57 protein-coding genes (1 of these 57 only partly in view) are annotated in these 57,671 nt (G+C 50.3%); 22 read left to right on the top strand and 35 right to left on the bottom strand.

Annotated elements, in window-relative coordinates; all coding sequences use genetic code 11:
- Together EA26_RS00820 and EA26_RS00815 are read left to right on the top strand one after the other, a co-directional pair.
- A protein-coding gene (locus EA26_RS00820) for a serine/threonine protein kinase (RefSeq protein WP_039428664.1) crosses the window boundary here: on the top strand, positions 1–379 show its end. 608 nt of this gene lie to the left of the window's left edge; 379 of the gene's 987 nt are visible here — the last part of the coding sequence; its start codon lies beyond the left edge, outside the window; the stop codon is at positions 377–379.
- A gap of 31 nt (positions 380–410) precedes the next feature.
- The gene (locus EA26_RS00815) at positions 411–1,010 is read left to right on the top strand and encodes a thiol:disulfide interchange protein DsbA/DsbL (protein WP_039422421.1); all 600 of its coding nucleotides are present in this window, start codon (positions 411–413) and stop codon (positions 1,008–1,010) included.
- Between the two features lie 49 nt (positions 1,011–1,059).
- On the opposite strand, the gene yihG is transcribed toward EA26_RS00815, so the two are convergent.
- On the bottom strand, positions 1,060–1,941 hold the full coding sequence (yihG, locus tag EA26_RS00810; RefSeq protein WP_039422418.1) for a 1-acylglycerol-3-phosphate O-acyltransferase, YihG family: 882 nt from the start codon (positions 1,939–1,941) through the stop codon (positions 1,060–1,062).
- 159 nt (positions 1,942–2,100) lie between these two features.
- Here yihG and EA26_RS00805 point away from each other — a divergent pair, with 159 nt between their 5' ends.
- Complete coding sequence (locus EA26_RS00805) at positions 2,101–3,057, top strand: DUF2860 domain-containing protein (RefSeq protein ID WP_039422415.1); 957 nt, start codon at positions 2,101–2,103, stop codon at positions 3,055–3,057.
- Here EA26_RS00805 and EA26_RS00800 read toward each other — a convergent pair.
- Complete coding sequence (locus tag EA26_RS00800; protein WP_039422412.1) at positions 3,054–4,577, bottom strand: YifB family Mg chelatase-like AAA ATPase; 1,524 nt, start codon at positions 4,575–4,577, stop codon at positions 3,054–3,056. The two genes, EA26_RS00805 and EA26_RS00800, sit on opposite strands and share 4 nt — an antisense overlap.
- A gap of 468 nt (positions 4,578–5,045) precedes the next feature.
- Here EA26_RS00800 and ilvG point away from each other — a divergent pair, with 468 nt between their 5' ends.
- The 5 genes from ilvG to ilvA are packed head-to-tail and all read left to right on the top strand — an operon-like array spanning position 5,046 to position 11,325.
- Entirely contained in the window at positions 5,046–6,692 is a 1,647-nt protein-coding gene (gene ilvG / locus EA26_RS00795; protein ID WP_039422409.1) for an acetolactate synthase 2 catalytic subunit, read from the top strand.
- Positions 6,693–6,703: 11 nt separating this feature from the next.
- Positions 6,704–6,988 (top strand): acetolactate synthase 2 small subunit, encoded by a 285-nt coding sequence (gene ilvM, locus EA26_RS00790; protein WP_039422406.1) that lies wholly within the window; start codon positions 6,704–6,706, stop codon positions 6,986–6,988.
- An 11-nt stretch (positions 6,989–6,999) separates the two neighbouring features.
- A complete protein-coding gene (gene ilvE / locus EA26_RS00785; protein WP_011079064.1) occupies positions 7,000–7,938 on the top strand; it encodes a branched-chain-amino-acid transaminase in 939 nt (312 codons plus the stop codon).
- A 12-nt stretch (positions 7,939–7,950) separates the two neighbouring features.
- On the top strand, positions 7,951–9,792 hold the full coding sequence (gene ilvD, locus EA26_RS00780; protein WP_039422402.1) for a dihydroxy-acid dehydratase: 1,842 nt from the start codon (positions 7,951–7,953) through the stop codon (positions 9,790–9,792).
- Positions 9,793–9,795: 3 nt separating this feature from the next.
- Positions 9,796–11,325, top strand: coding sequence for a threonine ammonia-lyase, biosynthetic (ilvA, locus tag EA26_RS00775; protein ID WP_039422398.1), 1,530 nt, complete (start codon positions 9,796–9,798; stop codon positions 11,323–11,325).
- Positions 11,326–11,355: 30 nt separating this feature from the next.
- Here ilvA and punR read toward each other — a convergent pair whose 3' ends face one another.
- Positions 11,356–12,264 (bottom strand): DNA-binding transcriptional activator PunR, encoded by a 909-nt coding sequence (gene punR / locus EA26_RS00770; protein ID WP_039422395.1) that lies wholly within the window; start codon positions 12,262–12,264, stop codon positions 11,356–11,358.
- Positions 12,265–12,416: 152 nt separating this feature from the next.
- Here punR and punC point away from each other — a divergent pair, with 152 nt between their 5' ends.
- Positions 12,417–13,616, top strand: coding sequence for a purine nucleoside transporter PunC (gene punC, locus EA26_RS00765; protein ID WP_039422393.1), 1,200 nt, complete (start codon positions 12,417–12,419; stop codon positions 13,614–13,616).
- Between the two features lie 63 nt (positions 13,617–13,679).
- Here the strand turns inward: punC and glmU are convergent, their stop codons facing one another.
- The 23 genes from glmU to EA26_RS00655 all read right to left on the bottom strand — a co-directional run bounded on the left by glmU (position 13,680) and on the right by EA26_RS00655 (position 33,949).
- Positions 13,680–15,041: a bifunctional UDP-N-acetylglucosamine diphosphorylase/glucosamine-1-phosphate N-acetyltransferase GlmU gene (glmU, locus tag EA26_RS00760; protein ID WP_039422389.1), complete on the bottom strand. Its 1,362-nt coding sequence runs from the start codon at positions 15,039–15,041 to the stop codon at positions 13,680–13,682.
- 151 nt (positions 15,042–15,192) lie between these two features.
- A complete protein-coding gene (locus tag EA26_RS00755; RefSeq protein WP_039422386.1) occupies positions 15,193–15,615 on the bottom strand; it encodes a F0F1 ATP synthase subunit epsilon in 423 nt (140 codons plus the stop codon).
- Between the two features lie 18 nt (positions 15,616–15,633).
- Positions 15,634–17,037, bottom strand: a complete 1,404-nt coding sequence (gene atpD / locus EA26_RS00750) for a F0F1 ATP synthase subunit beta (protein WP_039422384.1) — start codon at positions 17,035–17,037, stop codon at positions 15,634–15,636.
- A 35-nt stretch (positions 17,038–17,072) separates the two neighbouring features.
- Positions 17,073–17,939: a F0F1 ATP synthase subunit gamma gene (gene atpG, locus EA26_RS00745; RefSeq protein ID WP_039422383.1), complete on the bottom strand. Its 867-nt coding sequence runs from the start codon at positions 17,937–17,939 to the stop codon at positions 17,073–17,075.
- Between the two features lie 43 nt (positions 17,940–17,982).
- Positions 17,983–19,524 (bottom strand): F0F1 ATP synthase subunit alpha, encoded by a 1,542-nt coding sequence (gene atpA / locus EA26_RS00740; RefSeq protein WP_039422379.1) that lies wholly within the window; start codon positions 19,522–19,524, stop codon positions 17,983–17,985.
- 13 nt (positions 19,525–19,537) lie between these two features.
- Positions 19,538–20,071, bottom strand: coding sequence for a F0F1 ATP synthase subunit delta (atpH, locus tag EA26_RS00735; RefSeq protein WP_039422375.1), 534 nt, complete (start codon positions 20,069–20,071; stop codon positions 19,538–19,540).
- A gap of 14 nt (positions 20,072–20,085) precedes the next feature.
- Positions 20,086–20,556, bottom strand: a complete 471-nt coding sequence (atpF, locus tag EA26_RS00730) for a F0F1 ATP synthase subunit B (RefSeq protein WP_039422373.1) — start codon at positions 20,554–20,556, stop codon at positions 20,086–20,088.
- 70 nt (positions 20,557–20,626) lie between these two features.
- Entirely contained in the window at positions 20,627–20,884 is a 258-nt protein-coding gene (gene atpE, locus EA26_RS00725) for a F0F1 ATP synthase subunit C (RefSeq protein WP_011079050.1), read from the bottom strand.
- Between the two features lie 52 nt (positions 20,885–20,936).
- Positions 20,937–21,749 carry a F0F1 ATP synthase subunit A gene (gene atpB, locus EA26_RS00720; protein WP_039422370.1) on the bottom strand — a complete coding sequence of 271 codons (813 nt, stop codon included), beginning with the start codon at positions 21,747–21,749 and terminating at the stop codon, positions 20,937–20,939.
- Positions 21,750–21,757: 8 nt separating this feature from the next.
- Positions 21,758–22,147 (bottom strand): F0F1 ATP synthase subunit I, encoded by a 390-nt coding sequence (locus EA26_RS00715; RefSeq protein WP_039422368.1) that lies wholly within the window; start codon positions 22,145–22,147, stop codon positions 21,758–21,760.
- Between the two features lie 190 nt (positions 22,148–22,337).
- A complete protein-coding gene (locus EA26_RS00710) occupies positions 22,338–23,219 on the bottom strand; it encodes a ParB/RepB/Spo0J family partition protein (RefSeq protein WP_039422366.1) in 882 nt (293 codons plus the stop codon).
- Positions 23,220–23,243: 24 nt separating this feature from the next.
- The gene (locus EA26_RS00705; RefSeq protein WP_039422363.1) at positions 23,244–24,017 is read right to left on the bottom strand and encodes a ParA family protein; all 774 of its coding nucleotides are present in this window, start codon (positions 24,015–24,017) and stop codon (positions 23,244–23,246) included.
- 13 nt (positions 24,018–24,030) lie between these two features.
- Positions 24,031–24,663 carry a 16S rRNA (guanine(527)-N(7))-methyltransferase RsmG gene (rsmG, locus tag EA26_RS00700; RefSeq protein ID WP_039422360.1) on the bottom strand — a complete coding sequence of 211 codons (633 nt, stop codon included), beginning with the start codon at positions 24,661–24,663 and terminating at the stop codon, positions 24,031–24,033.
- A complete protein-coding gene (gene mnmG, locus EA26_RS00695) occupies positions 24,660–26,558 on the bottom strand; it encodes a tRNA uridine-5-carboxymethylaminomethyl(34) synthesis enzyme MnmG (RefSeq protein WP_039422358.1) in 1,899 nt (632 codons plus the stop codon). Before mnmG ends, rsmG begins: the two co-directional genes overlap by 4 nt.
- A 469-nt stretch (positions 26,559–27,027) precedes the next feature.
- Positions 27,028–27,465 carry an FMN-binding protein MioC gene (gene mioC / locus EA26_RS00690; RefSeq protein WP_039422355.1) on the bottom strand — a complete coding sequence of 146 codons (438 nt, stop codon included), beginning with the start codon at positions 27,463–27,465 and terminating at the stop codon, positions 27,028–27,030.
- Positions 27,466–27,632: 167 nt separating this feature from the next.
- Positions 27,633–28,994, bottom strand: a complete 1,362-nt coding sequence (mnmE, locus tag EA26_RS00685) for a tRNA uridine-5-carboxymethylaminomethyl(34) synthesis GTPase MnmE (protein ID WP_039422353.1) — start codon at positions 28,992–28,994, stop codon at positions 27,633–27,635.
- Between the two features lie 114 nt (positions 28,995–29,108).
- On the bottom strand, positions 29,109–30,728 hold the full coding sequence (yidC, locus tag EA26_RS00680) for a membrane protein insertase YidC (protein WP_039422351.1): 1,620 nt from the start codon (positions 30,726–30,728) through the stop codon (positions 29,109–29,111).
- Between the two features lie 2 nt (positions 30,729–30,730).
- Positions 30,731–30,988, bottom strand: coding sequence for a membrane protein insertion efficiency factor YidD (gene yidD / locus EA26_RS20165; RefSeq protein ID WP_081947004.1), 258 nt, complete (start codon positions 30,986–30,988; stop codon positions 30,731–30,733).
- Positions 30,955–31,278, bottom strand: coding sequence for a ribonuclease P protein component (rnpA, locus tag EA26_RS00675; protein WP_039422349.1), 324 nt, complete (start codon positions 31,276–31,278; stop codon positions 30,955–30,957). The genes yidD and rnpA overlap by 34 nt, the downstream gene beginning before the upstream one ends.
- A gap of 46 nt (positions 31,279–31,324) precedes the next feature.
- A complete protein-coding gene (gene rpmH, locus EA26_RS00670) occupies positions 31,325–31,465 on the bottom strand; it encodes a 50S ribosomal protein L34 (RefSeq protein WP_011079039.1) in 141 nt (46 codons plus the stop codon).
- A 242-nt stretch (positions 31,466–31,707) separates the two neighbouring features.
- Positions 31,708–32,445 carry an amino acid ABC transporter ATP-binding protein gene (locus EA26_RS00665; RefSeq protein WP_039422336.1) on the bottom strand — a complete coding sequence of 246 codons (738 nt, stop codon included), beginning with the start codon at positions 32,443–32,445 and terminating at the stop codon, positions 31,708–31,710.
- Positions 32,442–33,113: an amino acid ABC transporter permease gene (locus EA26_RS00660; RefSeq protein WP_039422334.1), complete on the bottom strand. Its 672-nt coding sequence runs from the start codon at positions 33,111–33,113 to the stop codon at positions 32,442–32,444. The genes EA26_RS00665 and EA26_RS00660 overlap by 4 nt, the downstream gene beginning before the upstream one ends.
- Before the next feature lie 83 nt (positions 33,114–33,196).
- A complete protein-coding gene (locus EA26_RS00655; protein WP_039422332.1) occupies positions 33,197–33,949 on the bottom strand; it encodes an amino acid ABC transporter substrate-binding protein in 753 nt (250 codons plus the stop codon).
- A gap of 119 nt (positions 33,950–34,068) precedes the next feature.
- Here EA26_RS00655 and EA26_RS21945 point away from each other — a divergent pair, with 119 nt between their 5' ends.
- From EA26_RS21945 to EA26_RS00630, 6 genes are all read left to right on the top strand, one after another.
- On the top strand, positions 34,069–34,224 hold the full coding sequence (locus EA26_RS21945) for a hypothetical protein (RefSeq protein WP_167520855.1): 156 nt from the start codon (positions 34,069–34,071) through the stop codon (positions 34,222–34,224).
- 45 nt (positions 34,225–34,269) lie between these two features.
- A complete protein-coding gene (gene dnaA / locus EA26_RS00650) occupies positions 34,270–35,676 on the top strand; it encodes a chromosomal replication initiator protein DnaA (protein WP_039422330.1) in 1,407 nt (468 codons plus the stop codon).
- 63 nt (positions 35,677–35,739) lie between these two features.
- Positions 35,740–36,840, top strand: coding sequence for a DNA polymerase III subunit beta (gene dnaN, locus EA26_RS00645; RefSeq protein WP_039422327.1), 1,101 nt, complete (start codon positions 35,740–35,742; stop codon positions 36,838–36,840).
- A 9-nt stretch (positions 36,841–36,849) separates the two neighbouring features.
- Positions 36,850–37,929 (top strand): DNA replication/repair protein RecF, encoded by a 1,080-nt coding sequence (recF, locus tag EA26_RS00640; RefSeq protein WP_039422325.1) that lies wholly within the window; start codon positions 36,850–36,852, stop codon positions 37,927–37,929.
- An 18-nt stretch (positions 37,930–37,947) separates the two neighbouring features.
- Positions 37,948–40,365 (top strand): DNA topoisomerase (ATP-hydrolyzing) subunit B, encoded by a 2,418-nt coding sequence (gene gyrB, locus EA26_RS00635; RefSeq protein ID WP_039422323.1) that lies wholly within the window; start codon positions 37,948–37,950, stop codon positions 40,363–40,365.
- 303 nt (positions 40,366–40,668) lie between these two features.
- The gene (locus tag EA26_RS00630) at positions 40,669–41,106 is read left to right on the top strand and encodes an Hsp20 family protein (protein WP_039422320.1); all 438 of its coding nucleotides are present in this window, start codon (positions 40,669–40,671) and stop codon (positions 41,104–41,106) included.
- 76 nt (positions 41,107–41,182) lie between these two features.
- On the opposite strand, the gene EA26_RS00625 is transcribed toward EA26_RS00630, so the two are convergent.
- From EA26_RS00625 to glyQ, 3 genes are all read right to left on the bottom strand, one after another.
- Positions 41,183–42,433 carry a valine--pyruvate transaminase gene (locus tag EA26_RS00625; protein WP_039422317.1) on the bottom strand — a complete coding sequence of 417 codons (1,251 nt, stop codon included), beginning with the start codon at positions 42,431–42,433 and terminating at the stop codon, positions 41,183–41,185.
- A 205-nt stretch (positions 42,434–42,638) separates the two neighbouring features.
- The gene (gene glyS / locus EA26_RS00620; protein WP_039422314.1) at positions 42,639–44,705 is read right to left on the bottom strand and encodes a glycine--tRNA ligase subunit beta; all 2,067 of its coding nucleotides are present in this window, start codon (positions 44,703–44,705) and stop codon (positions 42,639–42,641) included.
- A 1-nt stretch (position 44,706) separates the two neighbouring features.
- Entirely contained in the window at positions 44,707–45,624 is a 918-nt protein-coding gene (glyQ, locus tag EA26_RS00615; protein ID WP_039428662.1) for a glycine--tRNA ligase subunit alpha, read from the bottom strand.
- 419 nt (positions 45,625–46,043) lie between these two features.
- On the opposite strand from glyQ, the gene EA26_RS00610 reads away from it, so the two are divergent.
- Positions 46,044–46,598: a TMEM165/GDT1 family protein gene (locus EA26_RS00610; RefSeq protein ID WP_039422311.1), complete on the top strand. Its 555-nt coding sequence runs from the start codon at positions 46,044–46,046 to the stop codon at positions 46,596–46,598.
- Positions 46,599–46,746: 148 nt separating this feature from the next.
- Positions 46,747–47,007: a hypothetical protein gene (locus EA26_RS00605; RefSeq protein ID WP_039422308.1), complete on the top strand. Its 261-nt coding sequence runs from the start codon at positions 46,747–46,749 to the stop codon at positions 47,005–47,007.
- A 40-nt stretch (positions 47,008–47,047) separates the two neighbouring features.
- On the opposite strand, the gene EA26_RS00600 is transcribed toward EA26_RS00605, so the two are convergent.
- Positions 47,048–47,938: a DMT family transporter gene (locus EA26_RS00600; RefSeq protein ID WP_039422307.1), complete on the bottom strand. Its 891-nt coding sequence runs from the start codon at positions 47,936–47,938 to the stop codon at positions 47,048–47,050.
- 57 nt (positions 47,939–47,995) lie between these two features.
- On the bottom strand, positions 47,996–48,928 hold the full coding sequence (locus tag EA26_RS00595) for an NADP-dependent oxidoreductase (protein WP_052079231.1): 933 nt from the start codon (positions 48,926–48,928) through the stop codon (positions 47,996–47,998).
- A gap of 166 nt (positions 48,929–49,094) precedes the next feature.
- Here EA26_RS00595 and EA26_RS00590 point away from each other — a divergent pair, with 166 nt between their 5' ends.
- From EA26_RS00590 to EA26_RS00580, 3 genes are all read left to right on the top strand, one after another.
- Positions 49,095–49,724 carry a DsbA family oxidoreductase gene (locus EA26_RS00590; RefSeq protein WP_039422305.1) on the top strand — a complete coding sequence of 210 codons (630 nt, stop codon included), beginning with the start codon at positions 49,095–49,097 and terminating at the stop codon, positions 49,722–49,724.
- 26 nt (positions 49,725–49,750) lie between these two features.
- Complete coding sequence (gene wrbA, locus EA26_RS00585; protein WP_039422302.1) at positions 49,751–50,350, top strand: NAD(P)H:quinone oxidoreductase; 600 nt, start codon at positions 49,751–49,753, stop codon at positions 50,348–50,350.
- Between the two features lie 177 nt (positions 50,351–50,527).
- Entirely contained in the window at positions 50,528–51,436 is a 909-nt protein-coding gene (locus EA26_RS00580; RefSeq protein WP_235425313.1) for a LysR family transcriptional regulator, read from the top strand.
- A gap of 30 nt (positions 51,437–51,466) precedes the next feature.
- Here the strand turns inward: EA26_RS00580 and tusA are convergent, their stop codons facing one another.
- Positions 51,467–51,715 (bottom strand): sulfurtransferase TusA, encoded by a 249-nt coding sequence (gene tusA / locus EA26_RS00575; RefSeq protein WP_039422296.1) that lies wholly within the window; start codon positions 51,713–51,715, stop codon positions 51,467–51,469.
- 125 nt (positions 51,716–51,840) lie between these two features.
- Here tusA and EA26_RS00570 point away from each other — a divergent pair, with 125 nt between their 5' ends.
- Both EA26_RS00570 and EA26_RS00565 read left to right on the top strand, forming a co-directional pair.
- Positions 51,841–52,026: a hypothetical protein gene (locus EA26_RS00570; protein WP_039422292.1), complete on the top strand. Its 186-nt coding sequence runs from the start codon at positions 51,841–51,843 to the stop codon at positions 52,024–52,026.
- Between the two features lie 152 nt (positions 52,027–52,178).
- Positions 52,179–53,120, top strand: a complete 942-nt coding sequence (locus EA26_RS00565; RefSeq protein WP_039422289.1) for a LysR family transcriptional regulator — start codon at positions 52,179–52,181, stop codon at positions 53,118–53,120.
- Positions 53,121–53,166: 46 nt separating this feature from the next.
- On the opposite strand, the gene acuI is transcribed toward EA26_RS00565, so the two are convergent.
- The 3 genes from acuI to fadB form a co-directional block, all read right to left on the bottom strand.
- Entirely contained in the window at positions 53,167–54,147 is a 981-nt protein-coding gene (gene acuI / locus EA26_RS00560; RefSeq protein ID WP_039422286.1) for an acrylyl-CoA reductase (NADPH), read from the bottom strand.
- A 152-nt stretch (positions 54,148–54,299) separates the two neighbouring features.
- Positions 54,300–55,463: an acetyl-CoA C-acyltransferase FadA gene (gene fadA, locus EA26_RS00555; protein WP_039422283.1), complete on the bottom strand. Its 1,164-nt coding sequence runs from the start codon at positions 55,461–55,463 to the stop codon at positions 54,300–54,302.
- 13 nt (positions 55,464–55,476) lie between these two features.
- A complete protein-coding gene (fadB, locus tag EA26_RS00550; RefSeq protein WP_039422280.1) occupies positions 55,477–57,648 on the bottom strand; it encodes a fatty acid oxidation complex subunit alpha FadB in 2,172 nt (723 codons plus the stop codon).
- Positions 57,649–57,671 lie beyond the last annotated feature (23 nt).

Below are 57,671 nucleotides of genomic sequence, written 5' to 3'. Positions count from 1 at the left end.
TCCGGGGAATATTCTCTGGCGCGACGGACCAATGTTCGTCGATTTAGACGATGCGCGAAATGGCCCAGCGGTACAAGATTTATGGATGTTACTCAGTGGTGAGCGTCACGAAAAAACCATGCAACTGGATATTTTTCTGGAAGGCTACCAAGACTTTTGCGATTTTAATCACGCTCAGTTGAAACTTATCGAGCCTTTACGTGGTCTACGAATGGTGCATTATATGGCCTGGTTGGCAAAACGATGGCAGGATCCGGCGTTTCCCCTCGCCTTTCCTTGGTTCAATGAGCCAAAATACTGGGAAGGTCAGGTTCTGGCGTTTAAAGAACAAATCGCCGCTTTAGAAGAGCCCCCTCTTTCATTGATGCCGCAATGGTAACCAGCCTTACAACTAACGGAGAAATTATTAGATGAAGAAGTTGTTCGCATTTTTTTCACTGCTCATGCTCAGCCTAACAGCCAACGCTGCCAATTTTAAACAAGGTGAGCACTACAAAGTGCTGGATCTCGAAGCATCGAAAAAACCCAGTGTCACCGAATTCTTTTCTTTCTACTGCCCCCACTGTAATAGCTTTGAGCCGATCATCCAGCAACTGAAAAATCAGCTGCCTGACGGGGTCAAACTGCAAAAAAATCACGTCTCTTTTATGGGCGGTTCGATGGGACTATCGATGAGTAAAGCCTACGCCACCATGATTGCGCTAAAAGTCGAAGATAAAATGGTTCCAGTGATGTTTAACCGCATTCACAACCTGCGCAAAGCGCCAAAAGATGACGCCGAGCTGCGCCAAATCTTCCTTGATGAAGGTATTGATGCGAAGAAATTTGATGCGGCTTTCAATGGCTTTGCCGTGGATTCTATGGTGCGTCGCTTTGACAAACAGTTCCAGGATAGCGGTTTATCTGGCGTGCCTGCGGTACTGGTGAACAACAAATACCTCGTTCAGGCGCAAGGCATCAAGAGCGTTGATGAGTACATTGAACTGGTCAACTTCCTGCTGAAGAAATAATATCACTAGGTTGATAAAAATCGGGGAGCCCAATGGGCTCCCCGATTTTTTAACCTCGGTGAATCTCTTTGAGCACAGCATCTTTTTCCTGCCAAAGATCGCCAAGCCACTGCTGAAACTGACGCTTGTAGGGTTTATCGTTGAAATAGTCGCCCATCACCTGCTCATTCACTGGTAAGACACGGATACGCACCACGATTTTACGCATTCGCCCAAGCAGCAGATCGCGAAAAGGTTTGTCGGTGTTGTGCGGATAAGCCAGCGTCACATCAATGATATGGTCAAACTGCTCGCCCATCGCCGCTAAAGTGTACGCAATACCACCCGATTTTGGTTGCAGCAAATAGTCGTAACCCGCTTTACTGCTGCGCTTTTTCTGCTCAGTAAAACGCGTTCCTTCGACATAGTTAACCACGGTGGTTGGCGAATGTTGAAACTTGGCGCAAGAGCGGCGTGTGGTTTGTAAATCTTGCCCGCGCTTATGTGGATGGCGGATCAAATACTCACGTGAATAACGACGCATAAATGGCATATCCAAAGCCCAACAAGCCATACCGATAAAAGGCACGTACAGCAGCTGCTGTTTGAGAAAAAACTTCGGCATGGGAATACGATCTTTGAACACGCTGCACAGCACCACAATGTCGGTCCAACTGAGATGATTACTGATCAGTAGGTACCAGCCATCCTTCTTTAACCCTTCTCCACCCTGAATATCCCACTCGACCCGGTTGGACAGAGACAAAAGCTGGGTATTGACCGTTGCCCATAACCACATCATACGATTGGCGGCCGCCGTGGCATGAGATTTTAAACGTATGGTCGGCAACACCATTTTGATGAGGGCAATCAGGCAGATTGCAATCGAACACACTGCCGAGTTGAGAATAACCAGAAAAACGTTAATCAAAAGTAACAAATATGCCAACATAATGATGTTCAATAACCCATCTATCAGGTGAAGAAAAAAACAGCATGTGATTATACTGTTCCAAGGTCAGTTTGGAACACGTGAAAAAATGGTCCGAGTAGTTTTCACCAATTAATGTGCGCCTTCATCCGCGAACACAGCAAACCATAAGGATAAACCATGCGAAAACTCATTTTGGCAACCCTCATCGGCGTTGCCACTCAGTCAGCACAGGCAGGGCTAGCGGATAGCCAAGGCTACAGCGGGGAGTTGTCACTCATCACCGGTTACAGCGCCAGTGAATCCAACTTCAATACCGAAGCAGAGGCCAGCATCAGCGATTATCGCGCCCCCTCTTCAAGCGAAAGCCAAGCGCTGATTGGTATTCTGGGCAACCTCGCCTACACCTTCGGTCAAGGGTTGGAACATCAAGTCTATCTGGGTACCACTCGCGAAGATGTTGCGGTCGGCACGCTGGCGCTACAACTGGGTTATAGGCACCAACTGCCGTCGGGTATCGTGCTTGATGTTTCGCTCCTACCAACCATAATGTCAGGCGAAACGTGGCAAGATCCTTATGCGCTCAATACTCGGCGCCAAACCACCGATGAAGATGGCATGGCGTATCGCTTTAAATTGGAAAATCTCGCCGACGGTAACCTCAGCGCCGATTTTGCTTATGCAAGCAAAGAGATAGAGAAAGATAGTGTAAGCGATGCCAGTTTACGTCGAGATAGCAAGAGTTATTACGTCAAGGTGGATTATCGGTATATGCTGCGCCCAACCAGTTTCTTACTGCCTGCCTTTACCTACATCCAGCACGATGCGGATGGCAAAGCGGCCTCTTATGACTCCTATGCCGCCGATCTAAGCTGGTTTAACATCATGGATCGTCACCGCTTAGCTCTAACCGCCGGTTACCGCTTGCAAGATTACCAAGCCAGCAGCCAGCTCTTTGCTAAAACGCGCGAAGATCAGCAATTGAGCCTGTTTTTGGCTTATGAATATCAGAACCTGTTCATGCAACCTCAATGGTCGTTCATCACGCTCGTTGGCTACAACCAAACCAACTCGAACATTGCCTTTTACGATGCGCAAGATGTGCTACTTTCTGTCGGGGTCAACTACCGTTTTTAGACCGCTTGTGCAGTCAATTGCCTGAGCAGCCGATCCATCGCCCGATAGCCCAGCGCTTCGGCCAAATGAGGACGGGTTATCTGCTCAGCGCCTTGCAGATCAGCAATGGTGCGCGCCACTTTGATAATGCGATGATAGGCGCGAATAGAGAGCCCGAGTCGATGCAGCGCGGTTTCTAAAAATTGCGCATCTTCCTTGGTGAGCGGGCAATAGGTCTCAATTTCTCGACTGCCTAACAGCGCGTTCACTTTGCCACTGCGCTGCTGCATGCGCTCTCTGGCCAAGTTGACCCGCTGTTTTACCAATGCAGTAGGCTCCCCGCGATCCCCGCCCTCCGCCAACATCCCTTTGGGAAGGGAGGGGATTTCTAGCGACATATCGAAGCGATCAAGCAGCGGCCCTGACAAACGGCTCAGGTAACGCAGAATGGCCTGTGGATTAGCACGGGCTTGGTTCCCTTCGTAATAGCCGGTTGGACTAGGGTTAAGCGCGCCGACCAACTGAAAGCGCGCCGGAAAGCGGGTTTTGCCTTGCGCCCGAGAGATGATAATTTCACCCGATTCCAACGGCTCTCGCAGCGAGTCAAGCACCTTGCGTTCAAACTCAGGCATTTCATCGAGAAAGAGTAAACCATTGTGCGCAAGGGAAATTTCGCCCGGCCGAGGAATAGATCCACCACCGACCAACGCCGCCATTGAACTGGAGTGGTGCGGCGCACGAAACGGCCGCTGCTTCCAGTTATGCTCGGTGATGTCACTTTGCATCAGAGAGGCCACCGAGGCGGTTTCCATCGCCTCCTCCGTACTCATTTCCGGCAGTAAATCACGCAAACGTGACGCGAGCATGGTTTTCCCTGTGCCTGGCGGGCCAAGGAACAGTAAGTTGTGGTTGCCCGCCGCCGCAATCTCTAAAGCACGTTTACCCTGCTGCTGGCCGATAATATCTTGCAAATCCCGTTCATGGCTTTGGCGAGTGGGCTGCTTGGGTGTTTGATACAAAATCAAGCTTTGCTGACCACACAGGTGTGCGCACACTTCCAACAGCGATTGCGCCGAGCGGTGTCGCTCCTTATTGACCAGCGCCACTTGATCGCCATTAGCATGCGGAACCACCAACTGGCGTTCGGCCAGATTGGCCGCCAATGCCGCAGGCAGTACCCCTTTTACGCAGCGCAGTTCTCCACTTAACGCCAGCTCACCAATAAATTCATGTAATGCGATATGCTGCATAGGGATTTGATCTGATGCCGCCAAGATCCCCAGCGCAATCGGTAAGTCGAAACGCCCGCCTTCTTTGGGCAAATCGGCTGGCGCTAAGTTGACCGTGATCCGTTTCGCGGGAAACTGAAAATTGCTGTTGACGATCGCGCTGCGCACGCGATCTTTCGACTCTTTAACGGTGGTTTCCGGTAAACCCACCAACGTAAATCCGGGCAGACCGTTACTGATATGGACTTCCACACTCACCAATGGCGCTTCGACCCCAACACTTGCACGACTATGAATGATGGCCAGTCCCATTTTGTCCTCGTTAATTTATAGGTGCGATTAAGCAAAGTTTTTTAGCCAGACCAGTTATATAGCTTGAAGCGCTAAGAGGAGAATGTGAAAAAAGAATGAGTTTTTGCTTGTCACACGGCAGTTTTGTGTGTTACCACTAGTGACGCAAACAATTTCGTACATGATTACATAACAGATTTAACGACAGACAGATGAACTTTGCCGCTCAAATTAACTCTCTGATTATCCTCATTATCGTGGTCCTGATTAGCACCGCGCGGGGGAGAATGGGCGCAAAATAACCACAAGATTTTAAAGACCCCCGCACTGAAAAGTCCGGGGGTTTTTTTACAGCCATGGGTTGGCGAAGTTCTAAACTGAATACAATAAATTTTACAGTTCAGAAATGACGGGAAGTATGGGAGCGCACGCTATGTGCAATAAGTATGGAAATCGCTACCAGCCACAAGGTAGCCAAGGGGGCACACGATGACTGGAGCAGAGTTAGTCGTTGCCGCATTAAAACAACAGGGCATCAAAACCGTTTTTGGCTACCCCGGTGGTGCCATCATGCCAATCTACGATGCTCTATACGATGGCGGAGTAGAACACATTTTATGCCGCCATGAACAAGGTGCGGCGATGGCAGCGATTGGCATGGCGCGAGCCACGCAAGATGTTGCGGTGTGCATGGCCACATCGGGCCCCGGAGCCACCAACCTTGTCACTGGTTTAGCCGATGCCTTTCTTGATTCAGTGCCATTAGTGGCCATCACCGGTCAGGTTGCCAGTTCCCACATCGGCACCGATGCGTTCCAAGAGATGGATGTTATCGGCATGTCTTTGGCCTGTACTAAGCACAGCTATCTGGTCACCGATATCCATGAGTTAGCGCCTACTTTGGCTGAAGCGTTTGAAGTGGCGAAAACTGGCCGACCCGGCCCTGTGATTGTCGATATCGCCAAAGACGTGCAATTGGCCAACGCACCGGTTGATTTATTACCTCCATTTACCCCTCCTGCCCCACCTAGTGTTTCTCCTGTGGCTATCGCAAAAGCGCAAGAACTGCTGGATAAAGCCACTCGCCCAGTGCTGTATGTGGGCGGCGGCGTGCAAATTGGCAAAGCGACCCACACGGTACGTGAGTTTTTGCGCCTTAATCCTATGCCTGCCGTTAGCACCTTAAAGGGCCTTGGCACCATTGAGCGTCACGACCCTCACTACTTGGGCATGCTCGGCATGCACGGCACCAAAGCGGCCAACCTCGTAGTGCAAGAAGCGGATCTTTTGTTGGTCGTCGGTGCACGTTTTGATGACCGTGTGACGGGCAAACTGGAGACCTTCGCTCCTCACGCCAAAGTGATCCACATCGATATCGACGCGGCAGAAATCAGTAAATTGCGTCATGCCAATGCACCGTTGCGCGGCGATATCAATGTCATCTTGCCTCAACTGGAACTAACGCGTGATATTTCCCCTTGGGTTCATCACTGTGAAAGCCTGCGCAGCGGCTTTAAGTGGCGCTATGACCATCCGGGCGAGCTTATTTACGCACCGGGGCTACTCAAACAGCTCTCGGATTTGATGCCCGATAACACCATCGTCTCCACCGACGTAGGCCAACACCAGATGTGGGCAGCGCAGCACATTCAGCCACGCGAGCCACAAAACTTCATCACCTCAGCGGGCCTTGGCACTATGGGTTTTGGCTTGCCCGCAGCGATGGGCGCTGCGGTGGCAAGGCCAGACGCGCAATCGGTGCTGATCTCAGGTGATGGCTCAATCATGATGAACATCCAAGAGTTGGGCACGCTGAAGCGTCGTCAGATCCCAGTCAAAATCGTGTTGTTAAACAACCAACGCCTTGGCATGGTGCGCCAGTGGCAATCACTGTTCTTCGACGGCCGCCACAGTGAAACCATCCTCGACGACAACCCAGATTTCGTCATGCTGGCAAAAGCCTTTGATATTCCTGGTAAAACCATTACCAAGAAAGAAGAAGTGGAACCGGCACTGAAAGAGATGCTGGCAAGCAAAACGTCTTACTTGCTGCATGTATTGATTGATGAAGAAGAAAATGTGTGGCCGCTGGTACCGCCAGGTGCGTCAAACAGTGATATGTTGGAAAACACCTAGGAGAACCCCTGATGGAACGTTATTTATTAGACATCAAAGCCGATGACAAACCGGTCCTGTTAGAGCGTGTTCTCCGTGTGATCCGCCACCGCGGCTTTGTGATTAAGCAAGTCGCTGCAACGCAAAACCATGAGAGCAAGGTCGCCAGTGTCGAAATCATCGTCGATAGCGATCGCCCTATCTCATTTCTCATCAATCAAATTGAAAAATTGTGGGATATTCGTAGTGTTGAGGTGATGAAGATTCGTAACGACGAACTCCCTAACAACAATCTACAACAACACGTAAGTGCATAAGGAAGGCAATAATGGCAACGAAAACAGCAGATTATATCTGGTTTAATGGCAAGATGGTTCCCTGGGCAGAAGCGAATGTCCACGTTCTGACTCACGCCATGCACTACGGCACCTCGGTATTTGAAGGGGTTCGCTGTTACAACACGCCAAAAGGGCCGATTGTCTTCCGTCACCAAGAACATGCGCAGCGTCTGAAAGATTCTGCCAAAATTTACCGCTTCCCAATCCCCTTTTCGGTGGAAGAGATCATGGAAGCGACTCGCGAAACTCTGCGTCAAAACAAGCTGGATAACGCCTACATTCGCCCACTGGCGTTTGTTGGCAACGTTGGCTTGGGCGTTTGTCCTCCAACCGATACCGAAATGGATCTGATCATTGCCGCCTTCCCTTGGGGCTCTTACTTAGGGGAAGAAGCGTTGGAAAATGGCGTTGATGCCATGGTCTCAAGCTGGAACCGCGCCGCGCCAAACACCATTCCGACCGCCGCGAAAGCGGGCGGTAACTACCTCTCTTCTCTACTGGTTGGTGGTGAAGCACGTCGTCATGGCTATGCGGAAGGGATTGCGTTAAGCGTGGATGGTTACCTTTCAGAAGGTGCCGGTGAAAACATTTTCGTGATCAAAAATGGCGTCATCACCACCCCACCAGCGACGGCCGCGATTTTACCCGGCATCACCCGTGACTCCATCATGACGCTCGCGCGTGAGATGGGTTATGAAGTGCGTGAAGCCAACATCGCCCGTGAAGCGCTCTATCTCGCTGACGAAGTGTTTATGACGGGCACCGCCGCCGAAGTGGTTCCGGTGCGTAGCGTCGATCAAATCCAAGTGGGCGCAGGCAAACGCGGCCCAATCACCAAAGCCGTGCAAGAAGCGTACTTTGGTTTATTCAATGGCACCACCGAAGATAAGTGGGGCTGGTTAGATTACGTGTACCCAGAGAAGAAGTAGGGAGACAAGACAATGCCTAAATACAGATCAGCCACCACCACTCATGGTCGCAACATGGCCGGTGCACGCGCACTATGGCGTGCCACAGGCGTCAAAGATGAAGACTTCGGCAAACCGATTATTGCCGTGGTCAACTCCTTCACTCAGTTTGTTCCGGGTCACGTGCATCTGAAAGATCTCGGCCAGCTGGTTGCCAAAGAGATTGAAGCCGCAGGCGGTATCGCCAAAGAATTCAACACCATCGCGGTGGACGACGGTATCGCCATGGGTCACGGCGGCATGCTCTACTCGTTGCCTTCTCGTGAACTGATTGCCGACTCGGTGGAGTACATGGTCAACGCGCACTGCGCCGATGCCATGGTGTGTATCTCCAACTGTGACAAAATCACCCCGGGAATGCTGATGGCGTCAATGCGCCTTAATATCCCGGTGATCTTTGTCTCGGGCGGGCCAATGGAAGCGGGCAAAACCAAGCTTTCGGATCAGATCATCAAGCTGGATCTGGTCGATGCTATGATCCAAGGCGCGGATCCTAAAGTCTCGGATGAGCAGAGCGAACAGATCGAACGTAGCGCGTGCCCGACCTGTGGATCCTGCTCGGGCATGTTCACCGCCAACTCGATGAACTGCCTCACCGAAGCGCTTGGCCTTTCTCAGCCTGGCAACGGCTCCTTGCTCGCAACGCATGCTGACCGTAAAGAGCTATTTTTAAGCGCCGGTCGTCGCATCGTTGAACTGACCAAGCGTTACTACGAACAGGATGACGAAAGCGCACTGCCACGCAACATTGCAACCAAAGATGCGTTTGAAAATGCCATGGCACTAGACATCGCCATGGGCGGTTCCACCAACACCGTTTTACACCTATTGGCCGCAGCGCAAGAAGGTGAGGTGGATTTTGACATGACCGATATCGATCGCATGTCTCGCATGGTGCCTCACTTATGTAAAGTGGCGCCATCAACCCAGAAATACCACATGGAAGATGTGCACCGCGCTGGTGGCGTGGTCGGTATTTTGGGCGAACTTAACCGCGCTGGCTTGCTGCACAATCAATCGAAAACCGTGCTTGGCCTCACTTGGGAAGAGCAGCTTGCCCAGTACGACATCATGCTGACCGACTCGGAAGAAGTGAAACGCTTCTACCGCGCAGGCCCTGCGGGTATTCGCACCACTCAAGCGTTCTCGCAAGATTGCCGCTGGGATACCTTGGATGACGATCGCGCGCAAGGCTGTATTCGCACCAAAGAAAACGCCTTTAGCCAAGATGGCGGCCTCGCTGTTCTCAAAGGCAACATTGCGCTGGATGGCTGTATCGTTAAGACCGCAGGTGTGGATGAAAGCATTCTTAAATTCACCGGCCCTGCGGTGGTCTTCGAAAGCCAAGAAGACGCGGTGGAAGGTATCTTGGGTGGCAAAGTTAAAGCAGGCGATGTGGTGGTGATTCGCTACGAAGGACCGAAAGGCGGCCCAGGCATGCAAGAGATGCTCTACCCTACCACTTATTTGAAATCGATGGGCCTTGGCAAAGCGTGTGCACTACTGACCGACGGCCGTTTCTCTGGCGGTACATCGGGCCTTTCTATCGGCCACGCCTCACCAGAAGCGGCCAACGGCGGCGCGATCGGCTTGGTCAAACAGGGCGACTTGATTGCCATCGACATTCCAAATCGTACTATTTCTCTTGAAGTCTCCGATGAAGAGATGGCGGCGCGCCGCGCTGAGCAAGATGCGCTTGGCTGGAAACCAGTTTCTCGTCAGCGCGAAGTGTCGTTTGCTCTCAAAGCCTACGCCAGCATGGCAACCAGCGCAGACAAAGGCGCGGTAAGAGATAAGTCTAAGCTTGAGGGCTAAGCGATGACCTTAACCAAATACACTGGCGCAGACTATCTGCGCCAGATATTGCGCGCTCCCGTGTATGAAGTCGCGACCGTCACCCCACTGCAAGAGATGCCGCGTTTATCGGCGCGCATTGGCAACAATGTGCAGATCAAACGGGAAGACCGCCAGCCAGTGCATTCGTTTAAATTGCGTGGTGCTTACAATATGGTAGCCAATCTGTCGCAAGCGCAGAAGGATGCGGGGGTGATTGCTGCCTCAGCGGGCAACCATGCACAAGGTATGGCACTCTCTGGTACCCGTCTTGGCATTGAAACTACCATTGTTATGCCTCGCACGACGCCGGATATCAAAGTCGACGCGGTGCGCGGTTTTGGCGGCAAAGTGGTGTTGCACGGCAGCAACTTCGATGAAGCCAAAGCAGAAGCTGAGCGTCTTTCGCAAGAGAAAGGCTACACCTTTGTGCCCCCCTTCGATCATCCTTTAGTGATTGCCGGGCAAGGCACCATCGGTATGGAGATGCTGCAGCAAAACGGCCACCTCGACCACATTTTCGTCCCTGTTGGGGGCGGCGGTTTAGCCGCTGGCGTGGCGGTGTTGGTCAAGCAACTGATGCCAGAGATCAAAGTCATTGCGGTTGAGCCAGAAGATTCCGCCTGCCTCAAAGCTGCGTTGGATGCAGGCAAACCTGTGGTGCTGGATCAAGTCAGCATGTTTGCTGATGGCGTGGCGGTCAAACGCATTGGCGATGAAACTTTTCGTCTATGCCAACACTACATCGACGATCACATCACCGTCTCCAGCGATGAGATCTGCGCGGCGGTCAAAGATATTTTTGAAGACACCCGCGCGATTGCCGAGCCTTCCGGGGCGTTAGCGCTGGCGGGGCTGAAAAAGTATGCCGAGAAACACAAGCTCAAAGGGTGCAATCTCGGTACGGTGCTTTCAGGGGCCAACACTAACTTCCACGGTTTGCGTTATGTCTCTGAGCGTTGTGAGCTGGGTGAGAAACGTGAAGGCTTGCTTGCGGTGACCATTCCCGAACGTAAAGGCGCCTTTTTTGAATTCTGCAACCTAATCGGTGGCCGAGCGGTGACTGAGTTTAACTACCGTTACAATGATGACTCGCTGGCCAATATTTTTGTCGGTGTTCGCCTGCAAAACGGCCAAGAGGAACTCGATGGCATCATTCGCGACTTGCGCGAGGGTGGCTATCCGGTGGTGGATCTTTCTGATGACGAAATGGCCAAGCTGCACGTGCGCTACATGATTGGCGGTAAACCCTCCAAACCCCTTAAAGAGCGCTTGTACAGCTTTGAGTTTCCCGAGTACCCGGGTGCGCTGCTGAAATTCCTCAGCACACTGGGCACGCATTGGAATATCAGCTTGTTTAACTATCGCAACCACGGCGCCGATTATGGCCGAGTGTTGTGTGGTTTTGAGCTGGATGAAAACGACTTATCGCGTTTTTCCGCCCATTTGCGCGAACTGGGTTATCAGTGTAAGGATGTGACAGACAATCCGTCTTACCGCTTCTTCCTTTCTTAAGCTTCACGCCCTGCTCGCCAGGGCGTGATTTTATCTGGTACTCAGCAGCCAATCTTGATGCAGTTGATGTGAGTTCCCCAAGTAATCCACCATCCACTGAATCAACTTGTGGTTGTCATCTTTGCGCCACACTAAGCAACACTGACTGAGTGGCTTATCATCTGGCAATATTTTTTCCACCAGCACACCATCGTTGATGAGCGGCATGGCAATATGACGCGGCATATACCCCACCCCGACGCCATTTTTTAAACACTCGATGGCACTGTACCAGTTGGGCAACAATAAACGCCGCTGCTGCGGATAATGGCCAGTATGGCGCTTAGGCAACATGCTTGAGGTATCGTCCAAACAGATCGCCGGAAACTGGCTGACAAACGCTTCAGTGAGCACTTGCTGACGCACGCAAGGATGGGCAGGCGACATGACAAACGCCCAATCGAGACGGCCCATATCACGCACTTCAAAATCACCGCCGACTGGGATGGCCGAGGTAGCGCCGATGACGATATCCGCGCGCCCTTGGGCGATCGCTTCCCAAGAGCCGTTGAACACTTCCATGTTGATTTGCAGTTCTGCAAAATCGAATTCGCGATAGAAATCCTCAACCAAAGGCTTGAGCTTATCGAGCTTGACCACGTTATCCAGCGTTAACTTGAGCGTGGATTGCCAGCCTTGCGCCGCGCGCCGCGTCTGCGACTTCACCTCTTCCATCTGCCTTAGCAACATTCGCGCTTCCGCAATGAACAGCTCACCAGCGGGGGTCAGTTCTACTTTTCTCGGTAAACGGCGAAACAGCAGTACCCCCAGATCTTGCTCCACTTGGCGAACACCATAACTGATGGCCGAAGGCACTTTATGCAGTACTTCAGCGGCGGCAGTAAAACTGCCTAGGCGAGCTACGACGTCTAACATCTCGAGCGATGATTTAGAAAACACCCCGAATACCCTTCAAAAAATTTGATTAATAACCAAGAATTTTAGCGTTTTATTTTTTCAAAAGCGAAAAATAGAATAATAGAGCATATAAATCAGGGTTGGCGCCAACTGATCACAAAACTTTTTAGTGAAAAAAATTGAATGGAATAACTATGAACATTTCAAAAATGCAGCTTGTGTATCTTGCAGCCCTTTCAATGCTCGGCTTTGTCGCCACCGACATGTACCTCCCCGCGTTTAAAGCGATGGAAATCGACTTTATGACCGGACCAGAACAGATCGCGCTCTCTTTGACGGTCTTTTTGGTCGGCATGGCAGTCGGCCAACTGCTTTGGGGCCTTGCCTCTGATAAATTTGGTCACCGTAATACCTTAGCAGCTGGCCTTGCTCTGTTTACGCTGGCCTCATTGGGTTTGGCGTTCAGCGATCAAGTTTGGCAACTGCTAAGCTTGCGATTTGTGCAAGCGATTGGCGTGTGCGCCCCTGCCGTTATCTGGCAAGCGATGGTGATCAAACGTTACTCCAGCAGCAGCCAACAAATTTTTGCCACCATTATGCCGCTGGTGGCGCTTTCTCCTGCGCTAGCTCCTCAGCTCGGTGTGGTGTTAGCCGATAACTTTGGCTGGCACAGTATTTTTGTCGCGTTAACCTTGCTGGGCTTAGTTTTAGTGGCCACCACCATGGCACAGCCGAGTGTCGCCAATGAGCCAAAGCAAAGCAGTGTGAAATCGGATATCAAACATCTGCTCAGCTCAAAAACCTACTTAGGTAACGTAATGATGTTCGCCACCGCGTCTGCCGCTTTCTTTGCTTACCTCACTGGCATGCCAGAGATCATGGCTCAGCTCGGTTACGATGCCAAAGACATCGGCATGAGCTTTGTACCGCAAACCATCGCGTTTATGCTTGGGGGATACTTAGGTAAAGTCGGCGTGCGCAAATTCGGCGATGAAAAAGTACTGCGTCAACTGCTTGGTCTGTTTAGCGTCGCCGCACTGCTGATTTTCATCGCATCGCAATGGCAGTTAACGTCTATTTGGCCCATCTTAGCGCCGTTTTGCTTAATCGCCGTGGCGAATGGTGCCCTTTACCCTATCGTGGTAAACCGTGCACTTGCCAGCGCCAAGCAGAGCCCAGCGACCGCGGCGGGTTTGCAAAACAGCTTGCAAATTACTGTCAGCAGCTTGTCAAGTGCTTTAGTTGCAGCGCTTGCCAGCCAAGCGCAAGCGGTTACCGGTATCGCGATCATTCTCTGTATGGGTGGGTTATGGATAGGTTATGTGATATCCAATCGTGAACTGTCAAAGCATTTCACCACTCCTGACAACGCACGCGTAGTCAGCGACGAATAATCCCTTTCGCAAATGCAAAAAAAATCTGCAAAAAAATCGCCGCTCAATTGAGCGGCGATTTTTCTATTTCTGCTTTACAGGACGCTGCCAGCCAGCAATCTTACGTTCTTTAACGCGAGTAATCACTAACTCACCTTCAGCAACATCTTTGGTCAACGTGGTACCAGCGCCAATGGTTGCGCCATCGGCAATCGTCACTGGAGCCACCAGTTGGCTATCTGAGCCAACAAACACGTCATTACCAATGATGGTTTTAAACTTGTTCGCGCCATCGTAGTTACAGGTGATGGTTCCCGCGCCAATGTTAGTACGCTGGCCAATTTCCGCATCGCCAAGATAGGTCAGATGGTTCGCTTTCGAGCCTTCACCAATGCACGCATTTTTCACTTCAACGAAGTTACCCACGTGCGAATCATTGCGCATTTCCGCACCAGGGCGAAGACGGGTAAACGGCCCCACGGTACACTGCTCACCGACAGTCGCACCTTCAATCACACTGTACGGACGAATGATGGTGTTGTCGTCGATTTCACAGTCTTTCAGTACGCAACCCGCGCCGATCACTACGTTATCGCCTAAAGAGACGTTACCTTCGATGATCACGTTCACATCGATCTCGCAGTCCATACCGCATTGCAGCTCACCACGTAGATCAAAACGCGTAGGATCACGTAACATCACGCCTTGCTCAAGCAGTTTTTTCGCCTGCATGGATTGGAAAGCACGCTCTAGACGAGCCAGTTGAATACGGTCATTCACGCCTTCCACTTCAATCGGATTGACCGGATGCACCGCTTCCACCGCATTGCCTTCGTCGTGCGCCGCCGCAATTACATCGGTCAGATAGTATTCACCTTGAGCGTTGTTGCAGTTGAGTCCTGACAACCAACGTTTCAAATCGCTTCCTGTCGCAACCATCACCCCTGTGTTGATCTCTTTGATCAGTTTCTGCTCTTCATTGGCATCTTTCTGCTCAACGATCGCCACAACAGGGCCATTTTTACGCACAATACGGCCATAGCCGGTTGGGTTATCCAGCACTACAGTTAAAAGAGCAATACCGCCTTTGGGCTGTGCATCCAACAAGCTTTCAATCGTTTCGGAAGAGATGAGCGGTACATCGCCGTACAACACCAGAATTTTTTCGTCATCTTGGAACTGCTCTGATGCTTGATCGACCGCGTGCCCCGTCCCTAGCTGCTCAGCCTGTAATACCCAGTTTACCGGCTCATCCGCCAACGCCGCTTGCATTTGATCACCGCCATGGCCGTACACCAGATGAATATTTTGTGCGCCAAGGCCTGTGCAAGTGTCTATCACATGCTTGACCATCGGCTTACCTGCCAATGTGTGCAATACCTTGGGCATATTGGAATACATACGGGTACCTTTACCCGCCGCGAGAATCACCGCGCTAAATTTCATTGTTCTAACCTATGACGTTTTACAAAAATATTGGCGCTTATTTTACCCAGCTAATTGATATTAGTTAACTTGATGATAAAAATTTCTGATAAAAAATAAGCAAAAAGGCGGTCAAATGACCGCCTTTATCACTACTAAAACACCGCTACAATTAACGACGTTTCTTTGTCAGCTCGATTACACGAAGCTGAGCAATGGCTTTAGCCAGTTCACTGGCCGCTTGTGCGAAGTCCATATCGCCATGCTGATTGAGAATGTTCTCTTTAGCACGACGTTTCGCTTCTTCTGCCTTCGCTGCGTCTAGCTCTTCACCACGAATCGCAGTATCAGCCAGCACGGTTGCCGTGCCAGGCTGAACTTCAACGATACCACCAGAGACATAAATGAACTCTTCGTGGCCGTGTTGCTTCACAATACGCACCATACCAGGCTTGATAGCGGTCAGCAGCGGTGTGTGGCCGTGGAAAATACCCAGCTCACCTTCGCTACCGGTCACCTGAAAGGTTTCAACACGACCAGAGAAGATTTTCTTCTCCGCGCTCACCACATCCAGATGAAAGGTTATTGCTGCCATATCGCCTCCTAGTTAGCCTTATAGCTTTTTCGCATTCTCGATAGCATCGTCAATCGTACCGCAGTACATAAACGCTTGCTCTGGAATGTCATCGTATTCACCAGCTAGCAGACCTTTGAAGCCACGTAGAGTCTCTTTAAGAGGTACGTAAACACCTGGGTCACCTGTAAATACTTCCGCTACGTGGTAAGGCTGAGTTAGGAAACGCTCAATCTTACGAGCACGTGCAACCACTTGCTTGTCCGATTCAGACAGTTCATCCATACCTAGGATCGCGATGATGTCTTTCAGCTCTTTATAGCGCTGAAGTGTCTGCTGAACACCACGCGCTGTGTCGTAGTGATCTTGACCAACAACCAGTGGATCTAGCTGACGAGAAGTCGAATCTAGTGGGTCGATCGCTGGGTACAGACCCATCGCTGCGATGTTACGGTTAAGTACAACCGTTGCATCCAAGTGCGCGAACGTGGTTGCTGGAGACGGGTCAGTCAAGTCATCCGCAGGTACGTATACCGCTTGTACAGAGGTGATAGAACCTTGTTTGGTTGACGTGATACGCTCCTGCAGTACGCCCATCTCTTCTGCTAGCGTTGGCTGGTAACCTACCGCAGATGGCATACGACCTAGCAGTGCAGATACTTCTGTACCAGCCAGCGTGTAACGGTAGATGTTGTCAACGAACAGTAGAACGTCACGACCTTCGTCACGGAAACGCTCTGCCATTGTCAAACCAGTCAGCGCAACGCGCAGACGGTTGCCCGGTGGCTCGTTCATCTGACCGTAAACCATCGCTACTTTCGATTCTTCTGGTTTCTCGATGTTTACAACGCCCGCTTCCTGCATTTCGTGGTAGAAGTCGTTACCCTCACGAGTACGCTCACCAACACCAGCAAATACAGACAGACCTGAGTGTTGCAGTGCGATGTTGTTGATAAGTTCCATCATATTAACGGTCTTACCTACACCTGCACCACCAAATAGACCGATCTTACCACCCTTAGCGAATGGACAGATTAGGTCGATTACTTTTACGCCCGTTTCTAGAAGTTCAGTCGCGTTTGACTGCTCTTCATAGCTAGGCGCTGGGCGGTGAATTGAGTACAGCTCTTCTGCACCGATTTCACCACGCTCGTCGATCGCATCACCAAGCACGTTCATGATACGACCTAGGGTCTTAGTACCTACTGGCACTGAAATTGGAGCGCCAGTATTTACCACTTCTACTCCACGACGTAAACCATCAGAGCTACCCATCACGATACAACGAACTACGCCACCGCCTAGCTGTTGCTGAACTTCAAGAACGAGACGCTCTTTTGAGTCCTTAACGTTAAGAGCATCATATACGCTTGGTACTGCGCTCTGTGGGAACTCTACGTCGACTACCGCACCGATGATCTGTACGATCTTACCTGTAGCCATCGTTAATCCTCTAAACTGTTTCGTTTAACCTAAGCTTAAACCGCCGCTGCACCACCAACGATTTCCGACAGTTCTTGTGTGATCGCCGCCTGACGGGCTTTGTTGTACACAAGTTCCAAATCTTCAATCAGGTTAGTCGCGTTATCGGTTGCAGCCTTCATCGCAATCATTCGAGCCGCTTGCTCACAAGCAAGGTTCTCAACCACACCTTGGTAAACCTGAGACTCTACGTAACGCACCAACAGGGCATCAAGCAGAGGTTTTGGTTCAGGCTCATAGATGTAGTCCCATGAGTGCTGACGCTGCATCTCTTCGCTGTCCGATTTAGGCAAAGGTAGCAATTGATCGATCGTTGGTTGCTGAACCATGGTGTTAACGAATTTGTTCGATACCACAAACAAACGGTCCAGTTCACCTTCATCATATTTCTTCAACATGACGCTGACTGAGCCGATCAGGTCTTCAAGGCTCGGACTATCGCCCAAACCAGATACCTGAGCCGCTACTTTAGCGCCGCTGTTCTTAAAGAAAGCCGTTGCTTTCGAACCAACCAGAGCCAGTTCGACCTCAGCACCTTTCTCTTTCCACGCTTGCATGTCAGTGAGGGCTTTTTTAAACACGTTAATGTTCAAGCCGCCACACAGACCGCGGTCGGTGGAAACGATGATGTAACCAACACGCTTGGCTTCACGCTCTTCTAGATACGGATGACGATATTCTAGACTGGCGTTTGCCACATGACCGATCACTTTACGCATTGTTTCCGCGTATGGACGAGAAGCTTCCATGGCGTCTTGAGAACGACGCATTTTTGAAGCTGCTACCATTTCCATCGCTTTCGTAATCTTCTGAGTGCTTTTAACACTACCGATTTTACTACGTATCTCTTTTGCGCCGGCCATCGTTACTCTCCATTAGTTGGTGGCAGCCACTGCCACCGACCTATTACCAAGTTTGGGTTGCTTTAAAATCGTCAACCAGTTTCTTGAACTGAGCTTCGATTTCATCGTTGTAAGCACCCGTCTTGTCGATCTGCGCTGCTAGTTCAGCGTATTGACCGCGAGCATACGATAGTAGAGCCGCTTCGAAATCCAGCACTTTGTTCAGTGCCACATCACTTAGATAGCCGCGCTCTGCCGCAAAGATAGTTAACGCTTGGTCAAAAACTGACATCGGAGCATATTGCTTCTGCTTCATCAGTTCAGTTACTTTTTGACCGTGGTTCAACTGTCTCTTAGTCGCTTCATCAAGATCCGAAGAGAACTGAGCGAACGCCGCCAATTCACGGTAAGCCGCTAGCGCGGTACGAATACCACCTGATAGCTTCTTGATGATTTTCGTCTGAGCAGAACCACCTACACGAGATACTGAAATACCTGGGTCAACCGCTGGGCGAACACCCGCGTTGAACAGTTCAGTTTGCAGGAAGATCTGACCGTCAGTAATCGAGATTACGTTAGTCGGTACGAATGCAGAAACGTCACCAGCTTGAGTTTCGATGATCGGAAGAGCAGTCAGAGAACCGGTCTTACCTTTCACTTCACCGTTAGTAAAACGCTCTACGTAGTCTGCGTTTACACGAGCAGCACGCTCTAGTAGACGAGAGTGGAGATAGAATACGTCACCTGGGAATGCTTCACGGCCTGGTGGGCGCTTGAGAAGTAGAGAGATCTGACGGTAAGCAACAGCTTGCTTAGAAAGATCATCATAAACAATCAGCGCATCTTCACCACGATCACGGAAGTATTCACCCATTGCACAACCTGCGTATGGCGCTAGGTATTGCAGTGCAGCAGATTCAGACGCTGAAGCAACCACAACAATGGTGTTTTTCAGAGCACCGTGCTCTTCCAGTTTACGTACTACGTTAGCGATGGTAGAAGCTTTCTGACCAATCGCGACGTAGATAGAGAAGATACCAGAATTTTTCTGGTTGATGATTGCATCGATCGCCATGGCTGTTTTACCAGTTTGACGGTCACCGATGATAAGTTCACGCTGACCACGACCGATTGGGATCATGGAGTCAACGGACTTATAACCAGTTTGTACAGGCTGATCAACCGATTGACGGTCGATTACACCCGGTGCAATCACTTCAACAGGAGAAGTCAATTTGGCTTCAATTGGACCTTTACCGTCAATTGGCTCACCCAGTGTGTTCACTACGCGACCAAGCAGTTCTGGACCTACTGGCACTTCAAGAATGCGGCCAGTACCTGTTACTTTCATGCCTTCCTTAAGGTCAGCATATGGGCCCATAACTACCGCACCAACCGAGTCACGCTCAAGGTTAAGTGCTAGTGCATAACGGCCACCCGGTAATTCAATCATTTCACCTTGCATCACGTCCGCTAGGCCGTGAATGCGAATGATACCATCGCTTACCGATACGATAGTACCTTCATTACGAGCTTCACTAACAACGTTGAACGATTCAATACGCTGTTTGATTAGATCGCTGATTTCCGTGGAATTAAGTTGCATGCTCCAATCCCCATTAAGACTGCAATGCATCGCTCAGGCGGTTCAAACGACCACGTGCTGAGTTATCGATGACTAAGTCTCCGGCTCGAATAATCACCCCACCAAGTAGGGCCTCATCTATACTGCAATTCAGCTTCACTTTGCGTTCAAGACGCTGCTCAAGTTTGCTGCTGATATTTGCCACTTGTTCATCAGAAAGTTCTGTTGCAGAAATGACTTCTACATCAATCTCTTTCTCATGCTCTTTTTTCAGAACAAAGAACTGTTTGCAAACATCAGGAAGGGCCTTCAATCGGCCATTCTCAGCCATCACCTTCAAAAGGTTTTGGCCATGTTCATCCACTTGTTCGCCGCAAATCGCTACAAATAGCTCAGTCAACTTATCCGCTGACATTGAACCGGACAACAGTTCACTAATTTGTTCGTTCTTGGCAACTTCCGCAGCGAAAGACAACATTTGACCCCATTGGTCTAGTTGTTTTTTTTCTACGGCAAAGTCGAATGCTGCTTTAGCATAGGGGCGTGCGATTGTAGTCAAATCAGACATAAGCGCCCCCAAACTTAAAGTTTTGCAGTAATGTTATCGAGAATATCTTTGTGCGCATCTTTATCGATTGAACGCTCAAGGATTTTCTCTGCGCCAGCGACAGCCAGAGTTGCAACTTGTTTGCGCAGTTCATCGCGGGCACGATTACGCTCAGCTTCAATTTCCGCTTCCGCTTGCGCAAGGATCTTACGGCGTTCTGCCTGTGCATCCTCGCGAGCTTCATCAATAATCTGTGCTTTACGTTTGTTGGCCTGATCGATGATCTCAGTTGCTGTGCGCTTTGCTTCTTTCATTTGAGAAGAAGCATTAGCTTGCGCTAGATCTAAGTCTTTCGCAGCACGTTCCGCTGCTTGCAGACCGTCAGCAATTTTCTTCTGACGCTCTTCAATCGCTTGCATGATTGGTGGCCATACGTATTTCATACAGAACCAAACAAACAGTGCAAACGAAATCGCTTGACCTAGCAGAGTTGCGTTAATATTCACAACAGCTACCCCTCTATTCGAGTTAGTGTTAATCAAAGACAAGCTGACGCTTGTCGTTCAAAACCGATGATTAACCAGCTAGTTGACCTACGAATGGGTTTGCGAACGTGAATAGAAGTGCGATTACGATACCGATCATTGGAACCGCATCAAGTAGACCTGCGATGATGAACATCTTAACTTGAAGCATAGGCGCCATTTCTGGTTGACGAGCAGCACCTTCTAGGAATTTACCACCTAGAACAGCGAAGCCTACCGCAGTGCCTAGAGCACACAGGCCAACGATGATTGCTACTGCGATTGCAGAAAAGCTTAGTACAGTTTCCATTACTATCTCCAATTATAGCGATTAACTAAAAGTCTAATAAGAATAAACAAAATTAATGATCACTGTCTTCGTGGGCCATTGACATATAAACAATCGTTAACATCATGAACACGAATGACTGAATCAGGATTACCAGAATATGGAAGATCGCCCATGGTAGTGAGCCCATCCATTGTAGATACCATGGTAGCATTGCCGCACAAAGAATGAATACAACCTCACCCGCGAACATGTTACCAAACAGACGCATACCAAGAGAGAGAGGTTTCGCCAGTAGCGATACCACTTCGATTAGTAGGTTGAATGGGATCATTGTCCAGTGGTTGAATGGGTGTAAAGCCAGTTCTTTGGCAAACCCGCCCAGACCTTTCACTTTGATGCTGTAGTAAATCATCAGAGCAAAAACGCCTAGTGCCATAGCCATGGTGATATTCACATCAGCCGACGGAACCACTTTCAAATAAGGGATACCGAGCCAATGCTCTGCCGGGTATGGTAGGAAGTCGATAGGCACAAGGTCCATCAAGTTCATAAAGAATACCCAACAAAAGATAGTCAGTGCTAGAGGTGCAATCAGCGGGTTGCGTCCATGGAATGTGTCTTTGACGTTTGTGGCGACAAATTCTACAACCATTTCTACAGCACACTGAAGCTTACCTGGTACACCGGCTGTTGTTTTACGCGCCACAGAGTAAAAAATTCCGAGGAAAATTAGACCTGTAAACCACGAAAAAAACAGACTATCGATATGTACGTTCCAGAAACTCGTCTCTTCCGCCACCAGCCCCAACTTGTAAGTTGAAAGGTTGGTAAGGTGGTGAGTGATGTAACCGGAAGCTGTTAGCGCTTCACCTGGCGCAGCCATAACTCATCCTATTTTTTGTTGTTAATGAATAGCGCTGGCGCAAAGATATTAATACCGAGAACCAGCAAATAGGTTAGTTTCAGGGGAACAAGTTCCACCTGCATATACATGTAGGCCACAGAAAATAGCGCTACTGTAATGAGGATCTTCAGCGCTTCACCTGTGTAAAAGGAAATGGCAACGTATTTCGCCGCCCTAGCCCCCACAAACAGGAACGCACAAACAGAAAACACCGCATTAGCCGCAACAAAAATGCTACCGCCTATTAGCGATGAAAACCCCCATTCAGCATTAACAGCCACCGCCATTCCTGCTGCCAGCAAAATAACCGCGCCAGCCTCGATCAATAACAATTGCTTTGCAAGCTCTCGTCCTGGCCTGGCTAACGCAGCTACCATGTATTCGTACCTCTAGTAACTCCCATATCACCTTGTCTTTTTAGGGGTGAGGGAAATTGGCGAAAATTATACGGTGAGTCCAACCGATTGCAATTAAAACGCAGCAAAAACTTACAGTTTTGTTTACAAACCGACAACTTTCGTACAAAAAATGATTTTTTGCATAATTGATCTAAATCAATTATCTCATTTAGCTTTCTAGCTTGGCAATTAGTTGCTCTAATTTGTGAGGCTCATCAAGACTAATTGTCAATTTTGCTTTGCCGTTCATGGATCTCACAATAGAAACCTTAGCACCCAACAGTTGACTCAATTTTTGTGACATTTGTTGTGTTTCTTCATCCTTTGATGGCAATTCTTGCTCAACCTTAGGTGTTAAACACTTTTTCACTAATTGTTCGGTCTGGCGTACGGTCAACAACTTACTGGCGACCTGCTGAGCCACTTCAACTTGCTGCTCACCTTCCAAGGCCAACAAGGCTCTGGCATGGCCCATTTCCAGTAGCTTCTGCGAGACAAATTGTTTCACTTCAGGCTCAAGACTATTCAATCTGAGCAGATTGCTCACTGTGGTTCGCGATTTACCAATCACATCCGCCACTTGCTGATGCGTAAGTGCAAACTCATCTTGCAGCCGTTCTAATGCCTGAGCTTCTTCGATCGCATTGAGATCTTCACGCTGAATATTTTCGATCAATGCCATGGCGATCGCTGCGCGATCTTCAACATTTTTCACCAGACAAGGCACGCGTTTTAACCCTGCCTGCTTAGCCGCACGCCAACGGCGCTCGCCAGCAATAATTTCGAAATGGCCATCATTGAGCGCACGCACCACAATCGGCTGAATAATGCCTTGTGATTGAATGGAGGCTGCCAGTTCTTCCAACGCTTGTGGAGACATGTCTTTACGTGGCTGGTAAATCCCGGGTTGCAGGTGACCCACAGCAATATCGGTCAATTCACCTTCGGCCGACAAACTTTGGCTGTAGGTGGCGATTTGTTGTTTTTCACGAGCTAATGAACTGGTGGACAGCAGAGCATCCAGTCCTTTTCCTAGACCACGCTTAGTCATGGGGACGAATTCCTTCGGTTAAGGTTAAACTGGGATTTCTTCTCGACGCAGCATTTCGCCAGCGAGCGCAAGATACGCTTTTGAGCCTGCTGAGTGTTTGTCGTAGTACATTGCTGGTTTCCCGTGGCTTGGCGCTTCAGCCAGCCGCACATTACGTGGGATCACCGTGCGATATACCTTGCTACCGAAATGCTTTTTCAGTTGATCGGAGACTTCATTGGAAAGGCGGTTGCGCGGGTCGTACATAGTACGCAGTAACCCCTCAATTTTGAGGTTCTCATTCACCACCGCAGCCAACTTACTAATGGTATCCATAAGCGCAGTTAAACCTTCTAATGCAAAATATTCACATTGCATTGGCACTAAAACGGAATCCGCCGCGGCCATGGCATTGATTGTAAGAAGGTTTAAAGAAGGAGGACAATCAATAAAGATGAAATCATAGTTATCACGAACTGCGGCTAAGGCGTTCTTTAAACGCACTTCGCGAGCAAACACTTCCATCAGTTTTATTTCAGCGGCGGTAACATCACCGTTGGCTGCAATCAGGTCATATTTGCCAGTGGTGGTGGTGCAAACCACCTGATCAAACGGCGTATCTTCCACCAACAATTCGTAGGCAGTGGCATCCACCATGTACTTGTCGACGCCACTGGCCATCGTAGCGTTTCCTTGCGGATCGAGGTCGATAACCAGAACTTTGCGTTTGGTGGCAGCCATAGAGGCCGCTAAATTCACACAGGTAGTCGTTTTTCCGACTCCGCCTTTCTGATTGGCAATGGCTACGATTTTACCCACGATGACCTCGCTATTATTCCTTACGCGATAAGATTACAAGATGGCGATCACCTTCTAACTCGGGAACTGTCAAAGATATGATCTCTGTCACACTGCACCAGTCAGGAAGCTGATCAATTTCATCTTTCGGGTGTTGTCCCTTCAGTGCGAGGAAAACACCGTGATCGGTTTTCGGCAGATGATGACACCACTCCACCATGTCTGTCATTGAAGCAAATGCACGACTTAGAACACCATCAAAATTTTCGTCTGGTTGAAACGCTTCGACGCGACTTTGCACCGGGGTCACATTATGAATACCAAGCTCATGCACCACTTGCTTCAAAAAGCGGATGCGTTTGCCAAGGCTATCAAGCAAAAAGAAGCTTTTGTCGGGATTCATGATGGCCAGCGGTATCCCGGGCAGCCCTGGCCCGGTTCCAACATCAATAAAACGTTCGCCACGCAGATGAGGCGACACCACGATGCTATCAAGAATATGTTTCACTAGCATCTCAAGCGGATCGCGCACTGAGGTTAAGTTGTAAGCTTTGTTCCATTTATGCAGCAACTCAACGTAACCGACAAGTTGCTGACGCTGTTTATCTGACACCTCTAACGACGTTTGAGCGATCAAGGCATCAAGCTTGGCGCGCAGTGCACTCATAGCTGCTCTTCTCCCACTTTCAACATGCCGATCTTCTTCAAATGCACCAGCAAGATCGAAATCGCAGCAGGGGTGATGCCCGAAATACGCGAGGCGATGCCAATGGTTTCAGGTTTGGCATTATTGAGCTTGAGCACCACTTCGTTTGACAACCCTTTGACTTCTTTGTAATCCAGATCGCTCGGCAACTTGGTGTGCTCGTAACGCAATGATTTTTCTACTTCATCCTGCTGACGCTGAATGTAGCCTTCGTATTTCACTTGGATTTCAACCTGTTCTGCCGCTTCACGGTCATCCATGGCAGGGGCAAACGCAGGTAAGGAAGTCAGTAGGTCGTAACTCATTTCTGGGCGACGTAGCAGATCTTCACCGCTCGCTTCGCGCGACATGGGCGTTTTGAGCAGTGCATTGAGCTGCTCCACACCTGACGAGTTCGGGTTCATCCACGTCTCTTTGAGGCGCTGACGCTCCAACTGCATGTTTTCCATTTTCTGGTTAAAACGAGCCCAACGCACATCGCTAATCAGGCCAAGTTCACGCGCTTTCTCGGTCAAACGCAGATCTGCATTGTCTTCACGCAGCAGCAGACGATATTCCGCTCGGGAGGTAAACATGCGGTACGGCTCTTTGGTGCCCATGGTTGAGAGATCGTCGATTAGCACGCCCATATAGGCTTGATCGCGACGTGGGCTCCAGCCCTCTTTCTCTTGGCTAAACAGGCTAGCATTGAGACCTGCCATCAAACCTTGCGCCGCCGCTTCTTCGTAGCCAGTGGTGCCGTTGATCTGGCCTGCAAAGAACAAGCCTTGAATAAATTTGGTTTCGTACGTCTGTTTGAGGTCTCGCGGATCAAAGAAATCGTATTCGATAGCGTAGCCCGGACGAACGATTTGGGCGTTCTCAAACCCTTTCATTGAGCGGACAATTTGTACTTGAACATCAAACGGCAGACTGGTCGAGATGCCATTTGGATACAGTTCCGTGGTGGTTAAACCTTCAGGCTCGATAAAAATCTGATGACTGTTCTTGTCAGCAAAACGCATCACCTTATCTTCGATCGACGGGCAGTAACGAGGGCCGATCCCTTCAATCACGCCAGCGTACATGGGGCTGCGATCAAGGTTATTGCGGATCACATCATGCGTCTGTTCGTTAGTGTGGGTAATAAAACACGGGATCTGACGTGGGTGCTGCGTACGATTGCCCATGAAAGAGAACACGGGCGTCGGGTTGTCGCCGTGTTGCACCTCGAGCTGTGAAAAATCGACACTGCGCGCATCGATGCGTGGCGGAGTACCGGTTTTTAAACGATCGACACGGAAAGGCAGCTCGCGTAAACGATCCGCCAAGGCGATCGACGGAGGATCGCCAGCTCGGCCACCCGAGAAATTCTCCAGACCAATGTGGATCTTGCCCCCGAGGAAGGTGCCAACGGTCAATACCACCGCTTTAGCGCGGAATTTGAGCCCCATCTGGGTAACCACACCGCAGACACGATCGTTTTCCACCATCAGATCATCGGCAGCTTGCTGGAACAAGGTCAGATTAGGTGTATTTTCCAATGCATGACGCACATAGGCTTTGTATAAAGCACGGTCTGCTTGTGCACGCGTTGCTCGTACCGCCGGCCCTTTTGAGGCATTTAGGGTGCGAAATTGAATACCTGCGTGATCGATAGCCTCAGCCATCAAACCACCCATCGCATCCACTTCTTTCACCAGATGACCTTTACCGATACCCCCAATAGCAGGGTTACAAGACATCTGCCCCAAAGTATCAATATTGTGAGTCAGCAACAGGGTTTTTTGCCCTGTGCGAGCTGATGCGAGTGCGGCTTCCGTTCCTGCGTGTCCGCCACCGACAACAATGACGTCAAAGTTTTCGTGATAAAGCATGAACCGACCTCAGGTATTCAAAGGATTCAATCGAGAAAATAAAAGAGCGGTATTCTACCTTCTTTATCAGTGAGTGAAAATTGTTTTCTCTCTTAGCGCGGATCGAAGTGAAGACTAAATATATATAAAGATCTTTATATAGGATCTTTTACTGGATCTATTATTAGGATCCTACTCACCTGTGGATAAGCGAAAAATGATCAATAAGATCATGGATCTTTTTTAGATCATATCGTGTGATCATGATTGGATCACCATGAGGATTAGCTGGGATCAAAATTAATGGTTATACACAGGCCATCGCGAGTGAATAAGTTATTATTGGGATAACTATAGGAAGATCACTGGATTTGTCTATGTTTATCCACAGATGATTTGTATGAGAAATAAGCAGTTAAAATGGCGGGGGATGGCTCGTGGATAAAACGCCTGCCGTTACAGCAGGCGAGAGAGAACTGGGTGAGATGGTTTAACGTAACAGAGGCAAATGGCTTTTCAGCCAGCTTTCCGCAGCGTCTTCTGGCACGGTATGTTCTAGCACATCAATAGTGAGGCATTCCGTAATGGGAGTTGCACCAATGTCTTGCAGCAGATGATGGGCGTGCTGGCCAGCAGCGCAGAAGGTGTCGTAACTCGAATCACCAATCGCGATCACCGCGTAGCGCACGTCACTCATTTTGGGGGGCGTATTCTGCAGAGCGGCAATAAAGGGTTGGATATTGTCTGGGTATTCACCCGCACCATGGGTGGAGGTGATGATCAACCAAATGCCTTGATTGGCGATCTCGTTTAACTCGGGTTGGTTGTGGATGGTGGTTTCCAACCCTTCGGCATTGAGGAGATCACTTAAGTGATCGCCAACATATTCGGCCCCACCTAAGGTACTGCCTGTAATAATGTGGATCATAGCTCTTCCTTTAAACGGTTTGCAGTCGTTATCGAGTCTATGATGCGTGATTTCCTCCAAGAGAGGAAGTGTCGGCTTTAAAAAGGCAGCCGCATCAATGAGATGGTTTGTGCCTGTGTTTACGGGTAATAAAAAAGCAGCCCGGAGGCTGCTTTGCAACAAGTCTATTACTTGCCGATACAAAACGAGGAGAAGATTCGGCCGAGCAAATCATCAGAGCTGAACTCACCGGTAATCTCGTTTAAATGCTGCTGAGCGATGCGCAGCTCTTCAGCGAGGATTTCCCCGGCCATGTAGCCTTCAAGCTGTTCTTGACCGATTTGCAGGTGCTCTGCGGCGCGTTGCAACGCATCGAGGTGGCGGCGGCGGGCCATAAACCCCCCTTCGCTTTGGCCAGAAAAGCCCATGCACTCTTTCAAGTGTTTTCTCAGCGCATCGACCCCTTGGCCTGTTTTGGCAGAAAGGCGGATCAAGGTCGGGTTACTCACATGGCAGATCCCAAGTTCTTCTTGGGTTTGATCGGCTTTATTACGGATCACCGTGATGCCGATGCTGTTTGGCAGGCGGTCAACAAAATCGGGCCAGATCTCTTGAGGATCGGTTGCTTCGGTGGTGGTGCCATCGACCATAAACAGCACGCGATCGGCTTGACGAATTTCATCCCAAGCACGTTCAATGCCTATCTTCTCCACTTCATCAGAAGCATCACGCAGGCCCGCGGTATCGATGATATGCAGTGGCATGCCATCGATGTGGATGTGCTCTCGCAGTACGTCACGGGTGGTGCCAGCAATGTCGGTGACAATCGCAGACTCTTTACCAGAAAGCGCGTTGAGCAGGCTCGATTTGCCCGCATTCGGGCGGCCGGCTATTACTACCTTCATCCCTTCACGCATAATCGCACCTTGATTGGCTTCTTGGCGCACCGCATCAAGGTTATCGATGATCCCTTGCAGGTCGGCAGCGACTTTGCCGTCCGCCAAAAAGTCGATCTCTTCTTCAGGAAAATCAATCGCGGCCTCAACGTAGATACGCAGATGAATCAAGGATTCAACCAAGGTGTTGATGCGTTTGGAAAACTGACCTTGCAGTGAATGGAGCGCCGATTTGGCCGCTTCTTCCGAGCTGGCGTCAATCAGGTCGGCAATCGCTTCGGCTTGAGTGAGGTCCATTTTGTCGTTGAGAAAGGCGCGCTCAGAAAACTCTCCAGGGCGCGCTGGACGTAGCTCTTTGATGGTGAGAATGCGCTTAATCAGCATGTCCATCACGACTGGGCCGCCGTGGCCTTGAAACTCCACCACATCTTCGCCGGTAAACGAATGTGGGTTGGGGAAGTAGAGGGCGATGCCCTGATCGAGCACGCTGCCATCTTGCGCGGTAAAAGGGAGGTACTCGGCGTAGCGCGGTTTGAGGGCCTTACCAGTCACTTCCAGCGCCACCTGAGCGGCTTTTGGCCCAGAGACGCGAATGATCCCGACACCGCCGCGACCCGGCGCAGTGGCTTGGGCAACAATCGTATCTGTTGTCATAAAGAAACCTATTTGTTTGTGGTCGCAGTGACCTGAAAAAGCAGTTAGCTGAATTGTAATCAGCGAAAAACAAAAAGGCGACCTTTTGGCCGCCTTTCCTTACTCTGAGTTCACTTACTTGGTGTGTAAGCCTTTTTTCTCCAGCGCTTTGTAAATCAAAGACTGTTGGATCAGAGTGACGATGTTCGATACCAGCCAGTACAGAACCAGACCAGACGGGAAGAACAGGAAGAAGAAGGTGAACATCACTGGCATGAAGGTCATGATCTTCTGCTGCATTGGGTCTGTGACTGTGGTTGGGCTCATTTTTTGGATCATGAACATTGAAGCACCCATCAGCAGCGGTAGGATGTAGTACGGGTCCTGCGCAGACAAGTCTGTGATCCAACCAAAGAAAGGTGAGTGACGTAATTCAACCGATTCCATCAGCGACCAGTACAGAGCAATAAAGATTGGCATCTGTAGTACTAGTGGCAGACAGCCACCCAGAGGGTTCACTTTCTCTTTCTTGTACAGCTCCATCATCTCTTGGCTCATGCGTTGACGGTCATCGCCGATACGCTCACGCATTGCTTGCAGTTTAGGTTGCAGCATGCGCATTTTCGCCATTGAGGTGTACTGGGCTTTGGTCAGTGGGTACATGGCGCCACGGACGATGAAGGTCAAACAGATGATGGCCACACCCCAGTTGCTGACAAAGCTCTGGATAAACGACAGCAGCATGTGCAGTGGCTTAGCGATAAACCATAGCCAGCCGTAGTCTACAACTAGATCAAGGTTTGGTGCGGTGGCAGCCATTTGATCTTGCAGTTTAGGGCCTGTCCATAAGGTGGCGCTGAAATGCGCTTTTTCGCCGTTGGCAATGGTTTTGTTTGGCATACGTACGCCAATGTCGCCCATGTTGCCAATCACGCGAGTGTAAAGGTTAGTGCCTGGTTCGTTACGAGGGATCCACGCGGCAGCAAAGTAGTGCTGGATCATCGCCGCCCAGCCTTGGCCATTTGGCAGGTTAACCGACAGGTTGCGATCTTGCATGTCGTCGAAGCTGTACTTCTTGTAGCGAGTCTCTTCGCTTGAGTACGCACCGCCACGGTAGGTTGGCATGGTGATGCTGCCGCCCGCGTCCATCAGATTTTGACGTAAATGCGCGTACATACCGAAAGTAGCGTTGTTGCCGGAGTTATTCACTACGTCAAACTCAACGTCCACCGCGTAGCTGCCGCGTTTTAGTACGAACGTTTTTGTGTATTGCAGGCCGTTGGCTTCATAGCTCATTGGAATGCGTAGTTCGTCTTGACCGTCAGCCAGCGTAAAGCTCTCCGCACTCACTTGATATTGAGGACGGTTGCTGCTGCTCAAATCGATCCCTTGTGGGCCGACTAAGCCGCTTTGAGCGATAAATTGATGACCTTGAATGTCCTTCAACAGCACAAAGGCGTCAGAAGAATTCTGCTCAGCCGCATACTGGTTCAGTTCTGCGGTTACCACATCACCACCCACTGTGTCGATTGACAGAGTCAGGACATCTGTCGTCACTGTGATGAGTTTGGCCGATGCCTGTTGAGCCGGAGACGGGTCCAGTTCATCAGCAAAAGATGGTGCAGGTAGCGCACTGCTTGATTGAGCCTGAGTAGCCGCTTGTGGTGCTGGATTCTTTGCTACTTGCCACTGTTGGAACAGCAGGAAAGAAACCAATGCCAGAGCGATTAACAGGATATTGCGTTGAGAATCCATCGTTATTTATCTCTGTCTTGTTTTTGGACTGGTGGAACGGGGTCATACCCCCCTTCGTTCAAAGGGTGGCATTTTAATAGACGTTTGCCTGATAACCAACATCCTTTTACCAAACCGTGAGCTTTCAACGCTTCTATCGCATAGGTTGAACAGGTTGGAGTAAAACGACAGCGTGGTCCGAGAAGAGGACTGATGAGACCTTGATAAAGACGGACGAGTCCGATCGCTAACCACGTGAAGGGCGAGACAGGCGATGCCATAGCTTATCAAACAACTTAAACAGTTCTTCATTGCTCAAATCTTGCGCGCTTTTCTTGGCAATCACAACAAAATCTTTATTGGGAAGCTGATGTTGTGTGTTACGAAAACTTTCACGAGCGATGCGTTTGAAGCGGTTGCGACCAACGGCAGTTTTAATTTGCTTTTTGGGAACAGCCAAGCCTAAACGAGGATGAGAAAGGTTATTATCGCGAGCAATGATAGTGAAATGAGGAGAGCCAGCCCGGTGAGCTTGCTGAAAGACGTTTTGATAATGCTCGGGAGTTAACAAACGTAACTCCCGATTGAACGCGTACGTATTCAAAATAAGCTAGTGATTATTTTGACAGGCGCGCACGGCCTTTCGCACGACGTGCATTGATTACTTTACGACCGTTCTTAGTCGCCATGCGAGCACGGAAACCGTGAGTACGCTTGCGCTTCAGAACTGAAGGTTGAAAAGTGCGTTTAGTAGCCATTGTAATTACCTTACTGATCAGTAGTTTTAGGTTCTTGTTAAACCCGGCGTGGGCATTGTGCTTTCTTTATATAAAGAAGCTCTTTATTAAAGAAGAATAACCGACGCCTCTCAACAAAGAGGCGGAATTGTAATCACAGTCACACAAAGTGTCAATCTTTGCAGGGCTGTAAAAAAATCCGCCGGGGGATTATACGGAGTGTGAGTAAAATCTCAAGGATCTCGCGATCTTTGTCGGGATCTTTACCGCTCTCCAACTTGACGAAGGAATTTTTGCAGTCGAGGATCTTGTGGATTATCGAAGATATCCTGTGGAGATCCTTGTTCAACAATGTTTCCTTCTGCCATAAAGATCACTCGGTCGGCGACCTCTTTGGCAAATTGCATCTCATGCGTCACCACCAGCATGGTTTGATGTTGTGTGGCGAGTTTTTTCATCAGCGCTAGTACTTCGCCGACCCATTCTGGGTCGAGCGCTGAAGTCGGCTCATCGAAGAGCAGCAGTTCAGGTTGCAGCGCCATGGCGCGACCAATGCCGACGCGTTGCTGCTGACCGCCAGAGAGCGCGGCGGGATAGCTGTCACCTTTGTCGCCCAGGCCAATGTCGTCCAGAATTTGCTGTGCGCGCTTGAGGGCATCGGCTTTCTTCCAGCCACGCACTGTCACTAGGCCTTCGGCAATGTTTTGTCGTGCGGTCAGGTGGGCAAACAGCGCGTAGTTTTGAAACACAAAACCCGTGCGGCGGCGCAGCGCTAATACTTCTGCTTTGCTGTGATTTTGCGCGTCGACACGGATGTCATCAATGGTGATGGTGCCTTGATCGGCTTGCTCAAGAAAGTTAACGCAGCGCAATAAGGTCGATTTCCCGGTGCCGCTTGAACCGATGATGACGATGATCTCGCCTTGCTTAATCTCAATGTCGATCCCTTTCAAGACTTCGCTGTCGCCGTAGCGTTTATGAATGTTGCTCAGTTTAATCATCGTACATATGCCTTGTTCAGTTTGGCTTCGGCCCAAGTTTGCACGCGGGTGAGAATCAACACCACGCCCCAATAAATCAGTGCCACCGCGAGGAAGGCTTCAAAAAAGCGGAAGCTGGACGACGCTTCCATTTGCGCTTTGGCCATGATTTCAGCCACGCCTAAGGTGAACGCCAGCGAAGTGGATTTGATCATGTCGATGAAGTAATTCATCAAGGAAGGCAGAGCCACTCGGGTCGCTTGTGGCAGGATGACGCGGCGCATCGCTTGGCTGGTGGTCATGCCGACCGACAAGCTCGCTTCCATTTGGCTTCGGTCGATGCCGATGATGGCGGCACGGATGCTTTCCGCCATGTATGCGGCGAAGTGCAGCGTTAAACCAATCACGGCGGCGGAAAAGGCATCGATGCCCACCAGCAGAGGAAAGACTTGCGGCAAACCGTAATAGAGCAGGAACAGTTGCACCAACAGTGGAGTGCCACGGAAAAAGCTGATGTACAGTTGGCTAAGTTGATCCAGCACCGGAACACGGAAGACGCGCAGATTGGCCAGTACAACGGCAAGGATCAGAGAGAAGACTAATCCCCACGCGGCCATCTCCATCGTCGTACCTAGGTACTTGAGCAGGATCGGCAATAGCTCGAGCATATAGTTAAAATCAAATCCCATATCACTTACCTTTAAAGACGAGAAAAGGTGGAATACGCGCTTCCACCTTGAGTAAAAAACAGAGTTATCGAGTGTGCGTGCACTTACTTAGTGATATCGGCACCAAACCACTTGAGCGAAATTTTCTCTACTGTACCGTCGGCACGCATTGCCGCGAGAGCTTGGTTTACTTCGCCTTGCAGCTTAGCACCGCGCTCATTGTTCACAAACGGCCACGCATTGGCTATGGTTTCAAACGGCTGACCTGCCAATTGTAGCGGAAGGCCAGTTTTTTTGATCAGTTCCAGCGCCGACAAACGATCCATGACAAAGGCATCGACACGGCCGAGCGCTACATCATGCTCAATGCCCGTTTCGTAGGTTTTCACCTTAATTTTGCCGTCTTTGTCATAGCTGCGCAGCAACTGCTCGAAATTTGAGCCAAGGTTGACCGCGACTGTTTTGCCTGCAAGATCGTCAATGCCTTGAATGCTGTCGTTACCTTTACGCACGGTGATTTGCGCGCCATCGATCACATACGGGTCAGCAAATAGGTATTTCGCCTTACGAGCTTCCGTGATGGTGATCTGGTTGGAGATGGTATCAATGCGTCCGGTTTCCAGCAAACCAAACAGACCTGAGAAGTTTGCCGTCACGTACTCGATTTGGTAGCCATTGCGTTTACCGATCTCATCCCACATGTCGACTTCAAAGCCTTGTAGCTTATCTTTCTGTACAAAAGTAAATGGGAAATAACGGCCAGACATCCCCACTTTTACCACCTCTTGCGCCAGAGCTTGGGTGGTTGCGGCAGACAGAGCAATGGCAGCAATACTTGCTTTAATCCAGTTTTTCATTTTGTGACTCCTCAGAATTATAGGGCGTGATGTTAATGTGAATTGTCTCATTAGAATAAATAACAAGTTGTTATGATTCATAACCAGATGGTAGCGCGCTTAGTGGATTTTGGGGATAAATGGCGAAGATCCTGGGAAAAGTGGATCCTTATGTGGGTAAAGCGCGGGCAAGGTGTGATGATCTCGCAAAATATGTCGAAAATATTGTGAATAACTTGGATCTTATTCACTGGATCCTCGATCAATCGCTGGCGATCTCGGTTATCAACAGGTAAAATTGCCAATCTTTTCCGATCATTTCTTACATCCGTGGGGGCACCGTGTCATCTTCGCTTTGGTTGCAATGTATGCAGCGGCTTCAAGAAGAGCTACCAGCTACAGAATTCAGCATGTGGGTCCGTCCGTTACAAGCGGAGCTCAATGGCAACACGCTCACCTTGTTTGCTCCTAACCGCTTCGTACTAGACTGGGTGCGTGATAAATACCTCAACAGCATCAATCGCCTGCTGCAGGAATATTGCGGTCATGACATTCCCAATCTGCGCTTTGAGATCGGTAGTCGGCCCGTGGCAGCGCCAAAGCCTGCGCCAACCCGTACACCAGCCGACGTGGCGGCGGAGTCGTCAGCTCCTGCACAACTGCACGCCCGTAAACCGGTGCATAAAACGTGGGATGATGATGCCCAAGCGATTGCGGACATCAACCACCGCTCCAACGTTAACCCGAAACATAAGTTCAATAACTTTGTTGAAGGTAAATCAAACCAATTGGGTTTGGCGGCGGCGCGTCAGGTAGCGGATAACCCAGGCGGTGCCTACAACCCCCTCTTTTTATACGGTGGAACGGGTTTAGGTAAAACCCACTTGTTGCACGCGGTCGGCAATGCCATTGTGGATAACAAACCCAACGCGAAAGTGGTGTACATGCACTCAGAGCGTTTTGTGCAAGACATGGTGAAAGCGCTGCAAAACAACGCGATTGAAGAGTTCAAACGTTACTACCGCAGCGTCGATGCACTGCTTATCGATGACATCCAATTCTTCGCCAACAAAGAGCGTTCACAAGAAGAGTTCTTCCACACTTTTAACGCACTTTTAGAAGGCAACCAACAGATCATCCTCACTTCAGACCGCTATCCGAAAGAGATCAGTGGCGTTGAGGATCGTCTGAAATCACGCTTTGGTTGGGGCTTGACGGTGGCGATAGAGCCGCCCGAGCTGGAAACCCGTGTAGCGATCTTGATGAAAAAAGCCGAAGATCACCAAATTCATTTGGCGGACGAAGTGGCTTTCTTTATTGCCAAACGTCTGCGCTCCAACGTGCGTGAACTTGAAGGCGCACTAAACCGCGTGATTGCTAACGCGAACTTCACCGGTCGCCCGATCACCATCGATTTCGTGCGTGAAGCGCTGCGCGATTTGTTGGCGCTGCAAGAGAAGCTGGTCACCATCGACAACATTCAAAAGACGGTCGCGGAATACTACAAAATCAAAGTGGCGGATCTGCTTTCAAAACGCCGTTCCCGCTCCGTTGCGCGCCCGCGTCAACTGGCGATGGCGCTGGCGAAAGAGCTCACCAACCACAGCCTGCCGGAAATCGGCGATGCGTTTGGCGGCCGTGACCACACCACGGTTTTGCATGCCTGCCGTAAAATTGAGCAGCTACGTGAAGAGAGCCACGACATTAAAGAAGATTACTCGAACTTGATTCGCACCTTGTCGTCCTAATCGGTTAAAATGGCAGAATTCTAAGCAAATCCCAATTTGAGCTGACAGCGTAAAGAGCCAAGCATGAAATTTACCATTGAACGTAGTCATTTTATTAAACCGCTGCAACAGGTCTCCGGTGCTTTGGGCGGCCGTCCTACTTTGCCTATTTTGGGTAACTTGTTAATCAAGGTCGACAATGGTCAGTTGTCGATGACCGCGACCGATTTGGAAGTCGAGCTGATTAGCCGCGTCACCTTGGAAGGGGAATTTGAAGCGGGCAGCATTACGGTGCCCTCGCGTAAATTTCTCGATATTTGCCGCGGTTTGCCTGATGACGCGCGGATTACCTTTGTCCTTGAAGGCGATCGCGTGCAATTGCGCTCAGGCCGCAGCCGCTTCTCGCTGGCAACGTTGCCGGCCAACGATTTCCCGAATATTGAAGATTGGCAAAGTGACGTTGAAGTGTCGCTGACGCAAGGCGAACTGCGCGCGCTGATTGAGAAGACGCAGTTCTCTATGGCGAACCAAGATGTGCGCTACTACCTCAACGGCATGCTGTTTGAAATTGATGGCACCACCCTGCGCAGCGTGGCGACCGACGGGCACCGTATGGCGGTCTCGCAAGTTGCACTCGGCGCAGATTTCGCACAAAAACAGATCATTGTGCCACGCAAAGGGGTGCAAGAGCTGGTTAAATTGCTTGATGCGCCAGAACAGCCTGTGATGCTACAAATCGGCAGCTCCAACCTGCGCGCTGAAGTCAATAACTTTGTCTTCACCTCTAAGCTGGTGGATGGCCGTTTCCCGGATTATCGTCGCGTTATGCCGCAGCACACCACAAAAACGCTTGAAACCAGTTGTGACGAGCTGCGTCAATCGTTCGCGCGTGCGGCGATCTTGTCGAATGAAAAATTCCGTGGCGTACGGGTGAATCTAGCGGGCAGTGACATGCGCATTACCGCCAACAACCCGGAGCAGGAAGAAGCAGAAGAGATGCTGGATGTCTCTTTTGAAGGCGAAGCGATTGAAATTGGCTTTAACGTCAGTTACGTGCTGGATGTGCTCAATACACTGCGCTGTGACAAAGTGCGTATTTCGATGTCGGATGCCAACGCCAGTGCGCTGATTGAAAATGTCGACGACGACAGCGCCATGTACGTTGTGATGCCGATCCGCCTGTAAGCTGATTGAATGCCGCTTTCTCGTCTGATTATTCAGCAGTTTCGTAATATCAAAGCCTGTGACATCGCCTTGTCACCAGGCTTTAACTTTCTTATCGGCCCCAATGGCAGCGGTAAAACCAGTGTGCTAGAAGCGGTCTACTTATTGGGACATGGCCGCTCGTTTCGCAGCGCGCTGACTGGTCGAGTGATTCAAAATGAGTGTGACCAACTGTTTGTTCATGGTCGTTTTTTGAACTCGGATCAATTTGAGCTACCCGTTGGCATTAATAAGCAGCGCGACGGCACAACAGAGGTTAAAATAGGCGGTCAGTCTGGGCAAAAGCTCGCTCAGTTGGCGCAGGTTTTGCCACTGCAACTGATTCATCCTGAAGGGTTTGATCTGTTGACCGATGGGCCGAAACATCGCCGTGCTTTTATCGATTGGGGCGTGTTTCATAGCGAAGCGGCCTTTTTTGATGCTTGGGGGCGCTTTAAGCGTCTCAACAAGCAGCGCAATGCCTTGCTCAAAACCGCCAGAAGCTACCGCGAACTCAGTTATTGGGATCAAGAAATGGCGCGCTTGGCGGAGCAGATAAGCCAATGGCGTGAGCATTATGTTGAGCAGATGCAAAGCAAAGCCGAGCAACTGTGTCGCGATTTTTTGCCAGAGTTTGATATTCAGCTGAAGTACTATCGCGGCTGGGACAAAGAGACGCCTTATCAGCAGATCCTTGAGAAAAACTTCGAACGGGATCAGGCGCTTGGCTATACCTTCAGTGGGCCAAATAAAGCGGATTTACGCATCAAAGTGAATGGCACGCCGGTGGAAGATGTGCTGTCACGTGGCCAACTGAAACTCATGGTGTGCGCACTGCGTTTGGCGCAGGGGCAGCACCTAACGGAAATGACCGGTAAGCAATGCATCTATCTGATAGATGATTTTGCGTCAGAATTAGACAGTCAACGTCGCAAGCGTTTGGCAGATTGCCTCAAAGCGACGGGGGCTCAGGTTTTTGTAAGCTCAATTACCGAAAACCAGATCGCGGACATGCGAGATGAGGCAGGGAAACTGTTCCATGTGGATCAGGGTGTGATTGAGCAAGGATAAATAATGAGAGAGTAACTCATGTCGAATAATTACGATTCATCAAGTATTAAGGTACTGAAGGGTCTGGATGCGGTTCGTAAGCGTCCGGGTATGTACATCGGTGACACCGATGATGGCACCGGTCTGCACCACATGGTTTTCGAGGTGGTGGACAACTCAATTGATGAAGCACTGGCAGGTCACTGTAAAGACATCGTAGTCACGATTCATGAGGATAACTCGGTTTCTGTCAGCGATGATGGTCGTGGTATTCCGACCGAACTGCACCCAGAAGAGAAAGTCTCTGCCGCCGAAGTGATTATGACAGTGCTGCACGCCGGCGGTAAGTTTGACGATAACTCGTACAAAGTCTCGGGCGGTCTACACGGTGTGGGTGTGTCGGTAGTTAACGCGCTGTCTGAAAAAGTGCAGTTGACCATTTACCGTGGCGGCCATATTCATACTCAAACCTATCATCATGGCGTGCCGCAAGTACCACTGACGGTGGTTGGTGATACCGAAAAAACCGGTACCACGGTGCGTTTCTGGCCAAGTGCAGAAACCTTCACCAACATCGAATTTCATTACGACATCCTCGCTAAGCGCCTGCGTGAACTCTCTTTCCTGAACTCTGGTGTGTCGATCAAACTGCAGGACGAGCGTGAAGAAGACAAGAAAGATCACTTCATGTACGAAGGGGGTATTCAAGCGTTCGTTACTCACCTAAACCGCAACAAAACCCCAATCCATGAAAAAGTGTTCCACTTCAACACAGAACGTGAAGACGGTATTTCGGTGGAAGTGGCGATGCAGTGGAACGATGGTTTCCAAGAAAACATCTACTGTTTTACCAACAACATTCCGCAGCGCGATGGCGGTACTCACTTGGCGGGTTTCCGCGGTGCCTTGACTCGCACCTTGAATACCTACATGGACAAAGAAGGCTTCTCGAAAAAAGCGCAAGCGGCAACGTCGGGTGATGATGCGCGTGAAGGCTTAACCGCCGTGGTGTCGGTGAAAGTGCCTGATCCAAAATTCTCCAGCCAAACCAAAGACAAACTGGTTTCTTCTGAAGTGAAATCAGCGGTTGAATCAGCCATGAATGAGAAACTGGCTGACTTCTTGGCGGAAAACCCAAGCGAAGCAAAACAAGTCTGTTCGAAAATCATCGATGCCGCGCGTGCCCGTGAAGCGGCGCGTAAAGCGCGCGAGATGACTCGTCGTAAAGGCGCATTGGATCTCGCTGGCCTGCCGGGCAAACTGGCGGATTGTCAGGAAAAAGATCCAGCGCTGTCTGAACTCTACATAGTGGAGGGTGACTCTGCGGGCGGTTCCGCCAAGCAGGGCCGTAACCGTAAGAACCAAGCCATCCTGCCGCTAAAAGGTAAGATCCTCAACGTAGAGAAAGCACGTTTCGACAAGATGCTCTCTTCGCAGGAAGTGGCGACCCTCATCACTGCGCTGGGCTGTGGTATCGGCCGCGACGAGTACAACCCAGACAAACTGCGTTACCACAACATCATCATCATGACCGATGCGGACGTCGATGGTTCGCACATCCGTACGCTGCTGTTGACCTTCTTCTATCGTCAAATGCCGGAGTTGATTGAGCGCGGTTACGTCTACATTGCTCAGCCACCGCTGTACAAAGTGAAGAAAGGCAAGCAAGAGCAGTACATCAAAGATGAAGAGGCGATGAACCAGTATCAAATCGCTTTGGCGCTGGATAACGCCGAACTGCATGTTAATACCGACGCGCCTGCGCTGGCGGGTGAACCGCTGGAGAAACTGGTGCAGCAATACAATGCGGCCATCAAGCTGGTGGATCGCATGAGTCGCCGTTACCCACGTGCACTGATTCATGAATTGATTTATGTGCCACGCCTGAGCGAAGCGCAATTTAGCGATCAAGCGGCTATCTCGGCTTGGACGGCGCAGTTGGTTGAACAGCTTAACGCCAAAGAAGTGGGCGCAAGCCAATACAGCTTTGAAGTGGAGCACGATGCAGAGCAAGATCGTTACCAGCCGAAGATTGTGGTGCGCACTCACGGTGTGATGCACAACTACCCACTGAGCGTGGATCTAATCAACTCGAAAGAGTACCAGAAGCTGGCGGAATTGGCTGAAGCTCTCGATGGTCTGATTGAAGAGGGCGCTTACGTGAAACGTGGTGAGCGTACGCAACCAGTCAGCAGCTTTGCTGCGGCATTGGATTGGTTAATCAAAGAGTCGCGTCGCGGTCTGAGCCTGCAACGCTATAAAGGTCTGGGTGAGATGAACCCTGGCCAGCTTTGGGAAACGACCATGGACCCAGAAACGCGCCGTATGATGCAAGTGACCATCGAAGATGCGGTGGGCGCTGACGAGTTGTTTACCACACTGATGGGTGACCAAGTTGAGCCGCGTCGTGCGTTTATCGAAAACAACGCACTGAAAGTGGCCAACCTTGACGTCTAGTCAGCCTCTTTTCTAGCTCAAACACAGCGCGGGTTCTATGCCCGCGCTTTTTTATGCCTGTGATTTTCTTCGTTAAAAAAATTTTTCTTTTTACTCTTGAAAGCGATTTTTCTCGTCCTTATATCTGTCAGTGAAGGCGCCGTAAGGGCCTTTACCGCGACCCGCATCGCTCTGTTGAGGATGAACCGGGTCAAGACTGACAACCTGTTCCACCCATGTCCTGATTGAGAGGAATGGTGTTTTGGAACTCTTCGCCCGACCATTACTGGGCAAGACTATTGCTTACATGAAGAGGATAGAATTATGCGTAATGTAGATTTCACACCACTGTACCGCAACGCGATTGGTTTTGATCGTTTGTTGAACCTGATGGAAGCCAATGCGGCGAAAAACAGCTCAGGCGGCTACCCTCCATACAATATTGAGCAGAAAGATGAGCACAACTACCGCATCACCATGGCAGTGGCGGGGTTTGCCGAAGAGCAGCTTGATCTGACGCAAAATGAAAATCTGCTGATTGTGAAAGGCGAGCGCAAAGAGGAAGAAGGCAAAAACTACGTTTATCAAGGCATCGCTGAGCGCGACTTTGAACGTAAGTTCCAGTTGGCCGATTACGTGAAAGTGGTGGGCGCATCAATGGAAAATGGCCTATTGCACATCGATTTAGTGCGTGAAATTCCTGAAGCGATGCAGCCGCGTAAGATTGCTATCGGTAACGGTCAGTTGCTGGAAAACAAATAAATCTTACCCAATTGAGATGAGAAAAGAGCGCCCAAGTTGGCGCTCTTCGTTTATCGGTGAGTTCACAACTTCGCGCTTACCCTTGTTGGTAGGCTTTAGCCACCTCTTCGGCGATGATCGCGATGCCCTGCTGCATCTTCTCATCGTCCTGCACATAGTTCATGCGCAAACACCGATGGGCGTGCTCCCAACTCTCTTCTTGGCCGATAAAGAAATATTCTCCCGGCACAATCAATACGCCGCGCGCTTTAAGACGTTGGTAAAGCGCCATGGTGGTGATTGGCAATTCATCAAACCACAGCCATAAGAAGATCGCCCCCTCCGGTTTGTGGATACGAAAACGCGGATCCTGAATCGCCTCTTGCAGCAGCGTGACCGCGCGCTGCGACTTGTGCTGGTAAAAAGGCTTAATCACTTGCGAGCTCAGAGCCAGCAGATCGTCTTGACGGATCATATGATGGCCGAGCGCGGGGCCCATGCTGCCAGGTGCCAAGCTAATAATGCCGTTCATATTGGTCAGCGCTTGCGTTACCTCTTCGCTGGCGATGACGATGCCACAACGTACACCCGGTAGGCCAAGTTTGGAGAGGCTCATGCACAAGATGGTGTTCTCATTCCAAAGTGGCTGCACATCTTCGAAGATGATGTTCGGGAAGGGTAGGCCATAGGCATTGTCGATGATCAGCGGGATATCATTTTCTCGCGCGAGCTTATCCAGTTTGGCGATCTCTTCATCGGTCAACACATTGCCAGTTGGGTTAGTTGGACGCGAGGCACAAATAGCGGCAACCGAGTCATCGACTTTAAGCTGTTCGAAATCGACGTGATATTTAAATAAGCCATTGTCGAGCAGTTCAATTTCAGGGCGGTAAGAGACAAAGATATCTTCATCGATCCCCGCGTCGGCATAGCCAATGTATTCTGGGGCGAGTGGCAATAGGATTTTCTTGTGCGATCCATCGCTCTGCTTGCCGGCAAACAGATTAAACAGGTAGAAGAAACCGCTTTGGCTACCGTTGGTCAGGCTGATGTTTTTCTCGCTGATGTTCCAGCCGTAAGTATCTTTGAGCAGTTTCGCTAAGGCTTTTACAAACACATCTTTGCCTTGCGGGCCGTCGTAGTTGGCGAGGGCCGCGACCAGTTCGCCACTGGCCAGCATGTCCGCGCTGGCTTGATGAAAGTAATCGAGCATGGCTGGAATGGCCGCAGGGTTGCCGCCACCGAGCATGATGGCGCCGGGAGTGCGTAGGCCATCATTCAAATCGTCCATTAACTGGGTAATACCGGAATACTGATTAAACTTTTCACCAAACTTTGAAAACTGCATGTGTTTTTATACCTAATTCATTGTGATTGCTTTGTGTACCTAAAAGGCCAGTACGTTGCTGGCTGGTCGAGTAAACATTGAACATACCTGAATGTGATTGCGAGGCAAAGCACAATATCTGGCACAGCAGAAAAACAAAGCCCAACTCCGAGGAGTTGGGCTTGGGTTGGCCGATTTTATTCGACAAATCTGGCGATACGTCGAGTTATTTCTGCAGTAGAGAAATATCGGCGATCTGCAAGAACAGGTTACGTAGGTTGTTAAGCAGAGTTAAGCGGTTTTTCTTCAACGCTTCGTCATCTGCCATCACCATTACGTTATCAAAGAAGGCATCGACTGGCTCACGCAGCGCGGCAAGTTGGCTCAATGCTTGTTGGTAGTTACCCGTTGCAAATGCAGGCTCTAACGCTTCTGTGAGTACTTCAACGTTTTCAGCCAGCGCTTTTTCTGCATCTTCCTGAAGAAGAGACAGCTCAATCTCAGTTGGCAGTTCGCCTTCGAATTTTGCCAGAATGTTACCCACACGTTTGTTCGCTGCTGCCAGTGATTCTGCTGCATCCAACTCACGGAAGTGAGACACCGCTTTAACACGTTGGTCAAAGTCTGCTGGTTTGGTTGGGCGACGAGCCAGTACCGCTTGGATGATGTCTACGCTGAAACCTTCATCTTGGTACCATGCACGGAAACGACCAAGCATAAACTCAATCACATCTTGCTCAACGTTTTCATTAGTCAGACGATCGCCAAACAGTGATTTCGCTTTCGCAACGAGATCGACTAAGTCTAGGTTGTAACCGTATTCAACGATGATACGCAGAACACCCAGTGATGCGCGGCGCAGTGCAAATGGGTCAGAGCCTTTTGGCGCTTGGCCTATACCGAAGATACCGACGATAGTGTCCAGCTTATCCGCCATCGCAACCGCGGCAGAAACCCCGTTGGTTGGCAAGCTATCACCAGCGAAACGAGGCATGTATTGCTCGTTAAGTGCTACCGCCACTTCTTCTGCTTCACCGTCGTGGCGTGCGTAGTGCATGCCCATCACACCTTGAGTATCGGTAAACTCGAATACCATTGATGTCATTAGGTCACATTTAGCTAGCAGACCAGCACGTTTTGATTTTTCAACATCCGCACCGATTTGCTCAGCAATGTAGCCAGCAAGCTCAGTGATACGGTCTGTTTTGTCTTTGATGGTGCCCAGTTTTTGCTGGAAGATGGCCGTTTCTAGCTGAGGTAGGCGATCAATCAGTTTGCTCTTGCGGTCAGTGTTGAAGAAGAATTCGGCATCAGCAAGACGTGGACGAACCACTTTCTCGTTACCTTCAATAACGTGGCGAGGCTCTTTAGACTCGATGTTAGAGACGAAGATAAAGTTAGGCAGCAGTTTTTTCTCTGCGTCATACACTGGGAAGTACTTCTGATCGCCTTTCATGGTGTAAACCAACGCTTCTGAAGGTACTTTGAGGAACTTTTCTTCAAACTTAGCTGTTAGCACAACAGGCCATTCAACCAGTGAAGTTACTTCTTCTACTAGGTCATCTTCTAGGTCTGCAACGCCGCCAACTTGTTGTGCTGCTTTTTGTGCATCAGCAATGATAGTCGCTTTACGAGCATCGTAATCAGCGATGACTTTACCGCGCTCTTCCAGAATCGCTGGGTATTGAGAGGCAGAATCGATAGTGAATTCTGCTTCACCCATGAAACGGTGACCACGGATAGTACGAGCAGAACTGACACCAAGGATTTCGCCCTCGATAAGCTCCTCACCGAACAGGATAGTCAGTGTTTTTACCGGACGGATAAATTGAGTTTCTTTATCACCCCAACGCATTGGTTTGGCGATAGGCAGGTTAGCCAGTGCTTTTGCGGCAAGTTCAACAACCACCGCTTTTGCTTGTTGGCCTTTCACTTCTTGTTTGTAAAGCAGCCATTCACCTTGGTCTGTCTTTAGGCGATCGGCTTGTTCAACAGTGATGCCGTTACCACGAGCCCAGCCTTCAGCAGCTTTGGTGGGTTGACCATCTGCATCAAAAGCAACCGCAATCGCAGGACCACGTTTTTCAACCACTTTGTCAGCCTGACCTTCAGCAAGGTTAGTGACTTTAAGTGCTAAACGACGTGGCGTTGCAAACCATTTGATACCTTCATGAGCAAGGTCAGCGGCTTTCAATTCCGCTGCAAAGTTTGCCGCAAATGCTTCCGCTAATGTGCGAAGTTGCTTTGGTGGTAACTCTTCAGTACCGAGTTCAATTAGAAATTCTTTTGCCATCTTATTTGTCCTCACCCTTTTTACACATAGGGAAGCCCAAAGCTTCACGAGATGCGTAGTACGCTTCTGCAACCGATTTAGTGAGGTTACGAATGCGTAGGATGTAACGCTGACGCTCTGTGACTGAGATGGCTTTACGCGCATCCAGTAGGTTGAACGCGTGGCCAGCTTTCAAAATACGTTCGTAAGCTGGCAGTGGAAGCGGCTTTTCAAGCTCAAGCAGGTGTTTACACTCTTTTTCGCACTGGTCGAAGAAGGTGAATAGGAAATCCACATCGGCGTGTTCGAAGTTGTAAGTGGATTGCTCAACTTCATTTTGGTGGAAGATGTCGCCATAAGTCACTTTACCCAGCGGACCGTCAGTCCAAACCAGATCGTAAACAGAATCCACGCCCTGAATGTACATCGCCAGACGCTCGATACCGTAAGTGATCTCGCCAGTAACAGGTTTACACTCCAGGCCGCCTACTTGTTGGAAGTAGGTAAACTGAGTGACTTCCATGCCGTTGAGCCACACTTCCCAGCCAAGACCCCAAGCACCCAGTGTCGGGTTTTCCCAGTTATCTTCGACGAAACGGATGTCGTGAACTTGCGGATCAACCCCCAGTACTTCCAGAGAACCTAAGTACAGTTCTTGGATGTTGTCTGGTGATGGTTTGATGATCACTTGAAACTGGTAGTAGTGTTGAAGGCGGTTAGGGTTTTCACCGTAGCGGCCGTCAGTCGGACGACGAGATGGCTGAACGTAAGCCGTAGCAATTGGCTCAGGACCAAGTGCACGTAAACATGTCATTGGGTGAGAAGTACCTGCACCTACTTCCATGTCTAATGGTTGAACAATGGTACAGCCTTGTTGGGCCCAATAATCCTGCAGCGCGAGGATCATACCCTGAAAGGTTTTGATATCGTATTTTTGCATAGTCAGGTTCGCGCGAAATTTCTGTCTAGAGTGATAAAAAATAACGATCAAGTATACCCAGATATTTTGCATGGGAGTAGAGCTAATCTTGATTAATTCGTGGTCAAATTTCCCCTTTAGTGGAAATTTATTGGCTTATTCGTCCAAATTTTCTTAAAAGGGAGTTTTTGTGTAATTTCTCACTTGAGCTGGTAGGGGAAGCTGGCTAGAATTGCGCTCGTCTTTGGGGAGTAGCTTACTGGATGAGGTCCATTTCCATCCGGTTCGTTCGTCAACATAATTGGTGCCAAATCACCATGGCGTTCGAGACTCGAAGCCCTTCGAGTTTAGCAAGACCTTAGACAAATCATCACGAACCGGGGTGGGGCGTGAGATTTGTCTATGGTTAATATAATAATCCCTGCCCCATTGAGCATGTCGTGAGCGTTTTAGCTATTTCTATTACTACCGTCGCCTTAGCCGAAATTGGCGATAAAACCCAGTTATTATCCCTGCTGCTAGCCAGCCGCTATCGAAAACCGATCCCTATCATTGCTGCGATCTTCTTTGCCACCATTGCTAACCATGCTTTGGCTGCGTGGCTGGGTGTCGTTGTGGCCGATTACCTGTCACCAGAAGTGTTGAAATGGGTGCTGGTGGCGAGCTTTCTCGCGATGGCGGCTTGGGTACTGATCCCCGATAAGCTCGACGACGATGAAGAGATTTCCAATCGTGGTCCATTTGTGGCCAGTTTTATCGCGTTTTTTATCGCGGAAGTGGGGGACAAAACGCAAATCGCCACCTCGATTCTCGGCGCCCAATACGCCGATGCGCTCACTTGGGTGATCCTCGGCACCACCATCGGTATGCTGTTGGCGAATGTGCCTGTGGTGCTGATTGGTAAGCTCTCGGCAGACAAACTGCCCCTTGCCTTAATTCGCAAAGTAACTGCACTGCTGTTTGTTGCTTTGGCGCTGGGTGCCGCTTTTTGGTAAAGCTTGCGTCTAACTTCGGATAATCTCTAAGAAACAGCGGCCGTTCTGAAATGAGTGTTTATTCGTTAAGGAGCGTGACCGCTGCCATATTCGTGTCATGCAGCGCATGCTACTTTAAGGCTATGAACTGAAACGAGAGGGCACCAATATGCTGACACGTTATATGGGTATGACAGCAAAAAGTCAGAGTTATCTGTTCACCTTTGGTTTGGCTCTGTGTTTGTTGGCCATGGCATTGACTGAGATGTGGCTGCCGATTGTCGCAGGGACTTTTATCCTAACGGGATTGACCGTTGAATCTTGGATTCGCGTCGCGCACATCATCCCGATGCACGACGAGATGCGTGCCATGCGTAAAGAGCTCAATAAGTTACAAGCGCAAGTGCGCGCGCTGGAAAATGAGCAATAAGTTATCGCAATCAAAGCTGCCGCAGCAGCCTTGATTGTACTTACGAGTCGAGACGACTGCGAAGTGATGGGGCTGAGTTTGGCCAAAATTGGAACAGCAGAATGGCACTCAAAATACCCGCCAAACTGAGCAAAGTGCGGCTATCGATCGTCCCACCTTGTGCGATGGCGGCCAGTATTACACCAACGGTTGGTACCAGATAGTTACTCAGTGAAGCAAATGCAGGGCCTTTGCTCATGATGAGCTGCATAAACAGAATGTAGACCACGCCACCGCAAAAAATACCGAGATAGAGGCTAGACAGTGCCGATGACATACTGATGTGGCTTAACGTCAGCTCACTACTTAAAAGTGCAATCGGCAGTAGTTGCAGCGCAGAGAGCACGATCACATCACGCGCGACCACGATTGGGTGTAAGTTATCCAGCTTTTTGACCAAAATTAAACTTAAGGCAAAACTGAGGGCAGCAATAAAAATCGCCACGGCGCCATAGAAGCTGTGTCCATCTGGCGTGTGCAGTTGCGGATAGAAGAGATAGAGTAAGCTGGCAAAACCCAATAGGCCACACAGCAGCGATTTGGCTTCCAGACGAGCGTGACGTAAAAACAGTGGCGCGAGCAAAATGGTCAGCAGCGGGTTCATACCGGTGATCACTGCCGCATGGCTGGAGGGGGTGGACTGCTGTCCCCATGCCACCAAAAGAAATGGCAGGGTCGCCTCCAGTGTGGCGATAACAAACAGCATCGGCCAGTGGCCAGAGGTGCGTTTCAATTTCAACCAGTAGCATGCGGCGATTAAGATCAGCGCACCAAAACTGGAACGCAGCGCGGCAATCCAGATCGCTGGCATCGATTCTAGTGCCAAGCGATTAAACTCGTACTGCGAACCCCACAAAATGCCGCACATGATCAGCATTATTAAATATTTCATGATGACTCCTTCATTTCATCAAGGCGCAGATGCGCCTTGATGGCGATGTCTGCAAAACTAGATCTGCAGGACGATTTTTCCTTGAACATGCTCGGTTTCCGATAAGGCATGTGCTTGTGCTACCGCGTCGAGCGGCAATTGTTGAATACTGGGCAGTTGAATCGCCCCTTGATCGATCAAAGCGCCGATGTGTGACAACTGCTCACCACTTGGCATCACCAATACCCGCTCATGAGCAAAGGTGTAGCGGGCGGGGATTTGATGAGTTTTCAGAGTAGAGATGTATTTGCCACAAGGTTTTACCGTGTCGTAGATACCTTGCGTGTCGTTGTCGACCACATCAAACACATAGTCAAACTGACCGAGCGCCTGCAAGTAGTTTGGCTGGCGGTAGTCTGCCACATGCTCAACACCGAGAGATTGCAAGTAAGAGTGATTGCCAGTGGAAGCCACCGCCGTTACCATTGCACCTAAGTGCATAGCGAATTGTACGGCAAAACTGCCCACGCCACCACTAGCGCCGTGGATCAGCACCGATTGTCCCGTTTCTATCTTGGCAAGCTGATGCATTGCTTGCCAAGCGGTTAAGGCGGTCAAGGGCACCGCTGCGGCTTGGGCAAAGCTTAAGCTGCGCGGTTTTTTGGCCACCAAAGCGGCGTTGACGCTGATGTATTGTGCGTAAGCGCCATCTTTGGTCAGGTCGCTAAATGCGTACACCTCATCGCCGGCTTGAAACTGAGTGACGTTTTCGCCCACTTGCTCTACCACGCCGGCCAGATCCCAACCCAAGATCAGCGGCAATTGGTGCAGGTTTTCACTGGCTAACCAGCCCTCACGTACTTTCCAGTCCACCGGATTGATGCCGCTGTATTTCACGGCGATCAGTACGTCGTCTTCACTGATTTGTGGGATAGCAACCTGCTCTTTACGCAGAGTTTGCTGGCCACCGTATTGATGAATACGGATCGCTTTCATGGTGGTTATCTCCATCACACTCTCTCCTTGTTGTTTTATAAGTCGTTGGTGATGCAGCCATCATAGGGCGTTAAGGCGTGGTTATCTTGGCAAAAAATAGGTAGGTATTAGTGACTTTGTTCATTCGTCGCGCTGGCCAAATCACTCTAGGATGAAGTCACATTCGACAGAGGAAATGACCATGAACAAACAAACTATTCGCCAAATTGAGTTCTTTCATGATGCGGTTTGTGGCTGGTGTTATGTGCTCAGCCCACGCTTGCGCCAGTTGGCGAAAGAGCGACAGATTGAGGTTGTGCAGCGCTGTTTTGTCTTGCAGCGCAGTGATGAAGAGATGATTGAACGCTTTGGTTCACTCGCACAGGCCAAAAGCGAGATTCTCAACCATTGGGTGGCTTGCCAGCAGGCGGCCGATGACAAGACGCTGTTCAATATTGAAGGGATGCGAGCGCAACCATTCAACTACCCAAGCGGTTATCTTGCGGCCCTTGGCGCGAAAGCGGCAGAGCGCTTGGCTGGTAACGAGGCCCATTGGGACTTTTTTGATGAGATCCAGCGCTTACATCTGCTGGTCAACGACAATATTGGCGAGCTAGAAACCCTCGTCACCGCGGCGGTCAATATTGGCTTGGACGAGGCTCAGTTCCGCTTGCAGTTTCATGCCGCAGAAACCCGTGAAGCGGTAGAGCAAGATTTAGCGCTGGCACGTCAATATCGCATTCGCTCTATTCCAACCATTGTCATTGATGGTGAACAGGTGATTTCCAAAGCGCTGACCCATGACGAGTCAGCACAACTTTTTCTCAACTAATCGAGCATCTATTTAAGGAGATGAACATGACGAAAGTATTGGTTCTATATTATTCGAGCTATGGCCACATCGAAACCATGACGGACTACATCGCGGAAGGAGCCCGCAGCGTGGAAGGCGTGACAGTCGACATTCGCCGTGTGCCTGAACTTGTGCCCGCCGAGATTGCCAGTAAAGCCGGCATAAAGTTGGATCAAGTTGCCCCACTGGCTAAAGTCGAGGAACTGGCCGAGTACGATGCGATTATTTTCGGCACCCCAACCCGCTTTGGCAACATGGCGGCGCAGATGCGTAACTTCCTCGATCAAACCGGTGGATTGTGGGCAACGGGCAAGCTGATTGGCAAAGTCGCAAGCGTGTTTACCTCAACCGGAACGGGCGGTGGCAACGAAACCACGATCCAGTCGTTCCATACCACCTTGTTTCATCACGGCATGGTGGTGGTCGGTTTGCCTTACGGTATCCCAGAAACCATGGACGTGAGCGAAGTGAAAGGGGGCTCGCCACTGGGCGCGGCTTGTATTGCCGGGCCTGATGGTAGCCGCATACCTTCGGCGATTGAGCGAGCCTGTGCAATCTACCAAGGACGACATGTGGCCTCGATAGCGGCCAAACTGGCGCAATAACACTTCCAAGCGGTGCGGATGCGCCGCATTTTTTACAACGCATTAACATCATGGCTTTCTTGTAACTCTTCGTTATGTATACTCTTTTTCCATTCGTAGCCCGATGGTGGCGAATGTGCGTGGTGGTGAGCTCAACAGAGCACACCACCAGAATTAGGCATGAAAAAGGAGACGGGAGTGTCAGCAAGGATCTCTCTGGAAATGTGGCGCACCTTTATTGCGGTGGCGGAACATGGCAGTACAGTGAAAGCCGCCGAACAGTTGCACAAAAGCCAATCGGCCATTTCTCATAGCATTAACAAGATGTCTGCCATGCTGGGGCAAGAGCTGTTTGTCATCGAAGGACGCCAATCGGTGCTGACGGAACTTGGCAAACAGTTGCTGCCCAAAGTGCAAGAGTTGCATCACAGCGCACTGCAAATCGAAAAATCGGCGATGAAGTTTGAAGGTGAGTTGTCCCAAGAGATCAGTATCGCGGTCGACGTGCTCTTGCCTGCGCGTTTTGTCTTGGAAGTGATCGACCGTTTCCACTTAATTTATCCGCACGTCTCCCTGCGGGTGTATGAAACCGCCTTGTCTGGTGCCTCACAATTGCTTGGTGAGGGGAGCGTTTCACTGGCGATTGCCAGCGCACTGCCGAAAGAGCTGAAGTTAGAGCCGCTGTTTGAAGTGCCGATGCTGTGCGTGTGTGCCCGTGATTTTGATCTCGCACAGCGCACATCCATCACTCAAGCGGAGCTCAAAGCATTTCGTCATGTGGTGATCCGTGATTCGGGCAATCAAGATGTGGATAGTGGTTGGCGTGGTTCGTACTTACGTCTGACGGTGACGCATCCAAGTACCGCATTAAATAGCATTCTCGATGGTGTCGGCTTTGGCTGGCTGCCGCAACATTTGGTGCAGCCGTACCTCAATGATGGTCGTTTGGTGCGGGTGGATCTCGAGTGTGAGCAAACGCGCAGCGTAAAGTTTCAATTAGGGATCAAACCGGACCAATGCCATAACCGAGAGTTGCGGACTCTGTTTGAATTCTTCAGTGCACTGTGCGCCATGGCGCTGTCAGAGCGCGATGACGAGACGCAATAAGCTAACTTGTTTGTGTGGCGAGGGGCTGGGTTAATCCAGCCCTTTTTTGATCAAATACTGATAAGGCAGTTGGTCGGTTTGCGCGGCAAGCAGTTGGTGATCCATAAAACGGCAAAAGCTCGGGATATCTCGTGTGGTCGACGGGTCATCGGCTTTCACCAATAACACCTCACCATCTTGCATGGTACGAATTGTCTTCCTGACCATCATTACTGGTTCTGGACAGCGCAGCCCTTCAGCTTCCAAGGTTTTCGTCGCCAGTTCAGGATTAAAGCTCATAGTGTGGTTCTCCAAAATTCCGCACGAATTCTACGTTCGTAGAAAAAATATTCAATAATTACTTGGCAAATGGATCGTTTTGCATTAATTTGGATTAACAATTTGGTAACAACTGGAGTAACACGATGTTAACAGCATTAGATAGACTAACTATTTACTCGGTTATGTGTTTTATCTCGTTTTGTGCTCTCGTGTTTAGAACACCAGCTGAGACCTCATTGATGCCTGTAGTGGGCATGAGCGTGACCATCATCGGGATTTGGCTTGAGATGCACCTATGGTCAGGTGCCTCTGAAGAACAGAAGAATTAGCGCTTTTGTTTGCAAAGCGACGCTCACCTATTTAACGACACTTCATTCCGACACTATCCCCATTTTTCTTGGGCTTCCCCGCTGAAAGGCGGGATTTTTTTTGCCTGAAAGGTACAATCACAGGCTAATCCCTTCAATGAGCATGGTTAATTGTGGAACTGGAAGAGATCTATCGCCGAGATTTAAACTTGCTGGTGGCCTTACGCGTACTGATCGAAGAGAGCAGCGTAAGCAAAGCCGCTTTGCGTCTTAACCTCAGCCAGTCGGCGATGAGCAGAGTGCTCGGTCGGCTGCGCGAGCTACTGGATGATCCGCTTTTTACCCGTCAAGGTCAGCATTTGATCCCAACGCAGAAAGCGCTCGAAATTGACCGCGCTCTCGGTGAGCCATTGGAATCACTACGTCAGTTGCTCTCTCCGTCTGAGTTTGATCCCCATTTTTGTACCCAAACGTTTACCATTGCCACCACAGATTATGCGATGCAGACCATTTTGCCGTTTGCCTTGCCGCGTATTTATCAAGAGGCGCCGAATGTATCGTTTAACTTTCTGCCTTTGCAGCACGAAAGATTGGCCGAGCAGTTGATTTATGAAGGGGCTGATTTGGCGATTTGTCGCCCGACGGGGCCGGTTGAGCCGCTGCGCAGTGACGTATTGGGCCGAGTTGGCGTGCTCTGTTTGCTCTCCAAGCAACACCCACTTGCTAATGAGGAGATGAGTCTGGCGGATTATCTCTATTATCCTCACGCCATGATTGCCATTAGTGACGGTGTTAAGGCCTTGATTGAACAAGCACTCGAAGCTCAGCCGCCGCGTAAAATGGTGCTGCGCGCTTATCATCTCGAGGCCGCTTTGGCGATCGTCGACACGTTACCCATTGTGATTACGGTACCGGCCGATCTCGCGTATCTGGTTGCAGAGCGCTACGACTTAGTGGTCAAGCCACTGCCGTTTCAGTTTACGCCGTTCGATTATTCGATGATCTGGCATGCGCGCTGCGAACACTCTCCGGCGCAGGAGTGGCTACGCTCGATCGTGAAAGAGGAGTGTGGCCGTTTGATAGCCAAGCGCATTGAAGATATGGGGTTAGACTGACAAAAAAGAGCCAGACTGGCTGGCTCTCGGCTGACTGAAGGTGGAGTTACAGTTTGATCACCACGCGGCCCGTGATTTGGCCATTGGTGATCGCTTCAGCGTAGCTAGGGGCTTGAGCGAGCTCAACTTCGGTACAGGCTTGTTCAAAGTAACTCTCTGGCAGCAACGCCACCAGTTTTTCCCATGCCGCGATGCGTTTGTCGGTTGGGCACATCACTGAGTCAACGCCTTGCAGACGCACATTACGTAGGATAAATGGCATCACTGTGGTGGGCAGATCAAAACCGCCAGCCAGACCACACGCGGCTACCACGCCGTTGTAATCCATTTGTGCCAACACTTTCGCCAGCACTTTGCTGCCGACGGTGTCAATCGCACCTGCCCAGACTTGCTTTTCCAGTGGGCGGGCTGGTTGTTCAAATTCAGCTCGGTCGATAATGCGGCTTGCGCCAAGTTTTTCCAGCAGTGGGCCGTTTTGCTCAACGCGACCAGTGACCGCGGCCACTTGGTAGCCGAGTTGAGTCAGCAGGGTGACGGCCACCGAGCCGACACCACCGCTGGCACCGGTAACCAGCACTTCGCCAGCGTCAGGCTTGACGCCACCGTCGAGCAGGGCCTGCACACACAGCATCGCTGTTAACCCAGCAGTGCCAATCATCATCGCTTTTTTGCTGTCGAGGCCTTGTGGCAAAGGCACCAGCCAATCGGCTTGCAGACGAGCGCGTTGCGCCATGCCACCCCAATGGTTTTCACCCACGCCCCAACCCGTTAGGACAACTTTATCACCCGCTTGGTAACGCTCATTTTGTGATTCGATGACAGTGCCCGCCAGATCGATCCCCGGCACCATCGGAAAATTGCGGATAATTTTGCCTTTGCCGGTGATGGCTAGGCCGTCTTTGTAGTTGAGTGAAGAGTAATCCACCGCAATCAGTACGTCACCTGATGGCAGTTGCGACTCATCGATTTGTTCAATCGTGGCCAGCGTGCGTTGCTCTTCTTGATTGAGGACTAAAGCGTTAAACATAGGTTTCTCCACCCATTGCAGCAATTGAAAACGAGGTAAAGTGTAGAATGAACTGGGCTATGACTAAAATGAAACTTTAGCATTATAACAATGCGTTTGGCGCATAGATTAAGAGCGGCCGAAGCCGCTCTTTGTTTTACCAATGGACGAGATTACGGACGTTCAAAGACAGTCGCAATCCCTTGGCCAAGGCCGATACACATGGTCGCTAAACCATATTTCGCCCCTTTGTCTTCCATCAGGTTAATCAGCGTGGTCGAGATACGCGCGCCAGAACAACCCAGAGGGTGACCAAGTGCAATCGCACCGCCGTTGAGGTTGACTTTTTCATCCATCACGTCAAGCAGACCGAGATCTTTGGCGCAAGGCAGTGATTGAGCAGCGAACGCTTCGTTGAGCTCAATCACATCAATATCTTCAATCGACAAGCCAGCTCGTTTAAGCGCTTTCTGGGTCGCTGGTACTGGGCCATAACCCATGATGGATGGATCGCAACCCGCAATCGCCATGCCTTTGATGCGCGCACGGATCTTGAGGCCAAGCTGGTTGGCTTTCTCTTCGCTCATGATCAGCATCGCTGAAGCGCCATCAGAGAGCGCGGAAGAGGTTCCCGCAGTGACAGTGCCGTTGGCAGGATCAAACACCGGACGAAGTTGTGATAGCCCCTCGACGGTGGTTTCTGGACGAATCACTTCGTCATAATCCAAAGTGAACAGCGTGCCGTCCGCCGCGTGACCTTCGGTTGGCAGAATTTCGTTTTTAAAACGACCTTCTAACGTTGCGGCGTGGGCTCGGGCGTGAGAGCGCGCGGCAAACTCGTCTTGCTGCTCGCGGCTAATGCCATGCAGCTTGCCCAGCATTTCAGCGGTTAACCCCATCATGCCAGCAGCCTTAGCGACGTTTTTCGACATGCTTGGGTGGAAGTCGACACCGTGCGTCATGGGCACATGGCCCATATGTTCAACACCGCCAATCAGGCAGATCTCGGCATCTCCCGTCATGATGGCACGCGCACCATCGTGCAGCGCTTGCATCGAAGAGCCACACAAGCGGTTCACCGTGACAGCGCCAATTTCAATCGGCAAACCTGCCAATAGCGCGGCGTTACGTGCGACGTTAAAACCTTGTTCTAGGGTTTGTTGCACACAGCCCCAGTAAATATCTTCAATCTCTTTCGGGTCAACTTGTGGGTTGCGCGCTAGGATGCCTTTCATCAGATGGGCAGAGAGATCTTCTGCGCGCGTATGACGAAAAGCACCACCTTTCGAGCGACCCATTGGGGTACGAAGACAATCAACAATTACGACGTTTTTCATGGGGGGTCACTCCTTAGATAGAACCTTGCTGTTGCGAGCCGTAGAAAGTGTCACCTTTGCTCGCCATATCGATTAGCAGTTGAGGCACGTGGTACATTGCGCCCAGATCTGAGTACTGTTTTGCCATGTCGACAAAGTTGGCAATACCCACGCTATCTAAGTAACGGAAAACGCCGCCGCGGAATGGAGGGAAACCGAGGCCATACACCAGCGCCATGTCCGCTTCTTGTGGTGTCGCGATGATGCCTTCTTGCAGACACAGCACCACTTCGTTGATCATCGGAATCATCATACGTTGAATAATGGCTTGCTCGTCAAAGGCTTGTGGCTCTGCACATACCTCAGCCAGCACAGGTAAGATAGCGTCGCTGAAGGCTTTCTTTGGCTTGCCTTTTTTGTCGATGCTGTAGCTGTAGAAACCGCTGCCATTCTTTTGGCCGTATTTATTGGCTTCAAACAGCGCATCAATCGCGTCACGGTCTTCTTTACCCATACGCTCAGGGAAACCTTGTGCCATCACAGCTTGAGCGTGATGCGCGGTATCGATACCGACCACGTCTAGTAAGTAAGCCGGGCCCATTGGCCAGCCAAATTTACGCTCCATCACCTTGTCCACTTGGGTGAAATCAGCCCCATCGCGCAGCAGCATGCTGAAACCGCCAAAGTAAGGGAACAGTACGCGGTTAACAAAGAATCCAGGACAGTCGTTGACGACGATCGGCGACTTGCCCATCTTCGCTGCGTAAGCGACTACGCGGTTGATGGTTTCGTCGGAAGTGTGCTCACCACGGATAATTTCCACCAACGGCATGCGGTGCACTGGGTTAAAGAAGTGCATACCACAGAAGTTTTCTGGGCGCTTGAGCGATTTGGCCAGCAGATTAATTGGAATGGTCGAAGTGTTTGAGGTGATCACCGTCTCGGCACTGACCTGCTGTTCCACTTCGCTTAATACCGCCGCTTTGACTTTCGGGTTTTCCACCACGGCTTCGACGATCACATCGGCATTCTCGATACCCGCATAATGCAGGCTAGGGGTAATCGATGCCAAGATGCCGGCCATTTTGAAACCGTCGATCTTGCCACGCTCAAGTTGTTTGTTGAGCAGTTTGGAAGCTTCAGTCATGCCGAGGTCTAGCGAACCTTGAGCGATGTCCTTCATTAATACAGGCACGCCCTTGAGCGCGGATTGATAGGCGATACCGCCACCCATGATACCTGCGCCGAGTACCGCAGCACGGCCAGTCTCTTTGCTGGCCGATTTGGCGGCTTTTTTCACGATGCCCTTGATGTATTGATCGCTAAGGAATAAGCCGACTAGCGCTTTGGCTTCTTCCGATTTTGCCAATTTGATGAAGTGTTGGCGTTCAACATCCAGTGCTTGGTCGCGGGCGAAGCGAGCGCCTTGCTCGATAGTTTGTACCGCGGTCATTGGCGCTGGGTAATGAGGCCCTGCAACTTGAGCAACCAAACCTTTCGCCATAGTGAAGCTCATCATCGCTTCTAGCTTACTCAGTGTTAGTGGCGAGGTTTTCTGCGTGCGGCGAGTTTTCCAATCCAGCTGTTCGTTGATTGCTTGCGTCAGAGTGTGGAGCGCAGATTCACGCAGCGATGCGCTATCCACCACCGCATCAAGCAGGCCAATCTTCAGTGCTTCTTCAGCACGGCACGCTTTGCCTTGTGTGATGATTTCCATTGCGCTGTCGGCGCCGATCACGCGAGGCAGACGTACACAGCCACCAAAGCCGGGCATGATGCCGAGTTTGGTTTCAGGCAAACCGATGCTGGTGGTAGCGTCACCAATGCGTAGGTCCGTGGCAAGTACACACTCGCAACCGCCGCCAAGCGTGTGGCCAGTGAGAACGGAAATGGTCGGTACAGGCAAATCTTCAAGTTTATTAAAGATGCTGTTGGCAAATTTCAGCCACTGATCCAACTCTTCTTCTGGTTTGGCAAACAGGCCTAAAAATTCGGTAATGTCAGCACCGACGATAAATGCCTCTTTATTAGAGGTGAGCATGAGGCCTTTTAGACCAGCATGGGTGCTGAGTGCATCCAGCGCTTTATCAAGGGATTCGAGCGTGGCGAGGTCGAGCTTGTTAACGGAATTTGGCGAGCAGAAAGTCAGCTCGGCAATACCGTCGTGTAATTCCTTTACCTGTAGGGTTTCGGCTTGGTAAATCATTGTCTATCTCCATGACATACAAT

This window comes from Vibrio navarrensis (assembly GCF_000764325.1).
GTDB classification, from domain to species: Bacteria; Pseudomonadota; Gammaproteobacteria; order Enterobacterales; family Vibrionaceae; genus Vibrio; species Vibrio navarrensis.
The sequence above is the reverse complement of the archived record's forward strand: the minus strand, read 5'-3'. Positions and strand labels throughout refer to the sequence as shown.

Excerpts from the sequence above, each read along its gene's own strand:
- EA26_RS00815 (WP_039422421.1), top strand. The coding sequence starts at position 411 with ATGAAGAAGTTGTTCGCATTTTTTTCACTGCTCATGCTCAGCCTAACA.
- yihG (WP_039422418.1), bottom strand. The coding sequence starts at position 1,941 with ATGTTGGCATATTTGTTACTTTTGATTAACGTTTTTCTGGTTATTCTC.
- EA26_RS00805 (WP_039422415.1), top strand. The coding sequence starts at position 2,101 with ATGCGAAAACTCATTTTGGCAACCCTCATCGGCGTTGCCACTCAGTCA.
- EA26_RS00800 (WP_039422412.1), bottom strand. The coding sequence starts at position 4,577 with ATGGGACTGGCCATCATTCATAGTCGTGCAAGTGTTGGGGTCGAAGCG.
- ilvG (WP_039422409.1), top strand. The coding sequence starts at position 5,046 with ATGACTGGAGCAGAGTTAGTCGTTGCCGCATTAAAACAACAGGGCATC.
- ilvM (WP_039422406.1), top strand. The coding sequence starts at position 6,704 with ATGGAACGTTATTTATTAGACATCAAAGCCGATGACAAACCGGTCCTG.
- ilvE (WP_011079064.1), top strand. The coding sequence starts at position 7,000 with ATGGCAACGAAAACAGCAGATTATATCTGGTTTAATGGCAAGATGGTT.
- ilvD (WP_039422402.1), top strand. The coding sequence starts at position 7,951 with ATGCCTAAATACAGATCAGCCACCACCACTCATGGTCGCAACATGGCC.
- ilvA (WP_039422398.1), top strand. The coding sequence starts at position 9,796 with ATGACCTTAACCAAATACACTGGCGCAGACTATCTGCGCCAGATATTG.
- punC (WP_039422393.1), top strand. The coding sequence starts at position 12,417 with ATGAACATTTCAAAAATGCAGCTTGTGTATCTTGCAGCCCTTTCAATG.
- glmU (WP_039422389.1), bottom strand. The coding sequence starts at position 15,041 with ATGAAATTTAGCGCGGTGATTCTCGCGGCGGGTAAAGGTACCCGTATG.
- EA26_RS00755 (WP_039422386.1), bottom strand. The coding sequence starts at position 15,615 with ATGGCAGCAATAACCTTTCATCTGGATGTGGTGAGCGCGGAGAAGAAA.
- atpD (WP_039422384.1), bottom strand. The coding sequence starts at position 17,037 with ATGGCTACAGGTAAGATCGTACAGATCATCGGTGCGGTAGTCGACGTA.
- atpG (WP_039422383.1), bottom strand. The coding sequence starts at position 17,939 with ATGGCCGGCGCAAAAGAGATACGTAGTAAAATCGGTAGTGTTAAAAGC.
- atpA (WP_039422379.1), bottom strand. The coding sequence starts at position 19,524 with ATGCAACTTAATTCCACGGAAATCAGCGATCTAATCAAACAGCGTATT.
- atpH (WP_039422375.1), bottom strand. The coding sequence starts at position 20,071 with ATGTCTGATTTGACTACAATCGCACGCCCCTATGCTAAAGCAGCATTC.
- atpE (WP_011079050.1), bottom strand. The coding sequence starts at position 20,884 with ATGGAAACTGTACTAAGCTTTTCTGCAATCGCAGTAGCAATCATCGTT.
- atpB (WP_039422370.1), bottom strand. The coding sequence starts at position 21,749 with ATGGCTGCGCCAGGTGAAGCGCTAACAGCTTCCGGTTACATCACTCAC.
- EA26_RS00715 (WP_039422368.1), bottom strand. The coding sequence starts at position 22,147 with ATGGTAGCTGCGTTAGCCAGGCCAGGACGAGAGCTTGCAAAGCAATTG.
- EA26_RS00710 (WP_039422366.1), bottom strand. The coding sequence starts at position 23,219 with ATGACTAAGCGTGGTCTAGGAAAAGGACTGGATGCTCTGCTGTCCACC.
- rsmG (WP_039422360.1), bottom strand. The coding sequence starts at position 24,663 with ATGAGTGCACTGCGCGCCAAGCTTGATGCCTTGATCGCTCAAACGTCG.
- mnmG (WP_039422358.1), bottom strand. The coding sequence starts at position 26,558 with ATGCTTTATCACGAAAACTTTGACGTCATTGTTGTCGGTGGCGGACAC.
- mioC (WP_039422355.1), bottom strand. The coding sequence starts at position 27,465 with ATGATCCACATTATTACAGGCAGTACCTTAGGTGGGGCCGAATATGTT.
- mnmE (WP_039422353.1), bottom strand. The coding sequence starts at position 28,994 with ATGACAACAGATACGATTGTTGCCCAAGCCACTGCGCCGGGTCGCGGC.
- yidC (WP_039422351.1), bottom strand. The coding sequence starts at position 30,728 with ATGGATTCTCAACGCAATATCCTGTTAATCGCTCTGGCATTGGTTTCT.
- yidD (WP_081947004.1), bottom strand. The coding sequence starts at position 30,988 with ATGGCATCGCCTGTCTCGCCCTTCACGTGGTTAGCGATCGGACTCGTC.
- rpmH (WP_011079039.1), bottom strand. The coding sequence starts at position 31,465 with ATGGCTACTAAACGCACTTTTCAACCTTCAGTTCTGAAGCGCAAGCGT.
- EA26_RS00665 (WP_039422336.1), bottom strand. The coding sequence starts at position 32,445 with ATGATTAAACTGAGCAACATTCATAAACGCTACGGCGACAGCGAAGTC.
- EA26_RS00660 (WP_039422334.1), bottom strand. The coding sequence starts at position 33,113 with ATGGGATTTGATTTTAACTATATGCTCGAGCTATTGCCGATCCTGCTC.
- EA26_RS00655 (WP_039422332.1), bottom strand. The coding sequence starts at position 33,949 with ATGAAAAACTGGATTAAAGCAAGTATTGCTGCCATTGCTCTGTCTGCC.
- EA26_RS21945 (WP_167520855.1), top strand. The coding sequence starts at position 34,069 with ATGGCGAAGATCCTGGGAAAAGTGGATCCTTATGTGGGTAAAGCGCGG.
- dnaN (WP_039422327.1), top strand. The coding sequence starts at position 35,740 with ATGAAATTTACCATTGAACGTAGTCATTTTATTAAACCGCTGCAACAG.
- recF (WP_039422325.1), top strand. The coding sequence starts at position 36,850 with ATGCCGCTTTCTCGTCTGATTATTCAGCAGTTTCGTAATATCAAAGCC.
- gyrB (WP_039422323.1), top strand. The coding sequence starts at position 37,948 with ATGTCGAATAATTACGATTCATCAAGTATTAAGGTACTGAAGGGTCTG.
- EA26_RS00630 (WP_039422320.1), top strand. The coding sequence starts at position 40,669 with ATGCGTAATGTAGATTTCACACCACTGTACCGCAACGCGATTGGTTTT.
- EA26_RS00625 (WP_039422317.1), bottom strand. The coding sequence starts at position 42,433 with ATGCAGTTTTCAAAGTTTGGTGAAAAGTTTAATCAGTATTCCGGTATT.
- glyS (WP_039422314.1), bottom strand. The coding sequence starts at position 44,705 with ATGGCAAAAGAATTTCTAATTGAACTCGGTACTGAAGAGTTACCACCA.
- glyQ (WP_039428662.1), bottom strand. The coding sequence starts at position 45,624 with ATGCAAAAATACGATATCAAAACCTTTCAGGGTATGATCCTCGCGCTG.
- EA26_RS00605 (WP_039422308.1), top strand. The coding sequence starts at position 46,747 with ATGCTGACACGTTATATGGGTATGACAGCAAAAAGTCAGAGTTATCTG.
- EA26_RS00600 (WP_039422307.1), bottom strand. The coding sequence starts at position 47,938 with ATGAAATATTTAATAATGCTGATCATGTGCGGCATTTTGTGGGGTTCG.
- EA26_RS00595 (WP_052079231.1), bottom strand. The coding sequence starts at position 48,928 with ATGGAGATAACCACCATGAAAGCGATCCGTATTCATCAATACGGTGGC.
- EA26_RS00590 (WP_039422305.1), top strand. The coding sequence starts at position 49,095 with ATGAACAAACAAACTATTCGCCAAATTGAGTTCTTTCATGATGCGGTT.
- wrbA (WP_039422302.1), top strand. The coding sequence starts at position 49,751 with ATGACGAAAGTATTGGTTCTATATTATTCGAGCTATGGCCACATCGAA.
- tusA (WP_039422296.1), bottom strand. The coding sequence starts at position 51,715 with ATGAGCTTTAATCCTGAACTGGCGACGAAAACCTTGGAAGCTGAAGGG.
- EA26_RS00570 (WP_039422292.1), top strand. The coding sequence starts at position 51,841 with ATGTTAACAGCATTAGATAGACTAACTATTTACTCGGTTATGTGTTTT.
- acuI (WP_039422286.1), bottom strand. The coding sequence starts at position 54,147 with ATGTTTAACGCTTTAGTCCTCAATCAAGAAGAGCAACGCACGCTGGCC.
- fadA (WP_039422283.1), bottom strand. The coding sequence starts at position 55,463 with ATGAAAAACGTCGTAATTGTTGATTGTCTTCGTACCCCAATGGGTCGC.
- fadB (WP_039422280.1), bottom strand. The coding sequence starts at position 57,648 with ATGATTTACCAAGCCGAAACCCTACAGGTAAAGGAATTACACGACGGT.